This is a genomic window from Ruminiclostridium cellobioparum DSM 1351 = ATCC 15832, assembly GCF_000621505.1.
Classification (GTDB): Bacteria; Bacillota; Clostridia; order Acetivibrionales; family DSM-1351; genus Ruminiclostridium; species Ruminiclostridium cellobioparum.
In genome coordinates this window covers 1-57,671 of sequence record NZ_JHYD01000024.1, presented here as the reverse complement: position 1 = coordinate 57,671, position 57,671 = coordinate 1, and the positions used below count along the sequence as shown (strand labels likewise).

48 protein-coding genes and 2 tRNA genes (1 of these 50 running past the window's edge) are annotated in these 57,671 nt (G+C 41.8%); 19 read left to right on the top strand and 31 right to left on the bottom strand.

Annotated elements, in window-relative coordinates; genetic code table 11:
* The 10 genes from T344_RS0109600 to T344_RS0109555 all read right to left on the bottom strand — a co-directional run.
* Window positions 1-856: the 5' portion of a carbohydrate ABC transporter permease gene (locus T344_RS0109600; RefSeq protein WP_027628520.1), read on the bottom strand. The gene continues 35 nt to the left of window position 1, outside the view; 856 of the gene's 891 nt are visible here — the first part of the coding sequence; the start codon lies at window positions 854-856; its stop codon lies beyond the left edge, outside the window.
* A gap of 124 nt (window positions 857-980) precedes the next feature.
* Complete coding sequence (locus T344_RS0109595; RefSeq protein WP_027628519.1) at window positions 981-2,348, bottom strand: extracellular solute-binding protein; 1,368 nt, start codon at window positions 2,346-2,348, stop codon at window positions 981-983.
* A gap of 269 nt (window positions 2,349-2,617) precedes the next feature.
* A complete protein-coding gene (locus tag T344_RS0109590) occupies window positions 2,618-4,258 on the bottom strand; it encodes a response regulator (RefSeq protein ID WP_027628518.1) in 1,641 nt (546 codons plus the stop codon).
* Window positions 4,251-6,005: a sensor histidine kinase gene (locus tag T344_RS0109585; RefSeq protein ID WP_169738699.1), complete on the bottom strand. Its 1,755-nt coding sequence runs from the start codon at window positions 6,003-6,005 to the stop codon at window positions 4,251-4,253. Before T344_RS0109585 ends, T344_RS0109590 begins: the two co-directional genes overlap by 8 nt.
* A gap of 284 nt (window positions 6,006-6,289) precedes the next feature.
* Window positions 6,290-7,978: a methyl-accepting chemotaxis protein gene (locus tag T344_RS0109580; RefSeq protein WP_027628516.1), complete on the bottom strand. Its 1,689-nt coding sequence runs from the start codon at window positions 7,976-7,978 to the stop codon at window positions 6,290-6,292.
* Window positions 7,979-8,304: 326 nt separating this feature from the next.
* The gene (locus T344_RS0109575) at window positions 8,305-9,213 is read right to left on the bottom strand and encodes a YitT family protein (protein WP_027628515.1); all 909 of its coding nucleotides are present in this window, start codon (window positions 9,211-9,213) and stop codon (window positions 8,305-8,307) included.
* Window positions 9,214-9,367: 154 nt separating this feature from the next.
* The gene (gene ehuA / locus T344_RS0109570) at window positions 9,368-10,129 is read right to left on the bottom strand and encodes an ectoine/hydroxyectoine ABC transporter ATP-binding protein EhuA (RefSeq protein WP_051571728.1); all 762 of its coding nucleotides are present in this window, start codon (window positions 10,127-10,129) and stop codon (window positions 9,368-9,370) included.
* A gap of 14 nt (window positions 10,130-10,143) precedes the next feature.
* Window positions 10,144-10,794, bottom strand: coding sequence for an amino acid ABC transporter permease (locus tag T344_RS0109565; protein WP_027628513.1), 651 nt, complete (start codon window positions 10,792-10,794; stop codon window positions 10,144-10,146).
* 88 nt (window positions 10,795-10,882) lie between these two features.
* The gene (locus tag T344_RS0109560) at window positions 10,883-11,674 is read right to left on the bottom strand and encodes a substrate-binding periplasmic protein (RefSeq protein ID WP_027628512.1); all 792 of its coding nucleotides are present in this window, start codon (window positions 11,672-11,674) and stop codon (window positions 10,883-10,885) included.
* Window positions 11,675-11,855: 181 nt separating this feature from the next.
* Window positions 11,856-12,251 (bottom strand): hypothetical protein, encoded by a 396-nt coding sequence (locus T344_RS0109555; RefSeq protein ID WP_027628511.1) that lies wholly within the window; start codon window positions 12,249-12,251, stop codon window positions 11,856-11,858.
* 246 nt (window positions 12,252-12,497) lie between these two features.
* On the opposite strand from T344_RS0109555, the gene T344_RS0109550 reads away from it, so the two are divergent.
* Entirely contained in the window at window positions 12,498-13,238 is a 741-nt protein-coding gene (locus T344_RS0109550) for a WecB/TagA/CpsF family glycosyltransferase (protein ID WP_004627569.1), read from the top strand.
* Window positions 13,239-13,314: 76 nt separating this feature from the next.
* On the opposite strand, the gene T344_RS0109545 is transcribed toward T344_RS0109550, so the two are convergent.
* From T344_RS0109545 to T344_RS0109515, 7 genes are all read right to left on the bottom strand, one after another.
* A complete protein-coding gene (locus T344_RS0109545; protein WP_027628510.1) occupies window positions 13,315-15,186 on the bottom strand; it encodes an FAD-dependent oxidoreductase in 1,872 nt (623 codons plus the stop codon).
* 191 nt (window positions 15,187-15,377) lie between these two features.
* Window positions 15,378-15,938, bottom strand: a complete 561-nt coding sequence (locus tag T344_RS0109540; protein ID WP_027628509.1) for a hypothetical protein — start codon at window positions 15,936-15,938, stop codon at window positions 15,378-15,380.
* Window positions 15,939-16,038: 100 nt separating this feature from the next.
* Complete coding sequence (locus T344_RS0109535; RefSeq protein ID WP_004627529.1) at window positions 16,039-16,389, bottom strand: type II toxin-antitoxin system PemK/MazF family toxin; 351 nt, start codon at window positions 16,387-16,389, stop codon at window positions 16,039-16,041.
* Entirely contained in the window at window positions 16,383-16,667 is a 285-nt protein-coding gene (locus T344_RS0109530; protein ID WP_004627658.1) for a CopG family ribbon-helix-helix protein, read from the bottom strand. Before T344_RS0109530 ends, T344_RS0109535 begins: the two co-directional genes overlap by 7 nt.
* Before the next feature lie 217 nt (window positions 16,668-16,884).
* Entirely contained in the window at window positions 16,885-18,054 is a 1,170-nt protein-coding gene (alr, locus tag T344_RS0109525; protein ID WP_027628508.1) for an alanine racemase, read from the bottom strand.
* Between the two features lie 291 nt (window positions 18,055-18,345).
* Entirely contained in the window at window positions 18,346-19,896 is a 1,551-nt protein-coding gene (locus T344_RS0109520; protein ID WP_027628507.1) for a bifunctional ADP-dependent NAD(P)H-hydrate dehydratase/NAD(P)H-hydrate epimerase, read from the bottom strand.
* A gap of 55 nt (window positions 19,897-19,951) precedes the next feature.
* The gene (locus T344_RS0109515; RefSeq protein ID WP_027628506.1) at window positions 19,952-20,584 is read right to left on the bottom strand and encodes a coiled-coil domain-containing protein; all 633 of its coding nucleotides are present in this window, start codon (window positions 20,582-20,584) and stop codon (window positions 19,952-19,954) included.
* A gap of 316 nt (window positions 20,585-20,900) precedes the next feature.
* Between T344_RS0109515 and T344_RS0109510 the strand changes: the two genes are divergently transcribed.
* The 7 genes from T344_RS0109510 to nudC all read left to right on the top strand — a co-directional run bounded on the left by T344_RS0109510 (window position 20,901) and on the right by nudC (window position 29,242).
* A complete protein-coding gene (locus T344_RS0109510) occupies window positions 20,901-22,076 on the top strand; it encodes a polysaccharide pyruvyl transferase family protein (RefSeq protein ID WP_027628505.1) in 1,176 nt (391 codons plus the stop codon).
* A 33-nt stretch (window positions 22,077-22,109) separates the two neighbouring features.
* On the top strand, window positions 22,110-23,639 hold the full coding sequence (locus T344_RS0109505) for a lipopolysaccharide biosynthesis protein (RefSeq protein ID WP_034861000.1): 1,530 nt from the start codon (window positions 22,110-22,112) through the stop codon (window positions 23,637-23,639).
* 20 nt (window positions 23,640-23,659) lie between these two features.
* Entirely contained in the window at window positions 23,660-24,838 is a 1,179-nt protein-coding gene (locus T344_RS0109500) for a Coenzyme F420 hydrogenase/dehydrogenase, beta subunit C-terminal domain (RefSeq protein WP_027628503.1), read from the top strand.
* An 83-nt stretch (window positions 24,839-24,921) separates the two neighbouring features.
* Window positions 24,922-25,872: a glycosyltransferase family 2 protein gene (locus T344_RS27950; RefSeq protein ID WP_051571726.1), complete on the top strand. Its 951-nt coding sequence runs from the start codon at window positions 24,922-24,924 to the stop codon at window positions 25,870-25,872.
* 100 nt (window positions 25,873-25,972) lie between these two features.
* Window positions 25,973-26,467: a DUF4330 domain-containing protein gene (locus T344_RS0109490; RefSeq protein ID WP_004627516.1), complete on the top strand. Its 495-nt coding sequence runs from the start codon at window positions 25,973-25,975 to the stop codon at window positions 26,465-26,467.
* Between the two features lie 12 nt (window positions 26,468-26,479).
* Complete coding sequence (locus T344_RS0109485; RefSeq protein ID WP_027628502.1) at window positions 26,480-28,198, top strand: O-antigen ligase family protein; 1,719 nt, start codon at window positions 26,480-26,482, stop codon at window positions 28,196-28,198.
* A gap of 207 nt (window positions 28,199-28,405) precedes the next feature.
* Window positions 28,406-29,242: an NAD(+) diphosphatase gene (gene nudC, locus T344_RS0109480; protein WP_027628501.1), complete on the top strand. Its 837-nt coding sequence runs from the start codon at window positions 28,406-28,408 to the stop codon at window positions 29,240-29,242.
* A gap of 78 nt (window positions 29,243-29,320) precedes the next feature.
* Here nudC and T344_RS0109475 read toward each other — a convergent pair whose 3' ends face one another.
* Entirely contained in the window at window positions 29,321-29,755 is a 435-nt protein-coding gene (locus tag T344_RS0109475; protein ID WP_027628500.1) for an Hsp20/alpha crystallin family protein, read from the bottom strand.
* A 168-nt stretch (window positions 29,756-29,923) separates the two neighbouring features.
* A complete protein-coding gene (gene spoVB / locus T344_RS0109470; protein WP_027628499.1) occupies window positions 29,924-31,495 on the bottom strand; it encodes a stage V sporulation protein B in 1,572 nt (523 codons plus the stop codon).
* A 368-nt stretch (window positions 31,496-31,863) separates the two neighbouring features.
* Here spoVB and T344_RS27945 point away from each other — a divergent pair, with 368 nt between their 5' ends.
* The gene (locus T344_RS27945; protein WP_034860997.1) at window positions 31,864-32,670 is read left to right on the top strand and encodes a C40 family peptidase; all 807 of its coding nucleotides are present in this window, start codon (window positions 31,864-31,866) and stop codon (window positions 32,668-32,670) included.
* A 142-nt stretch (window positions 32,671-32,812) separates the two neighbouring features.
* The gene (locus T344_RS0109460; RefSeq protein WP_027628498.1) at window positions 32,813-33,577 is read left to right on the top strand and encodes an N-acetylmuramoyl-L-alanine amidase family protein; all 765 of its coding nucleotides are present in this window, start codon (window positions 32,813-32,815) and stop codon (window positions 33,575-33,577) included.
* On the opposite strand, the gene dusB is transcribed toward T344_RS0109460, so the two are convergent.
* A complete protein-coding gene (gene dusB, locus T344_RS0109455) occupies window positions 33,543-34,505 on the bottom strand; it encodes a tRNA dihydrouridine synthase DusB (RefSeq protein ID WP_027628497.1) in 963 nt (320 codons plus the stop codon). The two genes, T344_RS0109460 and dusB, sit on opposite strands and share 35 nt — an antisense overlap.
* Window positions 34,506-34,711: 206 nt before the next feature.
* On the opposite strand from dusB, the gene T344_RS0109450 reads away from it, so the two are divergent.
* On the top strand, window positions 34,712-35,809 hold the full coding sequence (locus T344_RS0109450; protein WP_027628496.1) for a DNRLRE domain-containing protein: 1,098 nt from the start codon (window positions 34,712-34,714) through the stop codon (window positions 35,807-35,809).
* Between the two features lie 556 nt (window positions 35,810-36,365).
* Entirely contained in the window at window positions 36,366-36,707 is a 342-nt protein-coding gene (locus T344_RS0109440; RefSeq protein WP_004627753.1) for a helix-turn-helix domain-containing protein, read from the top strand.
* Between the two features lie 83 nt (window positions 36,708-36,790).
* Here T344_RS0109440 and T344_RS27940 read toward each other — a convergent pair whose 3' ends face one another.
* The 5 genes from T344_RS27940 to spoIIE all read right to left on the bottom strand — a co-directional run bounded on the left by T344_RS27940 (window position 36,791) and on the right by spoIIE (window position 42,633).
* Window positions 36,791-38,332, bottom strand: coding sequence for a YecA family protein (locus T344_RS27940; protein WP_051571724.1), 1,542 nt, complete (start codon window positions 38,330-38,332; stop codon window positions 36,791-36,793).
* A 517-nt stretch (window positions 38,333-38,849) separates the two neighbouring features.
* A tRNA-Arg gene (locus tag T344_RS0109425) sits at window positions 38,850-38,924 on the bottom strand.
* 143 nt (window positions 38,925-39,067) lie between these two features.
* A complete protein-coding gene (locus T344_RS0109420) occupies window positions 39,068-39,709 on the bottom strand; it encodes a hypothetical protein (protein ID WP_242842051.1) in 642 nt (213 codons plus the stop codon).
* Window positions 39,710-39,784: 75 nt separating this feature from the next.
* Window positions 39,785-40,129, bottom strand: coding sequence for a hypothetical protein (locus tag T344_RS0109415; protein WP_027628493.1), 345 nt, complete (start codon window positions 40,127-40,129; stop codon window positions 39,785-39,787).
* Between the two features lie 92 nt (window positions 40,130-40,221).
* A complete protein-coding gene (gene spoIIE, locus T344_RS0109410; protein ID WP_242842050.1) occupies window positions 40,222-42,633 on the bottom strand; it encodes a stage II sporulation protein E in 2,412 nt (803 codons plus the stop codon).
* A gap of 581 nt (window positions 42,634-43,214) precedes the next feature.
* On the opposite strand from spoIIE, the gene T344_RS0109405 reads away from it, so the two are divergent.
* Both T344_RS0109405 and T344_RS0109400 read left to right on the top strand, forming a co-directional pair.
* Window positions 43,215-44,003 (top strand): PPC domain-containing protein, encoded by a 789-nt coding sequence (locus T344_RS0109405; RefSeq protein ID WP_027628491.1) that lies wholly within the window; start codon window positions 43,215-43,217, stop codon window positions 44,001-44,003.
* Between the two features lie 214 nt (window positions 44,004-44,217).
* On the top strand, window positions 44,218-45,306 hold the full coding sequence (locus T344_RS0109400; protein WP_027628490.1) for a putative NPN-dependent ornithine cyclodeaminase: 1,089 nt from the start codon (window positions 44,218-44,220) through the stop codon (window positions 45,304-45,306).
* A 35-nt stretch (window positions 45,307-45,341) separates the two neighbouring features.
* Here the strand turns inward: T344_RS0109400 and T344_RS0109395 are convergent, their stop codons facing one another.
* The 5 genes from T344_RS0109395 to T344_RS0109375 form a co-directional block, all read right to left on the bottom strand.
* Entirely contained in the window at window positions 45,342-46,757 is a 1,416-nt protein-coding gene (locus T344_RS0109395; RefSeq protein WP_027628489.1) for a phosphoglucomutase/phosphomannomutase family protein, read from the bottom strand.
* A 20-nt stretch (window positions 46,758-46,777) separates the two neighbouring features.
* Window positions 46,778-49,168, bottom strand: coding sequence for a glycoside hydrolase family 94 protein (locus tag T344_RS0109390; protein WP_027628488.1), 2,391 nt, complete (start codon window positions 49,166-49,168; stop codon window positions 46,778-46,780).
* A 49-nt stretch (window positions 49,169-49,217) separates the two neighbouring features.
* Window positions 49,218-50,114 (bottom strand): carbohydrate ABC transporter permease, encoded by an 897-nt coding sequence (locus tag T344_RS0109385; protein WP_027628487.1) that lies wholly within the window; start codon window positions 50,112-50,114, stop codon window positions 49,218-49,220.
* A gap of 15 nt (window positions 50,115-50,129) precedes the next feature.
* The gene (locus T344_RS0109380) at window positions 50,130-50,999 is read right to left on the bottom strand and encodes a carbohydrate ABC transporter permease (protein WP_027628486.1); all 870 of its coding nucleotides are present in this window, start codon (window positions 50,997-50,999) and stop codon (window positions 50,130-50,132) included.
* A gap of 166 nt (window positions 51,000-51,165) precedes the next feature.
* Window positions 51,166-52,470 carry an ABC transporter substrate-binding protein gene (locus tag T344_RS0109375; RefSeq protein WP_027628485.1) on the bottom strand — a complete coding sequence of 435 codons (1,305 nt, stop codon included), beginning with the start codon at window positions 52,468-52,470 and terminating at the stop codon, window positions 51,166-51,168.
* Between the two features lie 243 nt (window positions 52,471-52,713).
* Between T344_RS0109375 and T344_RS0109370 the strand changes: the two genes are divergently transcribed.
* The 5 genes from T344_RS0109370 to T344_RS27935 all read left to right on the top strand — a co-directional run bounded on the left by T344_RS0109370 (window position 52,714) and on the right by T344_RS27935 (window position 57,302).
* Window positions 52,714-54,498, top strand: coding sequence for a sensor histidine kinase (locus T344_RS0109370; protein ID WP_027628484.1), 1,785 nt, complete (start codon window positions 52,714-52,716; stop codon window positions 54,496-54,498).
* A 22-nt stretch (window positions 54,499-54,520) separates the two neighbouring features.
* On the top strand, window positions 54,521-55,333 hold the full coding sequence (locus tag T344_RS0109365) for a response regulator transcription factor (protein WP_027628483.1): 813 nt from the start codon (window positions 54,521-54,523) through the stop codon (window positions 55,331-55,333).
* Window positions 55,334-55,457: 124 nt separating this feature from the next.
* A complete protein-coding gene (locus T344_RS0109360; protein WP_027628482.1) occupies window positions 55,458-55,739 on the top strand; it encodes a hypothetical protein in 282 nt (93 codons plus the stop codon).
* A 94-nt stretch (window positions 55,740-55,833) separates the two neighbouring features.
* Window positions 55,834-56,691 (top strand): YitT family protein, encoded by an 858-nt coding sequence (locus T344_RS0109355; RefSeq protein ID WP_027628481.1) that lies wholly within the window; start codon window positions 55,834-55,836, stop codon window positions 56,689-56,691.
* A 122-nt stretch (window positions 56,692-56,813) separates the two neighbouring features.
* On the top strand, window positions 56,814-57,302 hold the full coding sequence (locus tag T344_RS27935; RefSeq protein WP_051571719.1) for a CBO0543 family protein: 489 nt from the start codon (window positions 56,814-56,816) through the stop codon (window positions 57,300-57,302).
* A gap of 148 nt (window positions 57,303-57,450) precedes the next feature.
* Here T344_RS27935 and T344_RS0109345 read toward each other — a convergent pair.
* Window positions 57,451-57,526 (bottom strand) — tRNA-Val (locus T344_RS0109345).
* Window positions 57,527-57,671: the final 145 nt, after the last annotated feature.

Genomic DNA, 57,671 nt, shown 5'->3' with positions numbered 1-57,671 from the left:
TGCTCAGGAGAATAAGTGAAAGGCTCAGTACCAGTATACCCACCGAAATAGCACTCCCATAGCCCAGTTTGAACATTATAAAGGAGTTTATATACGCGTATTGTGCCATTACCATCGAGCTTGTTCCGGGGCCTCCGCCCGTCATCACATATATGTGGTCAAAAATTTTCATATTGCCGGCAATACATAGCATAACCGCAACTTTCAAGGTATCCGACATCAGCGGGATGGTAATATACATGGATCTTTTTATTCCGACGGCACCGTCAAGATCGGCACTTTCATATATTTCATTGGGGATACTCTGAATAGCCGCAAGAAATATTACCAGATAAAAACCTATATATTGCCAGATAATGGGCATACTCACCGATATGATCACATATTTGGGATTGTCAAGCCAGGGAATAATAAGTGATTCCAGCCCCAGCGACTTCAACAGGAAATTGAGCAAACCGAAATCCTTGTTATATATTATTGTCCAGAGAAAGCCTACGACAATTGCCGATACCACCACGGGAAGGAAAATTATATTTCTGTGTATTGCCTTAAGTTTTAAGAGTTTAGACATCATAAATACTGTTATTACAAGCGCTATACCAATTTGCCCCACCATTGACAGTAATATAATGATCAGATTGTTTTTAAAGGAACCCCAGAAATCCATATCCTTGATCAAATGCCGGTAGTTGGTCAATCCTATGAATTTCATACTGGCACCGCCGCTGTAATTGTAAAGGCTGTAAATCAATGATATAAACAACGGAATTATTACTATAAAACAATATATCAACAAACCGGGAGCTAAATAAGCCGCAATAACGCGATTTTTAGGTCTGAGAGTTCTACTTGTCATATTAATCTCCCATCTGCGTGCAATTCATATATAGGTTCACGCAAACAAATAGTAATAGAATACCGGGAGAGTAACCTGCTACAGGTTATCTCCCGTATAAATAGAGCCTGTGTTTACGAATTATTTATTTCTCATATTCAGCCTGAATCTTTTTAGCAAGGTCCTCAGGTGAAATACCGTCTATAAGCAATTCCTGCAGACCGGTATTCATAACCTGTATAAGGTCGGCCGAAAGCTGTGCGTCATATATGGGAACCGGCTTGATTTTGGCTGCCAGATCCAGATACTTTATTGAAAGCGGTGCCAGCCTGCTCTTGTCAATATTCTTGGGTTTGCTTGCAGGGAACGCATTTGATTCAACTGAAACAGTAGCATAATCTGCATCGGTAACCGCTTTTAATATTTTATAGGCGGCGGCAAGTTTATCGCCTTTGAGCTCGGAATTTACATTATAAGCCCAGGCAGCACCTGCCGAGTTGGCCATGGCATCACCTTTTCCGCCATCCACTGCCGGAAGCAGGGCTAATTCCGTATTGTCCAGAATATCTTTCGGAGCGTCATTTATGACATTGCTTATAGCCCAGTTTCCTTCCATGAACATAGCGGCTTTGCCGTTGTAATAGGCAGTTTTCTGCTGCATGTTGTCAATACTGTTTAAATCTGTGTTGAAGGCATCCATTTTCGCAAGATCCTGCAATGCTTTAAGTGCACTTATAAATTCGGGATCAGTAAACTTGGCTCCCTTTTTCTCTTTTATGCTCTTAAACCAATCGGTGCCTGTATACCTGTCTCCAAGTGTGCTCAATATGCAGGATTCCGCCACCCAGTTACCCTTATTTCCCAAAGAAATCGGTATAATTCCCTTTGCTTTGAGTTTATTTATAGCATCCGTGAATTCACTCCAGTTTGAGGGGAAGGCCGTAATCCCGGCATCGTTGAACAATTTCTTATTATAATATATCAAGTGGGTGTTCAGCATCTGGAATGGTATTCCATAGCTCTTGCCATCCACCACAAAGTCATCGAATGCACCTTGCAGGAAGGCTTCCTTCCACTCAGGATCACTGTTGATGACATCATCAACCGGATTTATTAATTTATTTTCTATAAACATGCTGGTCATTGACCCCTTGACGATGAATATGTCCGGCAGTTCATTTCCGGCAGCCAGGGTTCTGACCTTGGTCTCGTAGTTGTCATGGCTCAGAGGTTCTTCGTTTATTGTGATATTGGGGTTTTCGCTTTTAAATTTATCCAGGGACTTACGGAAAGCTATGGCATTACCTTCAGTATCTCCCGCAGGGAACATATGTGTGAAAGTCAAGGTCACAGGTGCCTGGCTTCCGGCAGATGAGGCCGTACTTTGCTGAGTTCCCGAAGCTGCCGAGTCAGACGAATTTGCTTCCCCTCCGGCTGGAGCGCCGCATGCGGCCAGTGAAAATACCATCAGAGCTGCCATGAGTAAACTTAAACATTTTAAAGCTTTTTTCATAAATATTCCTCCCAGAATTTTTTTGATAAAAGGTTGAATACACAAACAGTAAATTCAGATGTTTGGTGAACTTTGGGGCCCCGGATCATATTTGAATTATATGGTCTCCCACATAAAAATAATAGTAGTTATATCTATACAAATATCGTAATTTGTGTTGTGTTGAATTTTAGACCGGAAAACAAGAAAATTTGCTGCGCTTAATTGTTTTAGTGTTCAGTTCTGTGAAGCGAGCAAATTTTCATATTTTAAAAATAGCCGAAATATTATCATTCCGGCATATTCATATGGTTTTGGGCTGATTGCAGTATATTTTCCCGGTATTCCTTGGGAGTGCAGCCCACATATTTTTTAAAATTATGGGTAAAGATCTTATAATCATTATATCCAACTTTCTCAGCCACCTCATATACTTTCAGCCTCGGATCCTTTAAAAGCACTTTGGCCTTATCAAGTCTCATGGTGTTCAGCCATTCGGTAAAACTCCTGCCGGTCTCCTTCTTGAATATCCGGCTGAAATAGTTGGGAGTCACGTAGGTGATGGCTGCAATATGCTCAACCCCTATATCCTCATAATAATGTTCATTGGTGTATTGCATTGCCACCCTGACAATACCCTTGAATTTGTCGTTTTTATTTTTCTGGATTTCTTCAATAAAGGATTGAAAAATACTTTTGTTCCAGATCTTTATATCTTCAAGCGTATCGTATTTTTCTATTTCCATGTAGTATTCAAACTTCTTGCTGCTTTTATTCCCGTATTCGACACCAAGCTCCTCCAGCTGACTTTCGGCAACAGTTATCAACCGCAGGCAAATATTTTTTATATCCCTGTAATCCGCTTTTGCACCTGACAGGATTGAATACATTCTGTCCAGGGACATATCCAGCTTTTCGGAATCCACAGTCTTGATATATCCAATGATCTCCTTTTCCAGAGAAGACGGGTAAATTACAGGAGAGGTCCCTACGGGCTTATCTACGTCATTTGCACTGATTATTTTATTTTTTCCTTTAAATGCCTTGTTTCCGATAGTGTCAAGTGCTTCCTCAAAGGCTTTGGGGATATCGCACACACTCTTGTAAATATTGCTGAGTCCCAATGTAACGGTAATACCGTGATTCTTATTTATCACATACTGGATTTCCCTGTACAAATTATTCAGGTCATATCTGTTTGAATCCTTAACATTTATAATTGAAAACAGATAATCATTGTCTCCGAAATAAAACAAACTGTTTGTTGACGGGCTTAATATCCTGTCAGCAATGCTTTTGACATTATTTCTAATCTGTTTTTTTTCAACCGGAGACATACTTTCGGTAATCAGAAGGTAATCGTCAATTTCCATTATAACTGCCTGGTAGTCCTTCCCTGACATATCCAGGTTCAATTCTCTTGACTTGTCGGAAAAATTTGCCCAGTCCCCGTATTCGCCCTTTACAACAGAGGTTATGAATTTTTCCTGCATATAATACAGGTTCTCGGTAAAGATATTTTTTATTTTGGTTTCCCTGTCCATTTCACTGGACTCTTTAATTATTTCGTCACATTGTTTCATCATTATCTTTATCAGCTCTTCGGCACCGATGGGCTTGAGCAGGTATTCCCCCACTCCCAGCCGCAGAGCCTCCCTGGCATATTGAAATTCATCATAACCGCTGATGATGACCACTCTTACCCTGGGCATGGTCTCCCTGAGCAGCTTTATTAACTCCAGGCCATCCATTATAGGCATTTTTACATCCGTAACGATAATATCAGGTTTCAGGTCCAGGGCCTTCTCATACGCCTCCCTGCCGTTGGCAGCCTCTCCCGCGACAGTCATGCCCAGGGCCTCCCAGTCAATGGATGTTATAATACCCTGCCTGATAACATATTCATCATCTACTATCATAATTTTAATCATTATCGACACTCCCCCTGCCAAAAGGTTGAATTACAATAACAGTCGTCCCGCTTTTACGGTTGAAGAATTCAAGCCCGTAATTATCACCGAAATAGAGTTTGATCCTGTCATTAACATTCTTAATTGCCAGACCTTTATTATTTGATGAACTCTCATTCAAAAGCTTCCTGATTTCATCAAGATCAACACCGTAACCATTATCACTCACAATAAATATGAGATTTTCATATTCATGCTTGATAACTATGTCTATCTGCCCGGTTTCTCCCTTTTGCTCTATCCCGTGAACGATTGAGTTTTCTATAAGAGGCTGCAGGACAAGCTTCAATGTAACGCAGTCCAGGACTTCCGGATCAATATCCAGTGTAAAATTAATCATATTTCTATATCTTGCCTGTTGAATAACAATATAATTTTTAACATGTTCAATTTCGCTTCTGACGGTGGTTATTTCATTGCCGCTGTTCAAGCTCAGTCTGAACAGCTTTGAAAGAGCTTCTACCAGGGTACAGGTTTCAAAGGCCTTTTCCATTCTTCCCATCCAGTAGATATTATCCAGTGTATTATACAGAAAATGGGGATTTATCTGAGCCTGCAGAGCTCTCAATTCAGCCTCCCTCTGTTTTAATTGGACGGAATAGACTTTTTGGATAAGTTCCTTCAGCTTGGCTGCCATCTTATTAAAGCTCCTGCTTAACAGAGTAACCTCATCATTGCCTTTGGGCTCTATGAAAACCTCAAAGTCCTCGTGTTCAAGTTTCACCATCATTTTGTTAAGTAATTTGATTCTTCGCAGTATCTTTTTTGAAAATAATATGGCTAGCACAAGGCATATGGAGAAACTTATAAGCATAGCTGCAAGAATTGCACCCTGAGTGGCCATATTTTCCTTCAGAAGTTCTTTTGTGGGCACTATATTCAATACCTTCCACCCAAGGCTGTCAATGGTGTAATAAGTTACCAGGCAGTCTTTTCCCGTAGACAGATATTCAAAATAGCCTTCGGAAGCGTCAAAGGACCTGCCCCCATAATCCTTATAATTGAATTTTTGGCCGATCTTATTGGCATTTGTGGCAGAAACTATGATTCCGGCCTCGTTGATGATAAAGAAATCATCATTTTTTCCGATTATTTTATCTTTATATATGTTATAAAAGGCATTTTCCTGCATATCAATTTTTAATATGGCCAGTTTATTTGAAACATTTGATATATCGTTAACTATTCTTATCATGGAAAAAACATTTGTATATTTGTCATTATAGTTGATTACCTTGTTCAAATACCACATTGTCCCGCCTCTGAGCCCTGCTGCCTTCTCTATGGTTTGCGCATCTATTATGTTTCTGACTCCTGTGGTATTGAGTTCAAAGTTGTTAAAACCCTTGATATAAATTGAATCCACAAAGGTTTTAGAAGCCATTAGCTGCATCATATCGGTTTCAATTTTTATCTTCTTTTTTGAAATTACCTCTTTGGGTTCGGTCCCCCGCAATTTCAAAAAATCCCGGACATCCTCATTCTGTATGAGATACAAAGAGGTATCTCCGATGTTTTTTACTATGAATTCGATGTTGTTGCCGATCTGTTTTACAGTATTCATATTGGAAAGAGCGACCTTTTCCTGAAGTATCTGAGAGGATTTTATAAAGGAAATTATTCCTAAAACGATTACAGGTATTATTATTATGGCACAAGAAAAAAGTAAGACCTTATACTGTAAACTGAAAAAACGTTTTGACCTCACGCACAAGCCCCCTGTATTCTTTTTTTCATTCATTCTTATATGATATAAAATAACATAATTCGACATGTTAATCAAACCTGGTTTTATAAAACAAGAAATTTGCTTCGCAAATCCCCTTTTCAATCCCCACGTATAGGAATTTACAGATTTTAGTGTGCAGTTTGTAACCTACATATACCAAGGATTTACGTATCATCTAAAACATATAATTTCCTATACGTTGAAAAAACTGCCAACAAACCATATGGGTCTGTTGGCAGTCCTGGAATATTACAAATGTAAATTTACACCTGGAACCTGCTTATGCTTTCCTGGAGCTGCACAGCCAGCTGTGACAAGCCCTCTGCCGCATCGGTAATCTGATGTACGGTGGAGGACTGTTCCTCCGCCGATGCTGCAACCTCCTGGGTACTGGCGGCAGTCTGCTGGGCAACACTGGCTATTCCCGTCATGTCATCACCGGCCAGGACCGCCTTTTTGCTCAAGGCCTCAGATGCCTCAGCCACAAGCAGGATCTTACCGCTGATAGTATCCACTTCTCTGGCTATGTCATTAAAGGCCGAGACTGTGTTTTCCAGAGCAGCTGTCTGTTCTTCAACGGCAGCCTTGGATTTATCCATTTTGGCTACAGCCGTACCCACACTCGCTTGTACCTGTTTTATAATGGAATCGATCTGTTTCACCGAAGAACTTGACTGTTCGGCAAGTTTGCGGATTTCATCGGCAACCACTGAAAAACTCTTTCCCGCTTCTCCCGCTCTTGCAGCTTCTATGGCTGCATTTAACGCCAATAAATTTGTTTGATCCGCAATTCCCCGAATAACCTCCAATATCTTTCCTATTTCGGCAGACTTGCCGGATAATTCGGTTATGGCCTCAGACACTTCCGCTGATGTTTGATTATTTTCAAGCACTTTTTCTTCCTGGTATTTCACCAGAGCCTCACCGTTATTGACAACTGTTTTAGTGTACTCCATCATTTTATTGGACTCTGCCATCTCTTCAGCTATCCGGGATAATCCCTCAACTGTCTCAAGAATCTCGGCATTGCCCTTTTCGGATAAAATGGCCTGTTCAGATGCACCTGTTGCAAGTTCCGATACCGCTGTTGCTATTTGTTCCGATACCTTGGAAACCTCTTCGGAGGAGGCTGCAAGTTCCTCGCTTGAAGCCACCAGCTCCTGTGATGCATCATTGACATTTACAATCAGGCCTCTGAGGTTGGCTACCATCAGTGAGAATGCTTTGCCCAATTCACTGATTTCATCCCCGGAGCCGGTTTCAGGTATGGTTTGTGTCAGGTCCCCTTCCGAAATCTTACCGGCTATTTCAGTAAGTCCTTTTACAGGTCTCGCTATTATCCGGGTCAGATTGATGCCTATCACTATTGCACCGAATATGGCAGCAGCAATCATGATAATAAGGAGTAATATCCTTGACGTCATATCCTTGTCGGTCTGCTTTAATATTTCTGCGTCCATTTTATTGACATAAGCACTCCAGACACTTGTTATTTCCTTGATTTCATTTACCTGTCCCCTTATATTGTCTCCATATGCAACAGCTTCCTCAATCTTTCCTTCCCTGACATAATTAAATATGACTTCTACACCTTTACTGTACTCTTCGTCGGCCTTTTTCAACGACTTGAGATATTCCCGGGACTCCGGAGTCTCTGCATCTGCCTCAATCTTCTTAAATACATCCTCCAGCTGTTTTGACAGCGCTCTGAAAAGTGTAGGATACTGTTCATCCTTGTATATGATATACCCTCTTGCCGCGGCTACCTGTTCCAGGTTAATGGATCTCACTTCCTTCACAAGGGTCTCAACTGGGAGATTTACATTAACTATTTCTTCGTATGATCTGTTCAGCGAATTCATTCCCGAAAAGCCAATGACACTTACCAAAATTATTAATACCGTAACTATAGAAAAACTAAATAAAATTTTTACACCAATTCTTAGTTTCATTGTTTATCCTCCGATTTTTTTAATATGTAAATAGCAGGAATATTTCTATATATAACCAGATATAACGCTTTCCGCTCTATATAGTCAGACATGTCATATTATAAATGCCACCTTTTCAATTGGTTAAAACAAATATTTTAATTAATATTATTTGCCAAAATATCCCTCGTGACTTTTTGCTCAGGACAAACCTGACAAAATGCTCCCTGTTTACTTAACATCGAAGAATCCGAGTGTACAATTAAATGCAGATATATGCAAAAAAGACCCGCATAAGCGAGTCTTATAAATCGTAACTATTGGAGCCTTCAAATATTTTGCCGGGCTCACTTCTTTGGCACACCGTTAAAACCCTCCCCCAGCACTTCTCTGACATCCGCCAGAATCATAAAGGCATTGGAGTCCAGATCATGGACTATTTCCTTTAAAGGCAGGATCTCATTTCTGGATAAAACACAAAGAAGGACATTCTTGTCCTTGCCCGAGTATACTCCTCTGCCCTTGAGTTCGGTTACCCCCCTGTCCATTTCACTGATGATCCTCTTTGCGATCTCCTCCTGCTGCTCCGAAATGATTAAAACAGCACGGGCGTAATCAACACCTTCAACCATTGCATCTATGATCTTTGTTGTAATATACAGGCTTACAAGAGAGTACAGACCTATAAGCACACTATTGAAGGCAATAATGGCAAATATAATAATCAATGCGTCTATGGTCAGCAGTATCTGACCTATGGTTAAATTCTTTACAGGCTTATTCAGCAGCTTTGCCGCCAATTCGGTTCCGCCGGTTGTAGCCTCCATTTTCAGGACAATACCCAGCCCGATACCGCTCAGGAAACCTCCGATAATACTGTACAATAAAATATCGGGAGTCGAAGCCCGGCCTGCTTCACCAACCAATAATTTTTTTGCCAGATCCCCCATATAGGTCTCAGTCAAATCAATGATTACCGATAGTATGATGGTTCCATACAGGGTTCTTACAAAGAAATGCTTTCCTATGAATTTATAACCCATTATAAACAGCGGAATGTTTATAACCAGCATTGTAGTTCCCACCGGGAACCTGCCGCCGCTCAGATAATAAATAACTGTGGCCAGACCGCTGAGTCCTCCCGGGGCAATTTTATACGGAACCAGAAATATATTTATGGCAAGTGCAGTTATTGCAGCTCCAAAAGTGATCAGCAAATAAACCTTTAAAAAATTTATTACTTTTTTTAGTAGCATTCATCCTCCGCAATTACCGTATACCGGCGGAGTGGCCTGCTGATATACGGGCATTATTATTTTACAATACAAAAAAACATATATATCTAATATATGTTTTTTTTACTCATCTAAACATTATTATACTGTTATTTTTATCAAACCTGCAAATCAATTATAAAACTTTCTGTAAAAAGGCTCTGGTTCTTTCATTTTTCGGATTGCTGAATATCTCTTCGGGCAGGCCCTCTTCACTGATTTCACCTTTATCCATAAATATCACTCTCGAACCGACTTCTCTGGCAAATCCCATTTCATGAGTAACAACAATCATGGTCATACCGTCTCTTGCCAGTTTTTTCATGACCTCAAGAACTTCTCCCACCAGTTCGGGATCAAGTGCTGAGGTAGGTTCATCAAATAACATTATTTTAGGCTTCATAGCCAATGCTCTGGCGATGGCAACCCTTTGCTGCTGACCGCCTGACAGACGTGCAGGATACTCGTCCTTTTTGTCTTCCAGTCCGACCATTTTCAGCAGTTCCATTCCATATTCAACAGCTTCCGCCCTGGGAACCTTTTTTACAGAAACAGGTGCTTCAATTATATTTTGTATTACGGTCATATGGGGGAACAAATTGAATCTCTGAAAAACCATGCCTAATTCGGCACATATCTCGGATATCTTTTTATGTGTGATTTTAAACTGGTTTTTGCCGTCGATCTTTTCCGCCAGAAGTTCATTTTCTATCATTACCTTCCCGCTGGTTATTACTTCAAGATGGTTCAGACATCTGAGCAATGTACTTTTACCGGATCCGCTGGGGCCTATTATACAAAGGACCTCTCCCTGCTGAACCTCCAGATTTATGTTTTTAAGCACTTCCAGGGTTCCAAACGACTTAAATACATTTTCTACCGTTATCATTTTTCCCATGCCGTCTCTCTCCCTTATTCATATACTGAGTATTTCTTTTCAAGCTTTTCGAATACAATTGTACAAATAGTAGTTATGGCCAGATATATAATTGCTGATGGCAAATATATGGCTGCATTTGCATTGGTACTTTCTATTTCATGTGTAACTCTCATTAAATCCGGCATAGCAACAATAGATACAAGAGAAGTATCCTTAATGAGCATTATAAATTCATTTCCAACGGGTGGAATTAATCTTCTATATGACTGGGGAACGATAATTCTCCTCATGGCTTGTCCATAACTCATACCAAGGGCTTTGGCGGCTTCCATCTGTCCCTTGTCAATTGACTGGATTGCAGCTCTTATTATTTCAGCCAGGTACGCAGCCGAATTCAAGCTGAATGCAATGTAACAGGCAACCCAGGCTGAATATTTAAGCGGCGGATTAAAAAAAAGCGGAAATGCATAATATATAAAAAACAATTGCATCAGCAGAGGAGTGCCTCTAAAAAACCAAATATACAGCCATGATATTTTATTGAGTATCTGGTTTTTTGATAATCTTCCTAATGCAAGGACCAGTCCGAATATAACACCAAAAATTATAGCTACTATGGTAAGTTGAATTGTAACCCATGTACCATGCAGTAATCTTGGGAAAAAATGAAAAGCCTCTAACATAATTATACACAGCTCCCTATTAAAATAACAAATCTATAGGGCCGGAAAGCCCTATAGTTTGTTTTACATATATACACTATTATTTAAACTACTCAATATTTGAAGTCATATCTTCTCCAAACCATTTTTCGGATATCTTCTTTAAAGTACCGTCGTTCATAATTTCTTCCATTGCCTTGTCAAGCTTCTCAGCCAAGGCAGTATTGGATTTTTTAACAGCCGCACCTATCGGTTCGTTTGGCAGAGTTGTGTTTACGATTTTGTAACTGTCGGGATCCTTTGCGACAAAGTACTTGGCTACAACAAGATCGGCAACAAGAGCATCAACTCTTCCTATTTTCAATTCACTCAATGCTTCCGTCATCTTCTCATACTGCTTGTATTCCTTGAATGGAGTCACTTTGTTAAACTCCTTACAGGATTCATCCGAGGTTGTACCCATTTGCACACATACAATTTTATCTTTAAGGTCTTTTTCTGAATTTATTCCTTCCAGGTCTTTCTTAACTATGATAACCTGGTTATTGGCAATATATGGTCTTGTATAAGTCAGTGTTTTTTGTCTTTCCTCGGTTATACTTAAGGAAGATATGATAACATCATACTTTTCAGCCTCTAACGCTGAAAATATAGCCGTCCATGCAGTGGGAACAAACTCTACCTTCATTCCCAGCTTTTCACCTAAAGCCTGAGCGACCTCAATATCAAACCCTGTATTTGCCCCGGAATCATCTTTATATTCCATAGGAGGATATGTGTCGTCAATTCCAACCTTTAAAACATTTTCATTTCTTGAAGCAGATGATCCGCACGCGGTTACGGTCAAAGCAATGATAAGCAATGCCGACAAACAGATTAAAACTCTCTTTATCTTGTTCATTTATCCCTACACCCCTTTTCAATTATGTATATTTATTCAATATGCAATAATAATACATTAAAACATACAATTTTACAAGGAGTTTTGCAGGATTTGCATGCCAAACTTGCAGATTAATTTTTTCCACAACAGTATCACAGTTTCTGCGTTTATAATTTGTGCTCAAACTGAATTATTCTTTTTAGGAATTAAGCTTTTTGAAGATATTATCCTTTACTTTTGAACTCACTCTTATGTTGTTTACACCCTCATTGATAAGAGCCTGTCTTATATATTCGATTTCGGCCTCTGTGAGCTGAATTATCCGGCCTTTTTGGCTGGACTTCAAATTTTTGAGTATATCGTTAATTGCACTCTTGGCCTTTTCAATATCATTGAAATAATATACATCAAGTTCATCAAAATATACAGCATCATATTTCAGGTATTTTTCCTTTATAATAGAAGCCTCCAGGCGAACCAGTTTGGAGATGTCTATAATCTTGTATACACCCAGATAGTCAATGTAATAGCTGTTATTTTCCCTCCCGGACTTTCTGACGATAAAATTTGATTCATTAACATACTCAATACCCATAAAGGCAATCCTCCTATAAATTAACTATATCATAATTATATCAGGATTAATTCTCCTCAACAATATTATAGTTCTCCTGACTGCCAGTGTACATTACTGCTGGGTAGACCTCCCAGTGCCGGGTAACAATCGTTGACAAATAAACCCTTATATTCTAAACTGTAGAGGTAGTTGGGTCAAGGCTCCCATTAGAACTTAGATATTTGGGACTGCCTTTGGACCCGTATGCCATATTTGGAGGCCCATATGAGAAAAATAGTACAGATTGCAGGTATCAATATTGACGACATATCAATGGAACAGGCTGTTGACAGGGTATATGAATTTATTGGCTCAGATCAAAATCATTCCATTTTCACTCCCAATGCTGAGATCATGATGGATGGAATTACAAATAAAGATATAAAAGCCATGCTGAACGGAGCCGATATGCTTGTTGCAGACGGCGCAGGCGTAGTGCTGGCCTCAAAGATCATCGGCAAGGCAGTCACCGAAAAGGTCTCAGGTGTTGACCTTGTTAAAAATCTTCTGACGGCATCCTCGAAAAGACCTATAAAGTTTTATTTATTCGGCGGCAAGCCCGGAATACCGGAAAAGGCCAACGCAAATATTATCTGCGACTATCCCGGCGCAGAGGTTGTCGGTACCCGGAACGGTTATTTTTCCAAAGAAGATGAGACTTCAATAATAGATGATATAAACAATTCCGGTGCTGAGGTTTTGCTGGTCTGTCTGGGTGCCCCCAAACAGGAAGAATGGATAACCGAAAACAAGGACCGTTTAAAGGTTAAGGCATGTATCGGAGTCGGAGGTACAATGGATATCCTTGCAGGCAATGTCAAGCTTGCACCTGACTTTTTCAGAAACCACGGACTTGAGTGGCTATACAGATTATACAAGGAGCCAAAGCGCTTTAAAAGAATGCTCAGGCTCCCGAAGTTCATAATGTACGTGTTTGGAATAAGACTTGGGTTGATAAAACCCTAGTACAATATTCTGCATATTGTACTTGTGATCTGCAAAACCTAAAAATCATATATTGCCGAAGGTTAAATTACTGCAATTATTTTAATGCCTGGCCGGTCAGTTTTTCCATAAGCTTCACAGAAGCATAATAAACCTCTGAAAGTTTAAGTACACTTTTATTTTTAAGCCTGCCTTGCAGGCTTTCATCTATCAGCCCAAGTTTGCAGGCTTCTGCATAATAATTTCCTTTAACTCCGTCCTTATGAAAAATACTCAGCACTATTTCCCCAAAACTGTCTTTTGTCAGCTGCTCCTCGTTTAGATATTTTCTGACCGAAATATCAAACTTGTAATTATATGCTTCCTCCGACACTCTTGGAACACCATTGAGCAATATAAAGGCCATATCCTTATTTTTGGCTTCCCTGTCATATTTGAAGTCGTTGGTAACTCCTCCGCTTAACAGCCCGAGGTTGATCAGCTTTTCGGCATATGGATAGCTCCAGTCTCCGGTGATACTGGTCACATCTTCTTTTATATCTGACATGTAAATACCCGATTTTCTCAGTATCTTCTCGATCTCCTGCTGTGTGTCGAGATTTCTGTCCTCTATAAGCATTGGTATATCCATGTCCTTTGAAATACTGTAAGCGGCAATTATTCCGGCTGCATAACCCGTCCCCGCCCTGCTTGCATTTGAGTTGATAGCCGTCTGCACCAGAGGGGAAGCAGAAATCTTGTCTCCTGTCATCAATACATTATCCACACCCTCGGGTATGAGAGAACCCAGCGGAATATAGAATGTCTTCGGATTGCATAGAAGATATCTGTTTCCGTCTTTCATTACAAGGGTTACAGGCCTGGAGGCCGTACTGATTCTGTCTGTATATCTTTTTCCCGTAAGCACATCGCTCAGGGTCATATGATACCGCCCCTTGAAATGATTCGGAGCTGACATGACAAATTCAGGTGCTACTGAAATATTTCCTTCGCTGAACTCTTTAAGATTTGCCTTTAAAAAGCTGTAAAAATCTTCACATTCCTTTTTGGCCCTGTCATATGCGGTCTTAACTGCCCGTTCGTCGTTCAGATCAACATTGGTGACAGTTACCGCTTCGATTATTACGCTGCCATTCCCCTGATCCGAAACATTCAGGCCTGAAATGCCAATATCCCGGTCTCCTGTTTTGTAGCTTTTCAGGAGAAGATTTATTGTGGTGCCCTGTTCTTTAAGCAGCTTTTGAATTTGGGTATTGTCAACGCCCGAAACCGTAAAATTAAGTTTGACCGGCAGATATAAATCCTCAATTCCTATATCTCCGTACCCTTTGGTAAAAGCAATGCCGGCCCCTTTCAGAACCTCTCCCGACCAACTTGCATCAATGTATCTCTCGGCCTGTATATTTCTGGTCTCTTCAGGCGTTTTCACTGTAAGCCCGCTAATCTTACCGTTTTGCTTCATAACTCCGGCAACTCTGGAATCAAATAATATGGTAAGATTTTTTTGCTCGGAAGTCATTTTGATTATTTCACTTATGTAATTGTCCAGGTTTGAGCCCTCTCCGGCCTTGTACCGCAGTCCCTTGAAGAAATCGGAACTTACGCTGTTCCCCGTGGGTGTAAAATCCTCGGACCAGTCTGTATTAAGTGTGTTCTTAATGCTCTGGCCCAGATCCGGCAAGGGATAGATCAGAAGAGTCTTGGCGCCGACTCCGGCCGATCCCAGAGCGCTTGCCACCGCATCAATCCCTTCCCCTGCAACGGCCACATCAAAGCTGTCTCTGCCGGTTTGGGAGCCAAGATTTTCAAATGTATAGTTTTCACCCACCTCAAAATAATAGTCCCTTTTCAGCATTGGTTTAACCACGAAAAAGAACAGGATGGTCACTATAACTAAAATCAAACTCAACCTTATCAGAATATCTATTCTTTTTTGTTGTACAGTTTTCTCTTGATTCGGCTTATTCATAGGAACATTTTCCTTTTAAATTTATTTGTAATTTCAATAATGCAATTTTATATCACTTTATTTCACCTGTTACCATTCATTTATCAATACGGTTATTAACACTATAATTTTCTTAACATTAAAAAAGGAGCTCAATAATGTATCGACATTAAGCTCCTTTTTATTAATAATTGCATAAGCATGGAAATATTTTATTTTATTGTATAAATGCCCTTTACCATAACATATGAATCCTTTGAGGCTTTTATACCTCTCCCGTCACCATTGGGAACAAGCAGCAGCTGGTTGTCGGGAATAACCTCCCCGTTTTTCAGGTCCTTGCCTGAAATAAGGTTTGATAACCCTCCGGATGCTGTCTTTTCTATGTACGCAGTGGTACCGCCTTTAGTTCTGACAATAATTTCAGCGCTGCTGTCTCCCAGCATTATTTTACCTGCCGGAAGCTTGACAACCTTGAATACCATACTCTCCTTCAGTGCGGCAAGTTCTTTTTCGGTGTCGCTGAGCTTCTTTTCCAGATTTGTATTGGAAGCCGATGCCGACATTTGCTTCTTCAAATCGTCACCGGTACTTTGAATCAAACTCCTCAAGGTGGCTTCCAATTTGTCTATGTAAGTAGAGTCGTATATCACCCGTCCGCTTCCCGATTCGGCTCTGGCAGCCGGTGCCAGCTGAAGCAGGGCAAAGCAGCATATAAAAGCAACCAATATAAAAATGTGTCTCTTTTTTATCAAACTCTTCAGTTCTTTCATTCCAACCTCCGTCAGAGTGCAAAGCACGTATTTTCATATCCGGGGAGTAAACCCTGAATACAACGTATACTGTTTTTCGTATTTACTGCCGTAATCTATATTATAGCTCCGACAGTCCAAAACTGACTTCCAGAGCATTGTTTACTTTATCCATAAGTTCTTCGTCAAGGTGACCGATCTTTTCTCTCAAGCGTTTCTTATCAATGGTTCTGATCTGTTCAAGCAATATAACAGAATCTTTTGCAAGACCATATTCCAAAGCTCCTATTTCTATATGAGTAGGCAGCTTTGCTTTATTTATCTGAGAAGTAATTGCAGCTGCAATTACAGTTGGACTATATTTATTACCGATATCATTCTGAACAATCAGTACAGGTCTGACACCGCCCTGTTCCGAGCCGATAACCGGGCTCAGATCTGCATAATATATGTCTCCTCTTTTTATTACCACGTTTCCTCCATCTCCCCAAGCTTCTCCTCATATATGCTCTGCTGATCATTGTCAGCTCCGAGGCAACCCTCAGCAAGCCTCAGATTTATTTCTGCCATCTCTTCGTAACCCCTTTTCATTTTATCCCTCAATTCAACCTTATGTTTTTCTCTTATATAAAGACTCATTGCTTCCCTGACAATCATACTTCTGTTTGTTTTCTCATTTGAAACCATGATATCCAGTTCTTCCAGTAAGTTGTCCGGAACGCTAATCAATATCTTTTTATATTGAGCCAACTTATTTACCCCCACTTCTTAGAAACAATGGCAGAAATTTCTTTTTACAAATCCATCGTTTCTTAATAAGCTTTTCTCTATATCTTATAATATTCCAAATATTCAAATAAATCAGCATAGCCATATGATAATACCATGAACACGTATAGGAATATTATAACCCTCCACCAAATACCGGGTCAAATTAAGTTTATGTTACTATGTTCTTAAAACCCGCTCATATCAAGTAATTCAGAATTTTCGAAATCTTTCCATCTTTGATGAAGGCCCTCGGTATTCTCTTTCCGATAATACAAACAAGTTCATAATTTATCAGACCTATTGAGTTGGCCACATCCTCTGCGGTAATTACATTGTCTCCCTGGGCACCGATAAGTACAACCTCATCTCCCACCTCGACCCTTCGGGTTAAATCCGTCACATCCACCATGCACTGGTCCATGCAGATCCTGCCCACAACCGGGGCATATTGACCGTGTATGAGCACCTTGCCCTTGTTGCTCAGCAACCGTGTATAGCCGTCGGCGTAACCAATGGGAATGGTGGCAATACGAGATGTCCTGCCGGTTGTAAATATTCTTCCATAACTTATGGATGTATCCTTTTCGACCTCTTTCTCAAGAATTACATTAGCTTTTAAAGTCATTGCAGGCTTTAGGAGAATTTTTTTCCTGTCTACCTCTTCAGACGGGTACAATCCATATTGTATGATACCCGGGCGAACCATATCTAGATGCATTTCAGGATATTCAATAATTCCTGCGCTGTTAGCGCAATGCTTGACTGGGATATGTATTCCGATTCTCTGAAGCTCATAGCATATACTCATAAAACGTTCAAACTGTGTTAAAGTAAATTCTCTGTTTTTTTCGTCGGCTGTTGCAAAGTGAGTAAATAATCCCTCAATTATTATGTTTGGCAGACGGCTGATCTCTACAACATTTTTGACCGCGCTGTATCCGGGTAAAAACCCGATCCTCGTCATCCCCGTATCAATTTTTATATGGATCTTAACCTTGCGTCCCTGCTTAACCGCTTCTTCAGAAAGTGCCTGTGCCAATTCATGGCTGAAAACCGATTGAGTCACATCATTTTCAATGATCTCATTTACCCTGATGGGATCGGTATAGCCCAGAACAAGTATGGGCACGTTTATTCCCTGCTTCCGCAGCTGGATGGCCTCATCCAGCATTGATACCGCAAGTCTTGTCACTCCGTTCTCCAGGAGGGTCCTTGCCACCTCCATTACTCCGTGTCCGTATCCGTCAGCCTTGACCACCCCCATGATCTCGGCATTTTTGTTTGTAATTTTTCTGATCTCACGAATATTATGAGCAATGTTGTCAAGATTTATCTCGGCCCATGCCCTGTTCAGTTTATATTCCATTTTCATCCTCCGTGTACATTAGCTTTCCGGATCAAAGTCGGATACGGAATTTATCAATGTAATATCCATCGCTTTCTATGTATGCTCGAAGTTAAAGCAGTTCTGTTTATAACTTCCTTCTCTAGTATAACCAAATTCTGTTTACTGAAAACATATCATGACAATAAAATATTATCACTATATTTATAGCTGTTCAAACAGCTATACTATAATAATATGTTCATTTTTATTTAATGTCACTCATTAGCTCCAACTATACGGGAATAATCTGCGGAAATTTGCTGTTTGCTTTTAAATAATTTTTTTCATGGCTGCCGGGATACATTCCACTATGTCCATAGCTGTCATACCGTGCTGTCCCTTTTGCCGGGCCGCTATATCTCCTGCCAGCCCATGGATGAACACTCCGGCCACGGCGGCCTCAAAGGCTCCTGCCCCCTGTCCTATCAGTGATGCAATAATGCCGGTAAGCGAGTCTCCGCTGCCTGCCGTGGCCATGCCGGCATTGCCTGTGGGGTTGATGTACACCGTTCCCTTGCTGTCGGCTATCAGCGTCTTTGCCCCCTTCAGCACAACAGTTATTCCCCACAATTGGGAATATTTGCGGGCCACTTCAAGTCTGTTCTCCTGTATGTAGGCCGTATCAAGCCCTGTCAGCCTGGCCAGCTCTCCAGGATGGGGAGTGATGACCACCTCTTTTTTAAACTTTGCCAAAATACCTGTATCCCGTGACAGGGCATTTAAGGCATCGGCATCCAGAACCACGGGTACCTCCAGGCTGTCGGCCACAGCTGCTATAATGTGGTATATGCTCTCATTTGCCGAAAGACCCGGTCCGATGGCGGCAACATCACATTTTTTTATCAGGTTCAGTATGCCCTCGGTACTTTTCTGGCCAAGTATCCCGTTATATTCTGTCAGACCCACTCCTACCGCCTCGGGTACAACGCTCTGGTATATGGACAGCATGCTCTTGGGCGCTCCGATGTATACCAGACCGGAGCCTGTTCTCAGACTGGCCCTGGAGGCGAGACAACCCGAACCGGCCATACCGTGTGAACCTGTGACAACTGCAACCTTACCGCAGCTTCCCTTGTTGAATTCCGCACTTCTCACAGGAATTATATCCTTTACGGTTTGGAGGTCGGTCAGGTGGGTGTTTACAACAATATTCGCAATTGCCTCCTCCGGCATGCCGATGCTTTCCACGGCAAGTTTTCCGGTGTACGAAGCTCCCGGATAAACCAGCTGTCCAATCTTGGGCAGCTCAAAAGTAACGGTTTCATCAGCTTTTATACAGCTGTCCGAGACTTTTCCCGAAGCTGACTCTATGCCCGAAGCAATATCTATGGAAATGGTATATTTTGAATTTTCATTAATGGCATTTATTACGTCGGCAAGGTAGCCCTTGGCCCGTCCTCTGAACCCTGTCCCGAATATTCCGTCTATGACAGCCCGGGACCTGCGTATTTCATCTATAAATCCGGCAATTTCCCCGGTTCCGTCAAAAAGCCTTATTTGGGCACCAAGCCTTTCGATAATATCAAAATTCAGCCTGGCATCCCCCATAAGAAAGGCTTTATCAAACAAACAGTATACTTTGGCATTATAGCCTTTGACAAGCAGGTGCCTGGCAACCGCGAACGCATCTCCGGCGTTATTGCCCTTTCCTGCCACCAGAAGGACATCTCTGGGTAAATTGGAATTTTGCCCGAAATAGGCCTCTATATGTTTGACAACCTGTAATGCGGCATTTTCCATAAGAACCATCCCGGGTATACCCAGCTTCTCAATGGAATATTTGTCGATTTCGCCCATCTGGGCGCCTGTAACAGCTTTCACAATAACTCTCCTTTCATAATCAGCAGCGTCTTGTAGTCAGGAGACAAATTTAGTCTTACTCTTTGCTGCTGAAATATACTTCGTCCAGCTTTTGGAGCTGATCTCCCCCCAGCAGGTCGTGAAAATATGAATATGTGTCGGTATCATCCTGGGCCCTTAATTCCCTTTCGTCCACCAGCTTAATAAGCTTTTCCTTTGTTTCTGCTATCTCCCGGTCAAGCTCGGCCACCCTCTGCTGATTTTCCCTTATGGAAAAATATACTATTTTGACGGTTTGCTCAAGCAGCTCCAGATTTGCCTGCCTGAGTTCCCTGGGAATGCCGGACAGTCTTTCCTCAATCTCTGCCAGCCGGTTATTTATGCCTACGATCTGCTTTTCAGATCCCTGCATTTCAGTCTGAGCATCCTGATTATTATTTTCAAAAACTTCGGTGGTAAGCTTTATTATTTTGTCCATGCACTCTTTCTTTTTGGCAGCTATCTCTTTGGACTCGGTTATGACTCTTGACTGTTCCTTCAGCAGTTCCTTGATCTTATCTTCGCATTCGGTTATTTTCTCGGTCTTTACAATATTTTTAAACAGACCGTTCCATCTCTCATCCAGAGTCAGCAGAGATATGTCATTTTTAATAAGGACCTTTATATCCAGCCTGGGTTCGTTTTTTTTCCTGTTAAATAACTTCCACATGTGTCCTCCATAATTCGAGTATTGCAAAAATACATCCCGGTGGCCTATTATAACATCCAAAATGTATCCGGGGAAATTTGACCGCCGGTACAGACCACTCGTACACGTAACACTTCAATAAAATTCGTCTTTATAATTCTATATCGGTAATTTTTGAAATAAAAATAATCATAATGTTGGAAACGGGTATTTTTCTTTTCAGCCTGCGGCTTGTAAAGCAGAATACTCAAGGGTATAATTAATTATCAGACTTTTATTGTCTGGGCAAGGTATAAAGGTATAAAAGAACAGGCTAGCCGCAAAAGAAAGGTTGTTTATGAAAAAATTATTGCTCTATGCCCATGCGGGCAGCAGGAATCACGGCTGTGAAGCCATAGTGAGATCTACTTTGAAAATATTGAACCTGAATAATATAGACGTATCCCTGGCTACCTTCAGAGTGCAGGAAGACATTGATTTCCTCTCTCCCGATTTCAAACTGAATTTTATCACCTATAAGCGTTATGAGGGCATCCACCCCGTAAGGCTTGTGGATGCAGGCTTAAGGAAATTAAAACTCAAGCGGGATTTTCTTTTCTCCCATTCCCAAAAGGATATCTCCGAAAATCTGGACAGGGATACACTATGCCTTTCCATCGGAGGAGACAATTACTGCTATGGGATACCAAGATGGATATATTACACCAATACCATGGCTGCCGGGAAGGGCAGCAAGACAGTCTTTTGGGGCTGCTCCGTCGACCCTGAAGCCATCAATGCCGAGATGCTGGACGACCTCAAAAAATACAGCCTTATTATTGCCAGAGAAAGTATCACTCATCAGGCATTTATCGATAAGGGCCTGTCCAACACCATCCTTCTGCCCGATCCCGCCTTTACGCTGGACGTAAAACCGGTGGGGCTGCCTGAAGGCTTTGCAGAGGGGAATACCATCGGAATAAATGTCAGCCCCCTTATTATGAAAAGCGAAACCAGCGGAGGAATTGTTTTCAAAAGCTATACAAGGCTCATACAGCATATTCTGGATACCACAGACAGCTGTATAGCACTTATTCCCCATGTTCTCTGGGAGCATGACAACGATATGCTGCCCCTGTCAAAGCTGTATGAAATGTTCAGGAACACCGGCAGGGTAGTCCTTGTTGGTGACACTTATAATTGTATGGAACTGAAATTTTTGATTTCCAGCTGCAAACTGTTCATAGGCGCCCGCACACATGCCACCATAGCAGCCTATTCGACAGGTGTTCCGACTCTTGTTATAGGGTATTCCGTCAAAGCCAGAGGAATTGCAAAGGATATTTTCGGAAGTGAGGGAAAGTACATTCTTCCCGTACAGAAGCTCCAGCAGGAGGATCAGCTAATAAAGGCCTATGAGGCTCTGAAAGAGAATGCGGACCATATCCGGGAACATCTGTCCGGATTCATGCCGGGATATATTGAAAGGGCGTATTCCGCCGGGACTCCGGTAAGAAAGCTCTTAAATCCCTAAAAACATTAACAAGGAAAACAAAAGGTAAAACTGATGAAGATAAATGAATTAAAATGGGGCGCCGCCCTGTCTTACACCAATATACTGCTGTCCAACGTAATAAATCTTGTTTTCACCCCCTTCCTGCTCACTACGCTGGGCAAATCCGAATACGGCCTGTACACCCTGATCGGGGCCTTCGTAGGCTATATGGCTGTTCTGGATTTCGGTCTCGGGAATACCATTACCCGGTATGTTGCAAAGTACAGGGCACAAAACGACAAGCAGGGTGAACAGGGCTTTCTGTCCCTTGCCTTCCTGATCTACGCAGTTTTGACGGTAGTTGCAGTTGGGATAGGCCTGGGAATGCTTCCCATACTGCCCTCTGTTTTCGGCAGATCACTTACCGCGGCCGAGCTGGATACCGCCAGCAAAATGTTTGAGGTGCTGATTGTCAACATTGGTCTGACATTGTTTCTGAACGCCTTTACCGCCATAATGTCAGGCTATGAAAAGTTTGTATTCCCAAGAACTGTCACCATAGTGAGGGTCATCGCCCGGCCGCTTGCCATAATCATCCTGCTGCTCATGGGCTACAAGGCCTTTGCAATCGTTGTGGTGGACACCATATTAAACGTATTGCTGCTGATGGTAAATATGTGGTTTGTATTCGGAAAAATGAAAATAAAGGTCAGGTTCCAGCATCACAACTGGCCCTTTGTCAAGGAAATCCTTATGTTTTCGGTATTTGTCTTTATAAATATGATTGTGGATCAGGTTTACTGGAGATTGGGTCAGCTTGTGGTGGGCATATTCTACGGAGCGGTGCCTGTGGCCATTTTCGGCCTGGGTATGCAGTTCCCCGGCTATTATATGAATTTCTCCACTGCAATTTCAGGAGTATTCCTGCCAAGGGCCACTCAAATGTGCGTGGACAATGCACCCGCTGAGGAACTGGACAACCTTTTCATAAAAACCGGCCGGATTCAATTTATAGTTATGGGCTTCATACTGTCAGGTTTCATACTGCTGGGCAAGCCCTTTGTGATACTATGGGCCGGTGCAGACTGTATCCAGGTATACTATATTGCACTCATTGCCATGGTTCCTCTCACCATACCGCTTATACAAAATGTGGGTATATCCATCCTTCAGGCCAAGAATCTGCACGCATTCAGATCGATCATGTATCTGATAATTTCCCTTGTGAACCTGGGAATAAGCATACTGCTCACAAAAGAGATCGGTATGATGGGTGCTGTGGTCGGAACCTCCATATCGCTTATAATAGGTAATATAATCATTATTAATATTTACTATAAAAGAAAAGTGGGTTTGAACATACCCAGATTTTTCAAGGAAGTATTCAGCAGGCTTCTGCCTGCCATGCTCTTAAGCGTTGCTGCCGGTATTGCTGTTTTACACATTCCCGTGGGCGGCTGGCTGGGGCTGGCGGTGAAGGGTGCGCTTTTCACTCTTGTCTACGGCGCCGCGGTGTGGACGATAGGTATGAACTCATACGAAAAAAGTTTATTTCTCGGTCCGGTTATGGGAATAATTAAACATGTAAAGGTAAAAAATTAAAAACCGGAATGGAGGCTCTAATGGATTCGGTATTTGATAATAAAAATAATTGCTATGGCTGCTCCTCCTGCGTTCAGGTCTGTCCTTCCGGTGCCATCTCATTCCGGGAGGATAACGAGGGGTTCTCATACCCTGAGATAGACGGAGCAAAATGTACCGACTGCGGCCTGTGCAGAAGGGCCTGTCCCATTTACAGGGACCTTAAAGCGCCTGATCAATCCTACCCAAAGATATATGCCGTTTGGAACAAAGACGAGGAAGCCCGAAGTTCAAGCACTTCGGGAGGAGTTTTCCCTGCACTGTCCAAACAAATACTCAATCAGGGCGGTGTTGTTTTCGGAGCGGTCTTCGATGAAAGTATCAAAGCAGTTCACACCGGTGTGGAATCACAGGAGCATATCTGGAAACTGCAGGGCTCCAAGTATACCCAGAGTCTGATCGGAGACTGCTACAGAGAAGTCAGGACTTTATTGAAGGACGGCAGAAAAGTGCTGTTTTCAGGTACTCCCTGCCAGGTGAGCGGGCTTTACTCATTTTTGGGCAAAAGCCCTGCCGGGCTCTGCACCTGCGACTGTGTCTGTCATGGAGTCCCTTCTCCCGGTGTATTTGAGCGCTATAAAGCCCATCTGGAAAAAATTAATGAAGCTGAAATAGAAAATTTTAATTTCCGTAACAAATCCAAAGGCTGGAAGAATTATAATATAAGTGTTCTCTTTAAAAACGGAAGGCATATGCTGGCCGATTTCAAGACAGACCCCTATATGAGAGGCTTTATAACAAATATGTACCTGCGGCCTTCCTGCCACAGCTGTAAATATGCATCTGTCCAAAGACAGTCGGACATTACCCTGGCCGACTTCTGGGGTGTTGAAAAATACAAGCCGCAGCTGGATGACGACAGGGGAACCTCCCTGGTTTTGGCCAACTCCCCCGTGGGTGCCGAACTGCTTGAGGCATGCCGGGAGGAGCTGATTATCCATGAGGCCGACCTGTCTGCGGCTATAGGGGAGAACCCCAGCCTTACCGGACCATCCGGCCCCAACAAACTTAGAACCAAGTTTTTCAACCAATTGGACACAATGGATTTTGCCGCTCTTCAGAACAGGTTTTTAAAACCCCCTTCACAGGCCCAACTCTTATGGAATAAGTGTCTGCGTATTCCTAAAAAGCTTGTAAGGATTGTCTTAAAAAAAACTTAAATTTTTGTTAAGACCTGCCCTGAAATTGACATCTCAAAATTGAGATGCTAAACTAACCATAAAAATATACGGGAGTAGGTATAATGGACAGTTCACCATTGATTTCGGTTATTATACCGATGTATAATACCAGGGACTTTATTGAACAGACGGTTAAAAGCGTATTGGCGCAAACTTACAGCCGGCTTGAAGTGATTATAGTGGACGACGGCAGCAGGGATGACGGTGCAAAGCTTGTACAGGCCCTGCAAAGGGATGACTCCAGGATCAAATATATTTATCAGGAAAATCAGGGGGTATCGGCCGCAAGAAATAATGCGGTGGCAAATTCCTCCGGTGAGTACCTGGCCTTTCTGGACAGCGACGATCTGTGGAAGCCCGACAAGCTGGAAAAGCAGCTGAACAGGATAAAAGCAACAGGTATGGCTGCCTGCTACTGCGGTTATCAGATGTTCTGCGGTGATGAAATGGGTAAAGTCTTTCCTGAGCGGTATTTTGAAGGCAGCATACTGGCTGAGGTTATTCAGGAAAAGGTATCTGTCTGGACAAGCACCGTTGTTGTTAAAAAGTCTGTTGTAACAGATAATAAAATAGAATTCAGGCCCGGATTGAATTGGAGCGAAGACATGGAGTTCTTCTGCAAGCTCATGTATCTGAGCAGTTTCTGCTGTGTCAGGGAAACTCTTGCCCTCTACAGGCAGAGACCCAATTCCCTGTCCTATTTACCCGACAGAGCACCGGAAATCGGACTGTGGAAGGACATTATCAACTGGATAAGCTCGGTGTCCACACAAAACAAATATGACAGGCAAAGAATCCTGAAAGTTATAGAAAAATATAAATTACCCTCGATAGCAATTTTCTGTACATACCAGAAGCTGATTTCAGGGGAAGCCCCCGATGAGGATTTTCTGTCAAAGGTTCCTCCCCGGCTGGTCTATGACTACAGGCCCAGCTTATCGACTACGGGCTTCAAGCTGTTTGTAAAGAAACTGCTGATATTGTATAAATACCGTTACAAAAACAAGGTTTAATATTCTTTTGAAGGAATTCGAAAGAATTTTAAATAGGAATGACTAAACTTTTGAAATATTAGTTATTCTAAAAAATATAAAACTAAGGAGAGTAGTAAAAATGAAGATTGTTAATGAAAAGGGAAAATTATTCGGACTGATAAACATTGTTGATTTAAGTGTTATTGTTTTGATTCTTCTGATCGGTGCCGTAGTGCTTTTAAAGACCATGGGCTCAGATGTGGGACCCATTACAAGTGAAGAAAGCCAGCAGACCATAACCGTCACCTTCAGGGCAGCAGTCCGCAATGATGAGCAGCTGAAGGCCGTGAAGGAAAAAGACCAGCTTATTTCTCTGCTTAAGCCGGTGGATGCCTATATCACATCAATAGAATTCAAGCCTCTTGAGGTACCCATAAATACTGCCGACGGAAAAGCGGTATATTCGATTGACCCCAAAAGAAAAGAGCTGGTTGCCAAGTTTACAATGAAAACTGCCAGAGGCAACGGAATAATCAGACTTGATTCACAGGAAATTTCAGTGGGCAAGGCTTTTACCTTAAAAACCCGTACCTTTGAATCCCTGGGAACTGTAGAAGCTATTGAGTTCAATTAAGGAGGTCATATTGTGTGGAAATATGTCTCAAACAGCCTGATTTACAGATTCCTCATATTTATTTATGAAGTGGTAGGCAATGCTTACAGAAACAGCTTTCTGAACAGATGTGTCGAAACTGTGGCAGCCTGGAATCAACACGGTTTATTGTACAGAACCAAACAAAATTATATATCTTCAACCCCGAAATATTCCTTTTCAGTTACATACAGGATATTGTCCTTTTTCGGAAAAATTCTGGACAGGTTTGCAGGACATGTAAATCATGTCTATACCAAAGCTTTCAAGAACAGCCTCTTCGCCAAAACCTGCCGGAGCCTGCTGCTGCTCTGGAAAAAAATCTTCGGAAGATGGAGCGGCCTGTCCTGCTTTATTATCCTGGCAGCAGTTTTGGGAGTCTCGGCCTACGTGCTGCCTAAGCTTGTTGTAGCCGGTATTATTGGTATCCTGGGGCTGGTATTCATTCTTAGAAATTTTGAAAGAGCAGCTTATCTTGTGGCTATTTATCCCATATTATATTTTGTGGCAGGTGTATCAAATATAAGTTTTCTCGTTTCACTCTGGGATGAACTACTGATTATTTTCTGTGTGGGCATCTGGTTTTACAGATGGGTGGCCGACCGGAAGGATTTCAATTTTGCCTGGACACCTGTTGACTTTTCACTGATAATATTCTTCGTAGTCTGTATAGCATTATTTGCTATAGGCTCACTTAAAACGCTCGGCTTTGACAGTCTGGGCTTTGACGGACTCAGAGCAGTTATTGAGTACATGTTCTTCTTTTTCATTGTAGTCAAGCTGCTGAGGTCAGAGGATGGCGCCAAAAATCTTATAAAACTGATGATTCTGACAGGTGTGGTTATGTCACTGCACGGTATATACCAATATATTGCAAAAGTAGAAACTCCGGCCTATTGGACCGATAAGGTGGAAGTATCCTCCGGCCCCAGAGTTTTTTCCTTCGTAGGAAGCCCCAACGTATTGGGCTGCCTGCTGGCACTGGTAATACCTCTGGCAATATCCCTGATATTCTCTGAGAAAGATTTGATACAGAAGTTTTTATACACTGCTGCCAGCGGAATAATGGGTATATGCATACTGCTTACAGGCTCCCGTTCCTCCTGGATCGCCCTGGGCTGTGCTCTCATAATCTATTCCATTTTGAGCAGAAAATATTATCTCATTATCGGCTTATTTGTTGTGGCAATACTGGCCTATACCATGGTATCATCAGTACGGTCCAGAATTGATTATATGCTTGATCCGGCTTATATAGTCAGCAGTTTTACTGGCGGAAGGTTTGCCAGATGGCCCAAAGCACTTGAAATGTTCTACAACAACCTGCTCTTTGGGGAGGGCTTCGGCCGGTTCGGCGGTTCGGTTGCCACTATAAACAAGGTCAAGGGCGCCTTTTATGTAGATAACTATTATATAAAGGCAGCCGTGGAAATGGGCATATTCGGACTTGTTACGTTTTTGGCCGTCCTTTACAACGGAGTTGTCTGGTCCTTAAGAGCCTCCTACAAAGTGGAGGACAAGGTCTCCAGGGGCCTGATACAAAGCGGCTTCGGCGCCATGGTAGGAATTCTTGTTACCAACGTGGTTCTTAACAACTTTGATGCCCCGTCAGTTACAACCTATTTCTGGACCATTGCAGCGGTTTGTGTGTTCCTGGGCTATGTGAAAAAAGGTCCCAACAATGTACTGACAAACATATCGAATAAGCAATAATAAATATAAATTACCCGCAAAACCCTGTTCCTGTAAACGGAACAGGGTTTTGATTTTGAAATCAATCTGTGCTATCCTAAAAAGAGTCTCTTGGGTTGGAAGAAAGCTTTATAAACATATTTACCGCAGCATGGCTGTTGTATGTATAAAGAACTCAAGCGGCTTTATTACTTGTTTTATGCTGCATGGCGGCAGAATGGAGACTTTATGGAAAGAGAAAGTATATACAAACATTACGAGCCGGCTGTGACAGCTCCGGATATAAATCATTCCGAAGCTCACTGGTTTGCTTTTTTCACAAATAAAATGCTGGTAAAAAAAGCTGACGGGAGCTATGCCGTCCCCTATGCAAAGGGTTTACACCAGCTCGGCATACAGGCAGTCAGGACCCAGTATCTGGGTTTACTGCAGGGGAAGCCCTGTTATTCGGCAGAGCTTGCATCGGAGGGGTCTGCTCCTGAAGGAATGGAGTTTGTGGAGCTACGGGCACTTTATGATTTTATTGCTGAGGATTTGTTCCTGCTGGCAGGCAAGGCCTATCAGATAGTATGCTGGGATCAGACCCATCAATTCTGCGGCAGATGCGGTTCGGCTACCGAAGATCTCTCGGGCGAAAGGGCCAAAATCTGTCCCAAATGCGGCTTTATCAGCTACCCCAGAATATGTCCCGCTGTGATAACTGCTATTCGGAAGGGAGATCAATTGCTGCTGGCGCATGCCAGGCACTTTAAGGAAGGCATGTATTCCCTGATCGCAGGTTTTGTAGAAGCCGGTGAAACCCTGGAAGAGGCCGTTCGGAGAGAAATCCATGAGGAAGTTGGTATCAGCGTAAAAAATATCCGGTACTGGAGCAGTCAGCCATGGCCCTTCCCAAATTCAATGATGCTGGGTTTTACCGCCGAGTATGACAGCGGGGATATAAAGGTTGACGGTGTTGAGATAACCGATGCCGGGTGGTATAGTGCGGATGACCTCCCCGGGCTGCCGTCCGATGCCAGTATTGCCAGGAAGCTCATAAATTGGTGGATGGAGCAGAACAGGTGAAGGCACCATCTGTTATTGAAGATATGTAAACCCGGAAGAACCGCAACTAAGCTCAGTTACAGTTCTTCCGGGATTGTTTTATTGTATTTCAATTCTGTTATTTTTCTTTTTCTCTTCGCCCTTTGGAAGGACTATTGAGAGAATACCGTTTTCATATTTTGCGGATACGGCCTCATGCTTTACGTTCTCTACGTAGAAGCTTCTGCTGCTGGAGCCATATCTTCTTTCCCTTCTGATATAATTATTTCTCTCCTCTTTGCTTTCCTCCGACCTTTCCACTGAAATTGTAAGCCTGTCATCCCTCAGATCCAGTTTGATATCTTCCTTGTTTACACCTGGAATTTCGGCCTCAACAATGTATTCCCTGTCATTTTCCTTTACATCGGCCTTGATTGCATGACCAGCAAATCCCAATGCTGTATCATTGAAGAAGTCGTTGAAAATGCTGTCTATGTCGAACAGACTTCCCCTTTCCTGAATTTTGTTGTTTCTGAATGGAACTATTCCAAACATATAAACACCTCCATAAATATATTATATAATTTTGTTTTGATTTTGACTTTCTTTGACCTTGTGTCTATATTTTAAATCATCCTCTTTGACTTTTCAAAACTGATTTTGACTTTCTTTGACCTTTGTTTTGAGTATTTATTTAATTATTTAATTTTATCTTCATATATCTTAAATTTTCTTGTATTTCCTTACTTTTTTATTTCTTATCCCCAGCAGTTGAAGCAGCTCTCTCCAATCTATAGCACCCACCAGCGCCATAAGGAAAAGTGCTATTACAATATATGCGCCAACTGCAAAAAGGGTTTGCCAGATAACCGGGAGTTTAAGAAAGTTGAAGAAACTATATATGTAATTGCTCAATAGGAACAGGAGCACTGTGACGAGAGCCGGCCTTACCACCCAGTGCCTCAGATCAAGAGCCATTCCCGTACACTTCATTATTGTGATGAAATTGAGTATGCATACGATCAAGGCGCTGATTATCACTCCCAGTATGTATGCCGGTATGCCATGCTGCGGAATAAGAAAATACACACACAGTATCCTTATTGCCGAGCCCACTATTGAATTTATGAGATAAAGGCCCTGTTTCCCAAGTCCGTTCATAATGCCGGTAAGTATCTGTGAAAGGTATATAAATATGCAGGTAAACGATAACATAAACAGGGTATATCCCACATTTTGTCCGGGATAGATCATGTTGGCTATTTTGTCCGGATAACATGCAAAAAGGGCCATAAAAACGAAACCCAATACCATGGTTATCTGTATGGATTTTGAAATCCTGTAATTGGCCCTGCCATAGTTATTTAACGATATGGCCTCGGAAATTGCAGGTACCAGTGTTGTTGCAAGGGAAGTTGTTACCAGTGCGGGAAACATTATGAGAGGCAAAGCCATGCCTGTAAGCTTGCCGTATGCCTCCATGCTCTGAACCTGATTGAGTCCACCTGCCAGTAATCTCTGGGGGATTAATATCACTTCTGCGGCAGCCATCATTGAAATAATAAACCTGTTGAAGGAGATGGGGGCCGCACAGGCCAAAATCGAGGCTACCAGCTTCCTCTTCCGGATAATGCCCTGTCTGGATTTCGGGGTGATATGGGGGTACTTCTTAAACCTGTAATATACCGCAAGTAAAAAGAGATTCGACATTTCTCCCACAGCCATACCCACAGTTGCCAGGGCACATGCGTATTCAAGTCCCTCTTCAAGAAACCTGGCGGCAAGTGCCATTATTATAGCTATCTTGACCACTTGTTCAACTATCTGTGATATTGCTGTAGGTGTGACCTCCTGAATCCCGTAGAAATAACCCTTGTATGCAGACGCAGCCGCAATGAGCGGTATGCAGGGTATCATCAAAAGAACAGAAGTATAGGTTCTGGCATCTTTTAATATAAAGTTAACTATAAAATCAATATTAAAGTAGAGCAGTACGGATAAAATTGAGCTGCCTGCCAGCACTCCCGCAAGTCCGACTTTTGAAATTCGTTTTATATTGATGAAATTGCCCTGTGCCGCCTGTTCGGCAATCATCTTTGAAACTGCAATCGACACACCTGATGTGAGTGTAAGAATTATTAAAGAATAGACAGGTACTATCAGTTGATATAATCCTATTCCCTCGGCACCGATTAAATTTGACAGGTAAATCCTATATATAAACCCAATTATTCTCGTTACAAAACCCGCAGCCATTAATATTATTGCACCCGTTATAAATGTCTTTTTTGTCATAAGCACCTCCAAAAATATAGTACCTTGATTAATTTTATTGACCAAGTGAAGCTTTTATGACTCTAGGTTCCCAGCAGTTTACCATAAATTACAGGTTGATAGGCCCGATTCAGGCACTTATAATAAGCCCATCGGCTGTTTTATGTAAACCATTTATATTACAGCTGAAACACTGAATATTTAGTACAAGGTCAGCAGGCCTTGGTATTAAGGTCTTATCAGACGGCCGATAAACCGTTTATCAAAAAAAATATCCGGTAAGTAAAAAGCGCTGGAAAAATACGCGCTAAAAAAATAACCCCTAAACATTTTTGTTTGATGTATAAATGAATGTACATTTCAGGGGCTTTCATTTTAGGGAGGTCAATATGAATAAAAAATTAATAGCAAGTGGTATAGCTCTGGTGCTGTGCTTGACGGCAATAGCCCCGGTCTATAAGAGTTTGACCTATAACAGGGAAATTCTCGATCCGGCCAAAATACAGGAGGTCGGAACACAGGCTAATCAGGATTTTACAATATCAGAATCCGAAACAATGAAAGCTGAAGATTTGGCTATAAAATCAATGGAAGCAAACCCGGCTTCGGCTATAAAAACCACAGCTGCCACAGCAGGTGCCGAACAGTCTGCTGAAGTCAAAAAATCAGTCCCTGCGGCAGCACCACAAAAAACTACTGCTGCCAAAAAATCAACTGCCGTTAAAAGCGCCGCCGTAAAGAAATCAACAACAAAAGCGGCAAAAACAACAAAAGCAAAACCCAAAACCACAGTTTCCAGGGGCACAACCACCAAAACTGCCGCTGCAAGTTCAAAGGCAAGTGCGGTTATAGCCACAGCGAAAAGTTATATGGGCGTGCCTTATGTCTGGGGCGGCGAATCCCCCAGCGGCTTTGACTGCTCAGGCTTTACACAGTATGTATTGAAAAAGAACGGTGTCAGTATTCCCAGGGTTACTGCAGACCAGTTCGGAGCAGGTGTGAGCGTATCAAAGAGCAATTTAAGAGTTGGAGACCTGGTCTTTTTTACAACTTATAAACAAGGACCGTCACATGTGGGCTTTTACATGGGAGGCGGCCAATTTATCCACGCAAGCTCATCAAAAGGAGTGACCATATCCAGTCTGAACAGTTCATACTACTCAGACCGATATGTGGGTGCAAGAAGAGTATTTTAATAAAAACGGCAAATAATAAAAAGGTTGCAGAATTTACAGTTCTGCAACCTTTTTAATTATTATTGTGATAAAATAATTATACATTAATGCCAATATTTTATAACTCAAAACTTAACCTGTTCCGGAGGGTAAACACCAATTTATGGATGTTAACAAAATTATAGATAAATTAAGCAGAAAGCTCAGTCAAAGAAGTCTTATATTTATAATTGTTTTTCTTTCCCTGGCCATAATCGGTATCATTGGCGCTTACCTTGCAAAAAAAGAAAATCCGACCCCCTCGGGTTCATTGTCAACATCCCTGGAGACAGTTCAGGAAAAACCTCCTCTGGTAGTTATAGACCCCGGCCACGGCGGTTGGGATCCCGGAGCCATGGCAGGCGATATCAATGAAAAGGACATAGTTCTGGACATTTCTATTGAAATTGAAAGATTGCTGATAGAAAAAAACATTGACTATTACATGATAAGAACAGAGGATATCTATGTCAGTCTTGAAGACAGGGCCCAAATTGCCAATGAAAAGAAAGGCAGGCTGTTTATAAGCATCCATAACAACTCTTTTACCGATTCGGCCCAGAGCGGAATACTGACCGCGTACAATCCCTACTCCCCGAACGGAAAGAATATGGCCAAAATAATGCAGTCAAAAATAAAGGAATTAGGCATGAAAAACAGGGACATTATGCCGCGTCCCAACCTGTATGTCTTACGGCATACCGAAATGCCGGCCCTGCTGCTTGAAATAGGTTTCATGTCAAATAAAAAAGACCTGAAACTTTTAACTGCCGGCGATTTTCAAAAAAAATGCGCGAAGCAGGTTGTTTCAGGCGTTGAAGATATACTTGACAAGTATATCCTTGATTCAAAGGCTACTGATGCAGAAGGAAGTCCTGAAGCAGACTGATTATTTCATCCTTGTCGTTCATCTTAAATATCTTTTGTTTTGTGACCGAAGCATCTCTCATACCTTTTATATACCAGGCGATGTGGGATCTCATTTCAAGAATTCCGGTCCTTTCTCCCTTGTGTTCTATCAGCATATTCATATGTCTTATGATAGTATGGATTTTTTCCCCGGCAGTTGGCTGAGCAGTAAAAACTCCCTCTTCCAGATACTTGTTTATCTGCTTGAAAATCCACGGGTTTCCCTGTGCTCCTCTTCCCACCATTATCGCATCACAGCCTGTTTCTTCCAGCAGCCGTTTAGCCTCTGCAGGGCCGGTAACATCCCCATTCCCGATAACAGGTATGGAAACGGCCCGCTTGACCTGCCTGATAATATCCCAGTCAGCCTTTCCGCTGTAATATTGTTCGCGGGTCCTGCCATGAACCGTAACTGCGCTGGCTCCGCAGGCCTCTGCTATCCTTGCTATTTCAACGGCATTTACGCTGCATTCATCCCATCCCTTTCGGATTTTAACCGTTACTGGTTTGTTTGCCGCTCCCACAACAGCGCTGACTATTTTTCCAACCTGTTCAGGCCTCTTCATCAAAGCACTGCCCTCTCCGTTTTTAGTGATTTTAGGAGCCGGACAGCCCATATTTATGTCAATGATACTTGCATCCGAAGCATTTAATTTTTCTGTGACTTCTGCCATTATATCCGGCTCGGAACCAAATATCTGAACCGCTCCCGGTTTCTCCTTCTCATCAAGCAGCGTCAGTCTTGCACTTTTTTCATCCAGGTAATGCATACCCTTTGCGCTGACCATCTCGGTATAGACCAAACCGCAGCCCTGTTCCTTGCAGAGCACTCTAAAGGGCATATCGGTAACCCCTGCCATAGGTGCCAGAAAAACTCTGTTTTCCAATCCAACATTTCCTATCCTCAAAAGAAATCCTCCTTCAAAATCAACATTCCTATTGTAACAGAATTTTCGGAAACAAGTAAAGAACTCCGCAGTAGAATCCTGTACTAATGACACAAAAATTAGTTTTTGCAACATAGGAGTATTTTAGACATATTATGTAAATATAGTCATAGTATAGAATGGCCTTATAACAGTACATAAATCCACTATGAAAGAAGGTACAACATATGCCGACAATAACGGTTAATATCCCCCAAACTACATTTGTTGCTTCCGGTGAGCCAAACACCAATTATTCATTTTACCCTCTTTTGAATATCGGTGCCGACCCCAATTTTCAAAACTGCACAGGACTGCTGAAAATTCCCCTGCCGCAGCTATCGGTACCGACAGTGGACAGTGCCCGGCTCAACCTGGCGGTCATAACCAAATCGGGCACAAACCCCAGCCCGATAGTGGTAAACAGAGTAACCTCGGACTATGACACAAATACCGTAACCTATACTACCCAACCGCCTTTTGCTCCCACACAGTATCACTACGATGTCGGTACAGCTGATCTATACACTACAATACACATTGACATAACAGGACTTGTAAATGAGTGGCTGGACGGATCCCAGAACTTTGGCATTGCACTTGCAAATTCCGATGGCATTACAGAAGTTCAGCTTGCCACAAACAACATTGGGTATGAGCCCTATTTCCCCACATTGACCATCACCTACACCGAATCACCCTTTACAGCCACAGGATTGAATTTCAGCTACGCACAGCTGGCCAATATTATTGAACAGCTTATTCTATATTATCCTGCCAACACTATGACTGTTTTCACAAGAGGTCTGGTAGCAGCTTCGGTAACCGGTACACCCTATCAGCTTTATAAATCATCTGCCGGAACTTACGGTGCAATATTTGTCCTTACGGATGCCGGACAGCAGGAGGCAATCCCGCTTAATGCGATAACTGCCGTCTATACCGGAGACGGAACGGTTTATAATCCCTCAATAACTTATCTTCCGCCTCCGGAGGAATTTACGCCCGGCTTTGATACAAACCTGATAACCTCATATTACGAATACCTTCCGCCGGATACCGACGTTACAATATATGCGGGCTCAAACATCACCGCTTCTGGAACCATATATAAAAATGAATACGGGCTAATTGTATTATCAGATGCTGAGGGCAATACTCCCATATTCATACCTGTTAATAATATCAATGTTGTACTTCCTGTTTTTCAGACCGGTGACCTGCAGCAAACCCGCAGATCAAGGGTTTTGATAGAGCCGGGCAAACAGTCCGAAGACCCGGTATAAAGCAGCTTCAGTAATATCCCGGATAGCAGCATCGCTGCAGATAAAAGTGCCGCTAATCACTGAATTTCAGGCTGTTAAGCGGCACTTTTATGGACTTCTGTGTACAGGTTAAAAGAGATTTTATCAATCTTCATAGTGTTTTTCCTTTTCACTGATTGATTGTGCTAAGCTTTTCTGTAGCTCTTCCTGCTGTTTTCTTTTTTCCTGTTGTTTGTCGGCCAAATGCAATAGGTAAATAAGGATAATGAAGCCAATTAAAATGAACACACCCTTAAGAGGATCGTTGAAAAATAACTTTAGAAGCATGTAATAATCCTCGGGATACATATCCAACACCTTCCCCTACATTATTTTTGAGTCCTATATTAACTTTGAAATCTCCTTAAACCTTTTATCATAAGTAGGTCAGAAAACCTTTTAATAACCATTATCCTAAAGTGTAGTAAATTATTGCATATTTGTCAACACTTATAGGGTATTTATTTAAGCTTTATATGCTCCATAAGGCGTTGTGTTTTGTTAAAATAACCGTTATTTTGTCTTTAGAGGTGAGACAATGAAAGATACAGTAAAAATAATTGGAGACAGAATTAGAAATTTAAGAACCTCAAAAGGATGGAGCCAGGAAGAATTGGCACATAGAGCAAATTTACATCCGTCGCATATGGGGCGGCTGGAAAGAGGCGAAGAGAACGTAACTCTTGAGAGCCTGGAAAAGGTTACAAGTGCATTAGGTACTACACTTGAGGAACTATTCAGAGTTCTTGGCAATGATTCTGAATATCGTGATACTTCGGTACTTTTCAGTATTATAAGTAAATTGAACAGTCGAAGTGTTGATGACCAAAAAGTAGTTTTAAAACTTATTGATGATTTGATACAGTGGAAGGATAAATGATATAGAGAGTCATCTGTTCTTCCCATTGACGCTGTAAAAAATTTTGTGTATGGAACAAATGTATATTAATATACACAGGTAAATTAGATCATAGAACCATGGCATCTTTTGAATTTGATTCCGCTACCACAAGGACATGGATCGTTTCGCCCTGGCTTCCCACTTATAATATTATTTGAGAGATCAGCCCCTAGTTTAGCATCTATATAATGTCTTGGTTCCGTTGGAAGTGTCTTCGGAGAAATATCTTTTAAAATTCCTAATTTTTCATGAGCCTCCGCAGCGTTAATCTCCATCTCAGTGGTCCATTCCCTTGCATCTAGATATATCATATCTTCTGAGCGTTCTTGTGAGTATTTCGGTTCTACTGCTAACCCAATTATGTGATCATTACTAGGGTATTTATGCTTTACTACCGCACAATAATTTATTAACAGCAATCGCCTACGATTTCTGTACTTATATAAATCTTCGCCGTCTAGACGCACAACTACAAGGAAAACATAGGTTGGTTCATCTGACTTTGTCGAGAAAACAATTCGAGCACTAAAATCTACATTTTCGTCCTTTGATGATATCTCGATATGATCAAGGATAGCATATGCTAGTGTACGTCTCCGATAACGTGGTTCAGCTGCAAGGAATCGTAATAAGGTTTCCTGATACTTAGGACTTGGATCATCTACTTTATATAATGAACCATCTAAAGTATGAAATGCAAATAATTCAATTAAATTATCCCAATACAAACTTGGACGTCTCCATTCTTGAAGTGATCGCCATGTCATGTCTGAAACAAGCTCTTCCCATCCTCCTTCGGCAAGAATAATTTTCGGTGGAATTTCTGGAATATTATAATTGCTCATAACAGAGTTGAAAAAAGAAAGTTCCCCTGCTTCGTTCCAAGACTGCATGTAATATGCAAGGAGCTCTTCCTCACCATCTGCATTTTGTAACCTACCTGATTTCATAAACTTCTCTTTTTCTACTAAATACCTTATCAAGTCAGGTGCTGTGTCTAATGTTTCTAGTACAATTGAAGTTGTAATATCATCAAATACATGTATATACCCATCAAATAAGGCAACCTCTCCAATAGCAAACAGCGGTAGCTTTTCACCGTGATCATGCAGTAGATTATCAAACTGTGGTGAGAATACCATTAAACTGCCACTACCACCATAGTGCATTTTACATCTTTCACCTGCACCTCGTGCAACAGCTATTAGGTGAAATTTAGCATTCTCTATTGAGGGTAAATTGATTGGAAGTGGTTCCATACAATCTTTATCAATAAATAATCGATCAGGATGCTGAGTAATCCACCTCATAGCTCCAAGCAACTGATCAGCAGATCTTTTAATAGCCTTTTTATACCATCGAGCCCAATCAACATCTAGTGATCCAGAGTCAGGAAAAGTACATGACTTATCAGAGAATATCAAAATATGGTCTCCAAAAACAGCTAATGCATCACATACTTCCTTACCTTCATATTTTCCATCCTTTGTTCCTTGGTCACGATATACATTCGGATAAGTCCACAATGAAAAAAAAGAACGTTTACATAAGAGGTTTAGTATTTTTTCGCTTTCAGTAACCCCCTCCGACCTATGTATCTCCATACTTCCTCACCTCAATATCTTTAACAATTTAGAAAGCTATAACAAAATATCTAAAGTCCTCAATTTTTTGTCTTACTATATTTTCAGGTTGTCCCTCCGTTGCTTTTGCAATAAGCATTTGTTCAATATCCTCATCAGTAAGAAGAATAATTACTCTTTTAAATAGTTAGCAATCTGCAAAGCATCCTTCCTTGTTATCTTATGGGTATAGTTTTTGGCATCAACTACTATGTAGTCTGCGGAATATCTTGAGCGTAAATACCTCCAGAACCCTTCCTCAGAGTAGTTAGGAATAATAAAATCTCTTCTATTTACATATATTCACTCCATAGAATGGAAATATTAATCTATTTATTGTCTTACATTAAGCTTGACACATAACTGTAAATTCTAGACAGAAAGAAAAATTCCTGCAAGACATATAAAACAATAACCTGGTAGGGGTAAAGTAGGGCTGTAACAGATATAAAAATAAGGAGTTTCAAGATTTATCACCTTGAACCCCCCCTATTTTTTTTGGCGTCCCGGACAGGAATCGAACCCGTATCAGTGGAACCGGAATCCACCGTCCTATCCATTAGACTACCGAGACATTTTTATTTACTGATATATTATAGACTATTCTTAAGCACATTACAACACAAAGTATCTAAATATCTGCGGTATTAAACTATTAAACTGCGGTTGCACTTATTGGTTACACTTATGTATGGACTGTGTATCAGGCAGACTTGATTACAGCCTGGTAATGACCTGTGTGAATAAAAGCCCCAATGCCTCGCTCAGCAGCGCATTCCACAGGAATACCAGCATAAACACCAGGCTCCTTACACTTGTCGGAAGTTTGAATAATACGCATAGACCGCGCGTAATGGCTCCGTTAAACCAGAAGTATGCCAAAATATCCAATACCGCGGTGATATATAACAGCGCCAAAGACTTATAATTACTGCTCATTTGCAAAGTGTAATACCCCAGCAGGTTTATGGGAGTGACGATGATATTTACGACTATGTAAACTTTCATAACCTTTGTCAGCAGGCTGGAGTAAGACACTCCCATAGACATCGAATTGCTGTCGCTTCTCTTTTTGAAATGCTTTATAATATCAAAGACCGGATAGGAAAAACAAATTACATCCACAAGTCCGATTATCAAAGCGGCTAAAAAAAGAAGCGCACCTGTTCTGATATTGAAAACAACGCTGACTTTATCAGAGGTATCAAGGTTAACTCCAAGTACTCCCAGACCCACGTCACGTATGCCTACCAGAGCAATGCCTATGTATAGCCACATATTCTTATCAGTCAATTTTGAATAAAAATCTTTTTGCAGCAGAAAAAAATCTATTATTTTAGAGGTTTTAAATTTCATCATTTGCTCCTTAACACAAAATGAGTTTACTTATAATAATATATCTTATTTGGTAAAGGAAAATCAATAGAGCAAACCTTATAAAAACAACTTTATTAAAATAAAAATCACTGCTGCTATACTTCCGAACAAAGCGGAATTAATTAAAAGGTTTTTCATGAACCTGGATTTGGATTTTAACTGCTCCTTCCTTTTTGGAGGACTAAATTTACCCTTGTTATCCTTAATGTAGTTATTAATAATTAACTCTGCCTCCTTCAGAATAAAATCGTTTTTTACATCAGGATTTTTGGCGGAGGTCAACTTGCTGCCCGCTGCTTTTTCCAGCTCCTTATCTTCTTTTAACACCAGAATAGCCTCCTCAAATAAATTTGAATGAATATCTTTGATAATTATTACTTTCTTAGATTTTCCATAAAACATAGCATCCTCCAAAGAACTCTGATTATGGGTAGTTTGTGGAATTTTAACATTTTTATGCATGGCATCGATATAACATCAAAATAATATCAAATTTATTTGGACTTCCACACTTTTGATACCAGCACCAGCATATCGTCAGCAGGCTCATTATTCTGACAGCGGCTTATGGCTTCATCCATCAGGTCATCAGCCATTTTCTGCGGATTTCTGGTATCCATGCCCTGTAAAATATTTTGAACCTCCTTTACACTGTCCTGGCAGTCTTTGAAGGAATCAATTATCCCATCGGATAACATTATTAAAAAGTCTCCGTTGCCAACTTTCTTATGTATCATCTCCACTTCAACCTCACTTAAAATACCAGCCGGAAGAGAAGCAGCACGTACTGTTTCAACATATTCCTCCCTCTTTATGAAAGTAGGAGCCGCGCCTACCTTGCAGAATTCAACCTCTCCTTCGTACAGGTCTACAACAGATATATCTATTGTTGCAAAGGAATCGTCGGTGGCTCTTAAAACAAGTATTGAATTAATCAGCTTAACAGTTGTATCCTTGTCAAAACCAGACTCCATAAACTGTTCTATGAGGTTTACAGTGGCCTTGCTCTGCATACAGGCCTTATGCCCTGTTCCCATACCGTCACTCAGCGCCGCTATGTATTTGCCGTCGCCTGTATTTAAAAAAGTGTAATTATCCCCTGAAACATACTTTTCATTCTTCGACACCCTCGCCACACCCGTTATAACTTTATAGGTTTCTTCCTCCACCAGTTTAATGGTACAGGTATTTGTTTTCGGATTAAGAGCACAATCACTTCCCTCCTTGATCATTTTTCGCCCTACAACCTCTGTAACGGTTTTTTCAACACAGCCTATGCAGCTTCTCTTTCCCCCGCAGCCTTTGTAAGTCAGGGTCATTTCATACTTGCCGAATTTGTTTTCATATACCACGGCATCCGCATGTTTTATTCCGGCCTTTGTCAATTCCAGTACGATCTGATTTTCCAAATCTTCTTTAAAACAGATATCGGTATTTAATTCGTTAGCCAGGTTTGAAATTATTGTAGACATGCTTTTGAGCTGCTGGGATACCAGCCCCCTGCTCTCACCGATTTTGCTCCGCCATACCATATCAACCTTGAAAAGCTCAAAAACATTATTCACCGCCAGCACAAAATCATCCACCCTCTCACATCTCTCAAGAAAATATTGAGGAATGTCATTTTGCTCTATCCAGCCCTTTCCATCCAATTTTTCAACTATTTTGAACATGACCTGATATGTATTGCAGAAGTTATGCTCCCAGCAATGGACACACAGGCTGCAGTCCTTGCAGACCCTGTCTGCCACCCTGTCGAATATGGCGGTGATATCATGTTTTTCGGTTATTGCCTTTGTCTCGGAAATTTCATCAAAGGTCCTGGACATTTCAGAAAATGCCCTGGAGAACTTGTTCAATTTCTCAACTGTTATCTCCTTGATTCTTGCGCTGTAGCCTTTTTTGTCCCCTCTTGCAACCAGGCTTTTATCAAATTTTGTTACAACCGCATCCATGGCTTTTTCAGGTATGAGCATAAATATGACGATTGAGACAATTATTTCATACAGAAATACAAGAACCTCGGTAGACCCGTTGGTATAAAAGGTAAGGATCGCATTTCCCATTAAAACCCCCACACAGGAGCCGATTTTCCCCATATTTTTTAAAATTCCTGCAAGTAATCCACAAAATGCATAAGAAGCTATGATAATTGGGGATGAATTGGAGGAAATACTTATGACGGTCCCAACAATCACCCCTATGGCCGCTCCGTTTCCCGCTCCTGTTTTAAAGCTGAAAATCAGGATTATTATGATGCACAAAATATTTTTGAGACTGACTCCGAAAATATTCCATCCGCCCAGACCTCCCACCGCCAGTGCGCAGGCTATGGCAATGCTCAGTATTTCCTCGTTTGTAAGGGAGTATCTTCTGGAGGGGTTCCCCAGGACCTCCAATACATTTTTAAAAACAAACACCAGCGCAAAGATTATAAATCCGTTTATAATGGATTTCAAAACATCATACATTAAGAAGCCCTGCAGATATGTCAATACCATTTCAGGTATCAGAACTCCGATAAAAGCAATTATTCCAACCCTTAAATGCGAGCCTGCGCTCTTTTTAAAGGGAATGTTTATGGCATTAAACAGCAGCATGGCTACAACTGCGGTATACAGCTGAACGGTAGCCCCCGATGTCAGCATTCCTGCAAATATTGCGATTGATATCATTATCCTGTTTATGTTGAGACCCAGAGTGGCTGCGTAAAGAGCGATTCCAAACGGCATCAACCCTCCCAGCAGTGATATTCTGCCCAAAAGAAAAGCCGCAGGTATAATTATAAGATTAGTTTTATTCAGATATTCCAGAATAGCTGCTGCCTTACCGGTTTTACCCTTTTGATGTGTTGCCGATCCATGACCTCCAAAATTTTTGTATGGAAGCGATTCTGTTTTCATCATATGTGACCCCCCGTGTTTATCTTAAGTGACAACTGCAGTGTCGTTTAGCATGCAGAATGATTATAATTCAGCAATCGGAAATTATTTGTCGCTTTCTGGGAATAATTTCAAAAGAATTTAGACACATATCAGCAAAAAACCTTATGGGTTAAACATCAATTTAACTTTTTTAACCTTGCTTTAATACAAAGGGCAAAGTAGGTTTAATTGTTTTTTGCTGTCTGCTGTCGAAAGTTTTTTATTCTAGAAAACCTGCAAACAGCCGGTATAATTGCTTTTCCCGGGGCCGTTTACGGCCAGGCAGCTCCCTGTCTCTTAAAATATCGCAGATTATCTAAGCCCCTGAAAGCCCAAAACTCAGGTTTTGGGACAGGTTCACCCCTATACCGGGTTTGGAAAAATGGGGCAAATGAATTATAATAATTACAGAGCTCGAGTTCACAATTCAAATTTGAAGAAACTCAATCAGGAAATGCATTTCTGGAAATTTTATAATCAAATGGAGGAAAAATATTATTTTAAATTACAATCCAAATCCTTGCCTCAACAGGCATCAATCAAAAAAAACCGGAGGTCAATTAATGAAAAAATTCTTACCTTTTATAATTTGTTTTGCACTTTTGTTATCCATCTCTTTTTCAGGTACCGTGTTTGCAGCAGTCAATGAAACCGAACCCAATAATACCATGACCACTGCAAGTCCACTCAGGCCCGGAGATACTGTCAACGGTAAAATTTCAACCTCTTCCGATCTGGATTACTACATGATGCAGCTAACAGCAAGCGGAAACATAAATATTTCGCTCGGCACCATCCCAAGCGGCTGTGATTATGATTTATACCTTTATGATAATAGAGGAAGTCTTATCAGGTCATCAACAGCCGGAAGCAATACAGATGAAAACATATCCAATACCCTGAATGCCGGCACTTATTATGTCTGCGTAAAGAGCTATTCCGGTTATTCCGCAAGCAGTAATTATACATTGTCAGTGAAAAGTTCAGGTTCTACCAACCCACCGACTACCCCTCCTGTTCATGGCGGAGATGCATATGAATTCAACGATACTCTTGAGCTTGCCTCGGATTTTTACGGCAGCCTGGAAGCCAATATTCATCCTCTGGGAGATGTGGACTGGTACAGATTCAGTGTAACTCAAACCTCAGCCAAGCATATTCGGCTTTATAATCCTTCTACAGATCTGACATACCACTTTTCAATATACAATGCCAACGGCGGTTATGTTTGCTCGGACGGCGGTATCGGTGATTACACCGTAACTTTAAGTCCCGGTACTTACTATATCAAAGTTTTCAGCTATAACTCCGAGTCAGTGCTCAACTACCGTTTGCAAATGACTACCGTTTAGTCATTAAAAAAATCCCTAGGATCTCTTCCCAGGGATTTTTTCATTGCATTTTCCGCCGGCTTTCAAATCCTTTTTTATTAATCAAAGTCTTTGCAAATAATAATAAAGTCTTTAAAATCATTATTTGACTTGATACAATGTTTATATTGTTCAGCAAAGTAAATCAATAAAACAAGTTAACATAAAATAATCAAATTCAGAGAGGATGACCAATTTGTTTAAACTTCCAGAATATACAGTACCTGATTTCAGTAAAGCGAGCTTCGAAGCAGCCCCGGTTGTAAATACGGTACCTGCACCGGGCGACGGACTCTTGCCTGATAATTTCTATGCAACAACAATTTACCCTGAATACTTTAAAATAGGAAGCAGCTGGGAGCTTATAAATGCTCCCCGAATGGACTGTGCCGTTGTTGTCAGGGACGGGAAGCCTTATGCCGTTGAAGCAAGAAGGGTTGGGAAGGATGAAGCTGTTGTAGTTGGAAGAGAGGAAGATCTTTCAAACGGAGTCTTCATTCATTATGACGCCTTTAAGGAAAATAATACCGGAAGAGTGCAAAGCTTCGCTTTCCGTACGGGTAAGTCAAGGGAATCCTCCTACTCAAGAGATTATGATCAGTTATATGATATTCTCAGGCACGACCGTGAACATGGTTCCATAGTCTGGGTGCTTGGGCCGGCTGTAGCCTTTGATTTTGACGCCCGCAGATCCATGTCCGGTCTCATTGAACATGGTTACGTTGATGCGCTGTTTGCAGGAAATGCCTTGGCGACCCACGATCTTGAAGCCGGCCTGTTCCATACCGGTCTCGGGCAGGATATATACACAAAGGAACTGTACTACAACGGCCATTACCACCATCTTGAGACAATCAACAGGGTAAGGTGTGCAGGTTCCATAGAGACTTTTGTAACCCAAAACAATTTGAGTGACAGCATAGTTGCCTCCTGTGTCAGGAAAAATGTTCCGCTGGTTCTGGCGGGTTCCATCCGTGACGACGGTCCCCTGCCCGGAGTGATCGGAAATGTTTACGAAGCCCAGGATGCCATGAGGCGGCACATCATGAAGGCAACAACCGTAATAGCACTCGCTACACAGCTTCACACCATAGCCACCGGCAATATGACCCCCTCATGGCAGATATGTGAAGGCAAGCTGCGCCCGGTTTACTTCTATACTATAGACATTTCGGAGTTTGCAGTCGGAAAGCTTCATGACAGAGGCAGTCTCAGCGTCAACAGCATAGTGACAAATGTTCAGGATTTCCTGATCAATGCCGCAAGGAGTTTGGAAGTAATATGAGAATTTTGAATGATGAATAATATCCAATCAAATAATCATAAAATATTTAAAAATTCCTTCATAATATTGCTTGCTTCAACAGCCATCTCCTCATTTTCCATTTCACAGAAAATTCTGAGGAGGGGCTCTGTGCCTGAGAAGCGGGTTATGATCCAGCCTCCGTTTTTAAAGTAAACCTTTACACCATCCATATAGCTGACTCTTTCCACCTCGTAATTGAACTCAGGTAACTTCTTCTGATCAAAAAGCAGCTTCATCAGACGGTCCTTCTCAGCATAGCTGAACTTAAAATCCTTCTCGGTCATATAGGAGCAGCCGAAGCTGCCATGTATCTCCTCAAGCAGTTGTGACAGGCTCTTACCTGTTACACTCAGCAATTCAATGAGCAGGCTGGCGGCAAATATTCCATCCTTCCCGCTGATATGTCCTCTTATGGTCAAGCCCCCGCTGCTTTCTCCTCCTATGAGACAGTCGTACTTTTCCATGTTGGAGCTGATATGCTTGAATCCCACCGGAACCTCATAACAGGTCTCCCCGAACCCTTTTGCTATCCTGTCCAGCAAGTGTGTGGTTGCAACGTTGCGTACAACTCCGCCGGTCCACTTTTTGTATTTAAGCAGATAGTAGTACAGCAGCGCCAGAATACTGTTGGGATGGATAAAGTTGCCCTTTTCGTCAATTATCCCGAGCCTGTCGGCATCGCCGTCAGTGCCTATCCCAAGGTCGTAGCCCTTTTCCACCACCATTTCTCTCAGGCGCTGCAGGGTATGGGAGCTGGGAGACGGCAGTCTGCCTCCAAACAGTGTATCATGCCTGTCATTTATTATATCCACTTCACACCTTGCGGTTATCAGGATTGTCTGAAGTGAGGTCTTTGATACTCCGAACATTGGATCCAGCAGTATCTTAAGATTTCTTCCCTTTATGGCCTCCATGTCTATCATATTGATAATAGTATCGATATACTCATTAAAGGGGTCTATCACTTTGATGCTCCCATTTTCAATTCCGGTACAAAAATCCATATCCTTTATGGTACTGACGTCAATTTTATCTATATAATGCTCTATATTCGCCGTTACTTCCTCCGAGGCATCTCTCCCGCCCCTTGTAAATACCTTGATTCCATTGTAGTCGGCGGGATTATGGCTGGCAGTTACCGCGGCCCCATAGCAGGTATCACGCCTGTTCACGGTAAACATTACAAGAGGTGTGGGCGCTACCTTTTCTATAAAATAAACCTGTATCCCATTTCCTGCCAGAACTTCGGACATCCATTTCGCCGCCTTGTCCGAGAGAAATCTCCTGTCATAGCCGATGACAAATCCGTTTTCAGTGCACTGCTGCTCTGCCATCATTTGGGCAACCGCCTGCGCCAGCAGCCTGACATTCTGCTTTGTGAAATCCTCCCCGATTATTGCTCTCCAACCACCTGTACCAAATTTAATCATATATTTCCAACCTTTCTCCTTTACCCCATTACAACCTCAACCAAATTTACCGTTCCTTCCGGCTGGGGCGGAATAACATCCTCTATCAGCCGTCCGTTCAGCTTGATATATTTGATTCCCTTCTGAACACGGCCGGGATTTCTGACACTGATCCTATATTCGGCACCTCTCCAGCTCCTTTCGGCCTGGAAACCTTCCCAGCTTTCAGGAATACAGGGATCTATGACCATGCCGTCAAAGGTCAGCCTTATGCCCAGCATGTATCTGGTAGCTGCAAAATATGCCCAGCCTGCACTGCCTGTCAGCCACGGGTGGCGGGCCCTTCCATGGGCCGTGTGATCCCTTCCCATTATGAACTGGCAGTAGGAATATGGCTCGGCCTCGCGGATCTCTATCATGTCATTCTGATTATACGGCAGCAGGGCGTTATAAAACTTCATGGCCCTGTCGCCTCTGCCCAGCTTGCACTCTGCCACCCAGGCCCAGGGGTTGGGATGGCTGAATATGGCACCATTTTCCTTTATTCCCCTGTAAACTCTGGTTATAAAACCAATATCGTCATCGGGCTGTGTAAAGGAAGGACTGTTCAAATGAATGCCAAAGTCGGAGTACAAATATTCATCAACGGCATCCATACAGGACAGGGCCCGCTCTTTGCCGGCAACGCCCGAGACTACAGCCCATGCGTTGGATTCCAGGTGGACCTTTCCCTCCCGGCTCTCTTTAGTGCCTATTTTGTCACCCTTGGCAGTAATCCCACGGATATACCATTGTCCGTCCCAAAGCTCCTTTTCACAGGAATTCCTCACCTTGTCAGCCATTGTGCCGTATTTTTCCACATCCTCCTGCCGTCCCGCAAAGCGGGCTGCTTCCAGGAAGGCCTGCAAGGCCCAATAGTGCAGGAAGGATACCATTGCGCTCTCACCTCCGCCCAGGTTCAGACAGTCATTCCAGTCAGCCCTGAGTCCCTTGCATATTCCGGTGGCCCCGACCTGTTGGGCCGAGAAATCCAGAATGCGCTTCATATGTTCATAAACAGTGGCCTCACCACCGTCTGCGAAGGTTACCGTTTCATCCAGAAGTGCATCCTCTCCGGTCTCCTTGATATATTCACATATAGCCGGAACAAGCCACAGGGCGTCATCCGAGCAGGTATCCTTCAGTCCGTGTATCATATTTGAAAGATCCGGCTCGGGAACAATTGTAGGTGATTTGATTTTAGGCTTGTTTTTCTTTTCGGGATCAAACCAGTCAGGCTCGAAAAGGTGCAGGCCATATCCCATATTCACCTGTCCTCTTAAAAGTTCGATGATTCTCTGACGGCACTTGGCAGGGTTTGAATGGGGAATGCACATGACATCCTGGGCAGTGTCCCTGTAGCCCAGACCGGTTCTTCCTCCCACCTCTATAAAGGAGGCGAATCTCGACCAGACCACATTTGTCTCGGCCTGATAAAGATTCCATGTATTGAGCATTGTATCCATGCCTTCATTGGGCGTATGTACCTGCAGTACCTTCAGCTTTCTGTCCCAATATTTTTTAAGCCCGCTGAAGGCTTTATCCACATTTTCAATATTGGAGTATTTTTGTTTTATTATCCTTCCGCAGTCCCGGTTTCCTTCACCCAGCATATATACAATTCTTGTTTCCTCTCCGGGTTCTAGAACAATCCGTTTATGCAGTGAACCACAGTGATTCCCTCCCAGTTCGCTGCTTCCTCCGCACTGTCCCAGTTCAACCGCCCCAGGATTGGTTTCGGTCCTGTAGGTTCCTATGAATTTATCCCTTAAGCAGTCAAAACTGTCGGGTTCAAAATTTGAAGCAAAATAATGGTAGGCCCCCGGAACGTAGAACAAATCATATTCGATTATCCCGTCACCGTAGTTGGAACCGGCGCAGTAGAGGCTCATCTGATGGTTCTGATTGTCAATCTCTATCTCATTGAAGGAAAACTCGCAGTAGGAAAAAACACTTAAATTCCTTTTCCTGTCCGAATTGTTTTTTATTTTTACATCCCAGAGCTCCACATCGTCCTCAACCGGTATAAACAAGGTCTGTTCAGCGCCGATACCGCCGTAGGTGCTGCTGAATTTTGAATAGGACAATCCGTGCCTGCACTGAAAATATTTCAGGTCTTTGGCGACAGGCTGCCAGGATACCGACCAGTAGTCGCCGGTTTCGTCATCCCTCAGATAGACGTAATGTCCGGGCCTGTCAAGGGGGACACCGTTTGGCCTGAAACGCGTTATCCTGTGATGCTGTGCACTTTTATAAAAAAGATATCCGCCGGCATTGTGTGAAATGATCGCACACATATCCTTCACTCCGAGATAATTGGTCCATGACACCGGAACATCCGGCCTTTCAATTACATATTCTCTATTTTCATTGTCAAAATATCCGTATTTCATTATAACCTCCATGTCCCATAAATATTGTTACATTTCTCCAAAGCCAGGTCTATCCTTTGACTGCTCCGGCCGTCATCCCCTTTATTACATATTCCTGTGATATGAAATAAAGGATTAAAACAGGCAGAACGGTAATGAAAATAGCAGCCATCATTGCTCCGTAATCCGTGCTGTACAAACTTTGAACCTGTGAAATGAGAACTGTTACCGGCATATTTCTCTTGCTGAGGTAAACCAGGGGTGTCAGCAAATCGTTGTAGGACCATAGAAACTCCATTATCCCAACAGATACAAGAGCAGGTATTGTAAGCGGTATGGTGATCCTGGTGAATATGCCCGGTATACTGCAGCCATCTATTAATGCGGCTTCCTCCAGTTCCTTGGGCAGCCCTGACATAAAGCTGGTAAGCATAAGTATTGCAAAATTCATTAACCCTGCAACCTGCGGAATAATAACAGTCAGATAAGAGCCCTGGAAACCTTCAAATATATCGCCGATGTTTTTCATAATAACAAAGTTCGGGACTATAACTGCAAACTGTGGTATCAGCATACTTGCCACAAGATACGCCTTAACAGCCTTTGTGAAGCGGAATTTGAATCTTGCCAGAACAAAGGCGGCCATACTTCCAAGTATCAATATCAGAAGCAGGGTACTTCCCGACATGATCAGGCTGTTCTTGAAACCTCTGAATATATTGTTCTCCGAGAACCTTTTCAGGGTTTCGAAATTCTGAAAAATGGTTCCGCTGTCCAAATAAGCTTTGGGCAGTGAAAAGGCACTGCCTATTATTTCATCATTATTTTTAAATGCGTTTATAAATATCCACACCAGAGGTGCTATTGTGGTTATGGCCCATAAAGATAAAACTATATAAGTAATCAATTTGGAGCCCTTGATTTTATAAATACCTCTTACAGGTATCAATTTGTTTTTATTCTCCATAATCGCTCCGCCTCTCTAATAAAGTCCTTCTTTTTGTTGTGCCAGTTTATTTGTAACTATGTAAATAATCAGACCCAGTGTTATGATCAATACCGAAATAGCACTGCCGTAGCCCTGGTTATTATATACAAAGGCCTGCTGATACTGGTAAGTGCTTAATAACTGGCTTGCATCCAGCGGACCTCCGTTGGTCATGACAAATACTATGTCAAATACTTTCAGTGAACCTGCTATGACCAGTCCGAGCGATGTAACTATTACTTCCTGGATCATTGGAATAGTAATGTATATTGTCTTTTTAAAGCCTGTGATACCGTCCAGCTCTGCCGACTCGTAAATATCTGCGGGAACATTTGCTATTGCGGTGAGGAATATAACGAAATAGAAACCCACATATTGCCAGAGTACCGGTATCAAAACCAGATACATTGCGCTGTTTTCAGTTATCCAGTTTATCTTTTCCATGCCGAAAACGGCAATTATATTGTTCATTAACCCGTAATCATACTGAAAAGCAAGATAAAACATAAGACCTATTGCCGAACCCGATATGACAACCGGAAAGAAAAATACCATTCTGAAAAATCGGAAACCCCTTTTGATGGAGTCAACCAGGACTGCCAGGATTAAAGCAACACCCACCTCCACAACAACACAGCCCACAAGAAGAATCAATGTGTTTATCAGCGACTTGCCTATTATGGAATCGGTAAAGAGCCTGTGAAAGTTTTCCCAACCGATATAATTAAATACGGGCGACCATTCAGAGTAATCGGTAAAACTGTACTGAACGGTTTTACCCAGCGGATAATAAAGAAAAATTGTGATCAGCAGTATCGCCGGAAAAAGGAATATAAATATATATTTTTTACTTTTTAGCACCATATGGTCTACCCCCTTGTAATCCCGCACAGTAAAATTCTATATTGCCGGTTTCCCGGTATGGGAATTGGCTGTATGGATTCTGCTGTGCATTTATGTGAATTGGCCATTATAAGGAAACATGGTGGTTTCCCACCATGTTCCGTATAATAAACTATGTTGTAACTATTTATTTTACAAGCTTTTGAGCTTCTTCAAGCAATTGCGGGGAAGTCTTTTTGCCTGTAATGACATACGGGAGGTTCTTCCAAATGTGTGTAAATGCCTGCTGGTTCATTGTATCACCTACAGGGCCTGTAACCACTTTGGCACTGTTAAGCATCTGGATACCTGCATTGAACAACGGAGTCGCACCTTCAACCTGACAATTGATAGCAGGAACTCCGCCCACCTTAAAGAATTTTCCGGCTCTTTCAGGTGAAGTGACCCACTTTACAAACTTAACAGCTTCTCCGTTTGAATCATTATTGCCTTTGTCGGTAACATACCAGCCTGTGCTGAAACCGGAAATAGTTGAGGAAGGCTCTGCTTTTCCGCCGGGGAGGAGATTTACAGGCATAACAGAGGTATTATCTCCTTCGAGAGCTGCTGCCGACCATGAACCTGATATGAACATGGCAGCCTTCTTATCCTTCATTAACTGCTGGCATGCAGTTTGCTTGATTGTTAAAGCATCCTTTGAGAAAGCGTTCTTTTCATACAATTCCTTGATTTTGTCGAGAGCCGGTGCCCAGGAAGCGTCAAAGGGCTTGTCATGTCCTTCTTTTCCGCCCATGGAGAGGATAAAGGTTTCAATCAGATAGTGCGGTTCTTCTGCAAAAGAGCATGCGATAGGTGTGATCTTGAGCTTGTTGAATGCATCAACTGCAGCAAGCAGCTCATCCCAGTTGGTTGGAACTTTTATGTTATTTGCATCAAATAAATCCTTGTTGTAATACATACCTTCCCAGAATCCTATGTACGGAAGTGCGTATTGTTTGCCGTCAAACTTGACGTAGTCGAGAGCACCCTGTCCAAAGTTCTTGCTCCACTCGGTATCCTTGGAAAGTTCGTCCTCCCAGGTTATAAGCTTACCCGAAGTTACCAGAGGCTTTCCGATTTCACCTGTAAAGGCATATGCGACTGCAGGTTCGTTTCCTGACGCAAAATCTGTGTTTATCTTGGTTTTGAATGCATCTGAAGCAGCCGGAGTAGAGTCATCTACGATTTCAACATTGGGATTTGCCGCAACGAAATCCTTTATGGCCTCCTGCCAGGCTGCCGTCCAGGTATCTCCGCCGGTAAAGAATGATGAAGCCCTGAATTTAACCTTTTCCGCAGGTTTTGTTGATTCACTGGCAACTGCTGTTGTTGATGGGGCTGTCGATACTTCCGAAGTCGCAGCCGGTTTCTGGGCAGCACCGCAAGCGGCAAGCAGTGAAACTGTCATTGATGCAGCCACCATGGCAGCTACAGTTCTAAAACTTCTCTTCATTAATAAATCCTCCTTTAAAATTGTTGATATCACCGTTCACTTTGTACAAGGTCATTTGCTGCCTTGCTGATATCTTACCTGTATTATATTTTTTTACATATACTTTTTGAATGAGATAATCTTGGTATTAATTGTTTAATTTTGGCATTGTAATTTTTATAAAAAGGATTTTCCCATATATATGTATAATAATTACAATATTATAATAAAGTCAATTGCCATAATAATTAAAACAGGTGGACCATGATAAAAACGTTGATCAAAAAATTGACCTCCAGGTTAACTATAAAAGCAAAGCTGATTATCATTTGCATAATCTTTTTATGCTACCCCACTGTCATAATAGGCTACTTCGGTTATCAGCATGTTTCCGAAACCCTTAAGGAAAAATCCTTTAATTATTCAAAGGCTACCATAGACGAGCTGTCGGTCATATTTTCAGAACGTCTGGAAACCTTGAGGGCTTTCTCTTTCCAGATACTGTATGACAATACGATATACGAAGCCAACAGCGACATAGAATTAGGCAAAATTGACTACTCCTGGGAGGTTAACTTCACAAAGTATCTTAAGGCAAACCTGTACTCCAAATATGAGTTTACCGAATTATCAGTATTTTTTACCTCCACCGAAAAATTATATCAGGTGAACAAATCAAATACGGGCAATACCCCTGCCTCTTTTATCAGCGCTGATTTATACCGGCAGGCCAGGACAGGCAACGGCTCTCCCGTATGGGTTGTGGATCAGCAGGACAATGGGATCAATGATTTATATCTTACAAAGCTTGTCCTGTCTCCCAGTGGAAGCGGCAGTGAAATTGCACTGATTGTATTTAAAATAGACCAGTCCGAGTTATTTAAAACTTTTAAAAACTTTGAGTTCACCCTCAAACATGACCTGAGTGTTACCAGCTCCAACAATATTGAACTATACAGCTTCAATACAGGGAATCAGAGAATCGAACTGTCCAAACTTCAGCTTGACGGGGATATTCCGGAAATTTCCGAAACGCGGATCGGAAACGACACCATATATTATGTATGCAAGACCATGCAGCCCTCCAACTGGAAGCTGGTAATCAAAATTTCTTCAAATGAGCTTTTAAAGGATGTCAAAAGTGAGGCAAGTATTGTAATTATTCTTTGCCTTATCGGCTTACCAATTATACTGATGCTCATTAATTTCCTGTACATTGATCTGATACGTCCTTTGAATCTCCTTATCAAGAAGATGCTGATGATTGAAAAAGGCACCATAGGTGTTACAATAGATATAAGCCGTACCGACGAAATAGGCTATGTTATCAGGTCCTTCAACAATATGTCACAGCAGATATATACCCTGATAAACAAGGTCCTGAAGGTGCAGCTTGCCGTAAAGGACTCAGAAATAAAAGCTTTGCAGGCTCAGATAAATCCCCACTTTTTATACAATACTCTGGAGACCATCAACTGGAAAGCCAAAATCAACGGAGTTGAGGAAATCAGTGAAATGGTGGGAGCTCTGTCCTGTATAATAGATGCCAATCTCAACAGAAGCGGAGAAAATACCATTTTGCTTAAAAAGGAGATTGAATACATAAAAAATTACAATCTGATCATATCCAAGCGGTTTGGAACCAAAATAGCCTTTGTCCTCAACGTTGCCGATGATACGCTTAACTGCAAGATCCCAAAGCTTATTATCCAGCCCTTGATAGAAAATTCCGTCTACCATGGACTGGAAATGAAAAAAGGCGGCGGAACTATTGAATTAAACATATATAAATCTGAAAACATTTTATATATAAATGTCAGTGATGACGGTCTGGGTATTTCTCCTGGCACCCTGACCTCATTAAATGAAAAAATGCAGGAAGACATCTTTAATAATATTGAGGCCAATATATATGACAGTTCAAAGATCGGTGTCATAAATGTGCACAGACGTTTAAAGCTGTTATACGGAGATGAGTACGGGCTGGTAATCCATAGCCGGCTCAGGCAGGGCACGTCCATATTGATAAAAATCCCTGCTGAAGAGTGATGCTTTGCAGAAGGAGGAAAGTATGTATAAGGTAATGATAATCGACGATGAAGAGACCATAAGAGAAGGCTTGCGCTCTGTTATTAACTGGGAGGAACATAATTGCTCCATTATCGGTGAAGCCGAGGATGGGGATGAAGGTGTCGGGCTCATAACCGAGCTGAAGCCGGATATCATTTTTACCGATGTGCGGATGCCAGGTTTGAATGGCCTTGAAATGGTAGCTAAAATCAAAGAAATAAATTATCAATGTATAGTAATAATCCTGACCGGTTTCAGAGAATTCGAATATGCCCAGCAGGCAGTGCGCCTTGGTGCTTTCAGGCTTTTACTCAAGCCCACTAAAACAGAAGAACTGCTGCAGGCAATCGATGATGCCGTTGCCGAACTGAAAAAGCAGGTAACCAGCCAGAATGAACTGATCAATCTAAGGGCAAAGCTCAAGGAATTGTATGGTTTAACCGGGACCACAAAGGATTCCCAGCCTGTTAACTCTTCCGAGGCAGCCTCCAACTCAAAGTATCTTGTGGCAAAGGCCATTGAGATATTGAAACAGGATTATAACAAGGAGCTGGATCTGAAGGCGGTTTCAGACAAGCTCTATATCAGTACCTGGCATCTGAGCAAGCTCCTGAAAAAGGAAACCGGCAGCAATTTCATTGACATCCTCAATGAAATAAGAATAGAAGAATCCAAGAAGCTGCTGTTGTCTCCGCAGCTGAAAATATATGAAATCGCTGAAAAAGTCGGCTATGCCGACGTGCCCTATTTCACAAAATTATTTAAAAAACATACGGGACAAACTCCCATGGAGTACAAAAACAGTGTAAAATAGCACCAATGTAAAATAGTGCCGGCATAACCAGTATCCATCTCTGAATATCTTTAGACTTTTATGATATTATATTATTATGATTGGCTGATGTTTATATTTAATGGACAGAGAGGATATTATTACGATGAACGGATTTTATGCTTTTGTTTCAATAGCAGGTGTTGCAGCTGTCTTAATAACATTTTTGCTGGCGAGGTTTTTCAGAAATAAAGCCATGGTAAAATATATTCCATCCATTATTGCAGCCCTGGGAGGTATTGGTTTTTATATAAAATCAGCATATTTTTCAACCGGGTTTGAGGACCTCGCCTATATTGTGTTGACATTAGCGGCCTGTGTGGTGTTTTTCCTGTCGTTTATCACAGCTTTCATACTGGGGATGATTCAACGAAACAATAAAACTTGAACCCTTATTAACGATTGGTTATAAAACTGGAAACAATATATTGAAAGATAAAGGATATGGATATAGATAAAATGTATCTCAAGGAGTCAACCTCATGAAAAAACGTATTACCGACTTTATGCTGATTAATTTCGGACTGCTGCTTGTAAGTATTGGTATTTGTCTTTTTAAAATCCCCAATCATTTTGCTACGGGCGGTGTCAGCGGATTGGCCATCATAGCCAGCAGCCTTTTCCACAAAATCGACGTAGGTCCCATGATGATGATAATTAATATTATCCTACTTATAATAGGTTACTTTTTTCTTGGCTCCGACTTTGGTTCAAAAACAGTATATTCCAGCTTTGCTCTGTCAGGGCTTGTCTGGATCATTCAGAAATTAATACCTTTAAGCCATCCTCTTACTGACGATATGCTTCTCGAACTTATATATTCCATTTTATTCCCCGCTGTGGGTTCGGCAATAGTTTTTAACTGCAATGCTTCTACCGGAGGAACAGACATCGTCGCAAAAATCCTGAGTAAATACACAAAGTTGAACATAGGAAAAACACTTATGCTGACCGACTTTGTGATTGCAATTGGAGCAGGAGCTGTATTTGGCATAAAAATAGGTTTGTATTCGGCTTTGGGTCTGATTTTGAAGGCTTTTATGATTGACTTTGTCATAGAGGGGCTGAATATCAGCAAGCAAATGGTCATAATAAGCTCCAAAGACCTTGAAATCCGTGAATTCATTGTAAAAGAGCTCCACCGCGGAGCTACCATTTACAAGGCTGAGGGTGCTTTTACCCACAAACAGGAAAATGTGATTTCTACAATAGTTAGCAGAAGGCAGGCCATAAAGCTCCGTACCTACATACGCAGTATAGATTCCTCAGCCTTTATCACCATCAGCAATACCTCTGAAACCATAGGAAAAGGCTTCAGAAGCATCGACGACGACAATTAAATCAACCGGCTGCATGTCGGCTTATTTAAATCTCTGCTAATATTAGAGAAACTGGGTAAAATAAATTTCGAATATCTATTTTACGACATCATGGGATTTCATCAAGGGAGGAAATACCGGTTTTGAATATTGCAGTGATTATAATAATTATCTTTTCTACCTGGAAATGGGGAGACTGGAAAAATTGGCAGAAATACCATCCGACCATGCTTTTTGTGGCCCTTGCCAATCTTCTGTACAATTTTATTTACTGTAAAGGACCTTTATGGGAAATACAGCCTGGAATTTTACAGAACAGCATCCTCACGGAATTGCTTTATTCATTTATTGTCTTTCCCCTAACAGCCCTTATGTTTCTCTCAAATCTTCCGTCCAGCCGGGGGAAACAAGCCCTTCATATCCTTAAGTATATCCTGATATATTTTATTTTTGAACTTGTTTTTCACATCAGCAATATGATTATTTACAGACACGGCTGGAATCTCTCATATTCCTTTATATGGAACGTTATGATGTTCACCGTCTGGACCGTTCATTTTAAGAAACCTTTGCTGGCATATGTTACTTCGTTGGGAGTCATGATAATTGTACTAAGTCTGTTTCCAGCCTGAGTATCTTGAATATTATCGCCGCTATCCTGTTGGTTACATTTTTCTGTCAGGAAACCATTATTCTGCTTCCCCCGGTTAAAGACTCCAGGGACCTGAAAACAAAAACAGGACTTTCCATCTATACCGGAAAGTCCTGTTTTTCTCATTTTGGTGGGAACTATAGGGCTCGAACCTATGACCCTCTGCTTGTAAGGCAGATGCTCTCCCAGCTGAGCTAAGCTCCCAATTTTGTGACCCCGTATCATCTTTTCGTGATTCTACGGAATTTATTTAGTTTGGTGACCCATAGGGGACTCGCCGCCTGCTTCGCATGCTAATGACGTCGCCCACCGCTCGCTGCGCTTACGGTGCCGGGCTCCTACGCTCACT

Bases quoted from the DNA above. Each gene is read 5' to 3' on its own strand.
- T344_RS0109550 (WP_004627569.1), top strand. From the start codon at position 12,498: ATGAGAAAAATAGTACAGATTGCAGGTATCAATATTGACGACATATCA.
- T344_RS0109580 (WP_027628516.1), bottom strand. From the start codon at position 7,978: ATGAAACTAAGAATTGGTGTAAAAATTTTATTTAGTTTTTCTATAGTT.
- T344_RS0109540 (WP_027628509.1), bottom strand. From the start codon at position 15,938: ATGAAAGAACTGAAGAGTTTGATAAAAAAGAGACACATTTTTATATTG.
- T344_RS0109515 (WP_027628506.1), bottom strand. From the start codon at position 20,584: ATGTGGAAGTTATTTAACAGGAAAAAAAACGAACCCAGGCTGGATATA.
- T344_RS0109500 (WP_027628503.1), top strand. From the start codon at position 23,660: ATGGATTCGGTATTTGATAATAAAAATAATTGCTATGGCTGCTCCTCC.
- spoVB (WP_027628499.1), bottom strand. From the start codon at position 31,495: ATGACAAAAAAGACATTTATAACGGGTGCAATAATATTAATGGCTGCG.
- spoIIE (WP_242842050.1), bottom strand. From the start codon at position 42,633: ATGATGAAAACAGAATCGCTTCCATACAAAAATTTTGGAGGTCATGGA.
- T344_RS0109545 (WP_027628510.1), bottom strand. From the start codon at position 15,186: ATGAATAAGCCGAATCAAGAGAAAACTGTACAACAAAAAAGAATAGAT.
- T344_RS27950 (WP_051571726.1), top strand. From the start codon at position 24,922: ATGGACAGTTCACCATTGATTTCGGTTATTATACCGATGTATAATACC.
- T344_RS0109385 (WP_027628487.1), bottom strand. From the start codon at position 50,114: ATGGAGAATAAAAACAAATTGATACCTGTAAGAGGTATTTATAAAATC.
- alr (WP_027628508.1), bottom strand. From the start codon at position 18,054: ATGGAATATAAACTGAACAGGGCATGGGCCGAGATAAATCTTGACAAC.
- T344_RS0109360 (WP_027628482.1), top strand. From the start codon at position 55,458: ATGAACGGATTTTATGCTTTTGTTTCAATAGCAGGTGTTGCAGCTGTC.
- T344_RS0109595 (WP_027628519.1), bottom strand. From the start codon at position 2,348: ATGAAAAAAGCTTTAAAATGTTTAAGTTTACTCATGGCAGCTCTGATG.
- nudC (WP_027628501.1), top strand. From the start codon at position 28,406: ATGGAAAGAGAAAGTATATACAAACATTACGAGCCGGCTGTGACAGCT.
- T344_RS0109460 (WP_027628498.1), top strand. From the start codon at position 32,813: ATGGATGTTAACAAAATTATAGATAAATTAAGCAGAAAGCTCAGTCAA.
- T344_RS0109475 (WP_027628500.1), bottom strand. From the start codon at position 29,755: ATGTTTGGAATAGTTCCATTCAGAAACAACAAAATTCAGGAAAGGGGA.
- T344_RS0109505 (WP_034861000.1), top strand. From the start codon at position 22,110: ATGAAGATAAATGAATTAAAATGGGGCGCCGCCCTGTCTTACACCAAT.
- T344_RS0109375 (WP_027628485.1), bottom strand. From the start codon at position 52,470: ATGAAGAGAAGTTTTAGAACTGTAGCTGCCATGGTGGCTGCATCAATG.
- T344_RS27945 (WP_034860997.1), top strand. From the start codon at position 31,864: ATGAATAAAAAATTAATAGCAAGTGGTATAGCTCTGGTGCTGTGCTTG.
- T344_RS0109365 (WP_027628483.1), top strand. From the start codon at position 54,521: ATGTATAAGGTAATGATAATCGACGATGAAGAGACCATAAGAGAAGGC.
- T344_RS0109575 (WP_027628515.1), bottom strand. From the start codon at position 9,213: ATGCTACTAAAAAAAGTAATAAATTTTTTAAAGGTTTATTTGCTGATC.
- T344_RS0109565 (WP_027628513.1), bottom strand. From the start codon at position 10,794: ATGTTAGAGGCTTTTCATTTTTTCCCAAGATTACTGCATGGTACATGG.
- T344_RS0109415 (WP_027628493.1), bottom strand. From the start codon at position 40,129: ATGTTTTATGGAAAATCTAAGAAAGTAATAATTATCAAAGATATTCAT.
- T344_RS27940 (WP_051571724.1), bottom strand. From the start codon at position 38,332: ATGGAGATACATAGGTCGGAGGGGGTTACTGAAAGCGAAAAAATACTA.
- T344_RS0109395 (WP_027628489.1), bottom strand. From the start codon at position 46,757: ATGATTAAATTTGGTACAGGTGGTTGGAGAGCAATAATCGGGGAGGAT.
- T344_RS0109450 (WP_027628496.1), top strand. From the start codon at position 34,712: ATGCCGACAATAACGGTTAATATCCCCCAAACTACATTTGTTGCTTCC.
- T344_RS0109440 (WP_004627753.1), top strand. From the start codon at position 36,366: ATGAAAGATACAGTAAAAATAATTGGAGACAGAATTAGAAATTTAAGA.
- T344_RS0109405 (WP_027628491.1), top strand. From the start codon at position 43,215: ATGAAAAAATTCTTACCTTTTATAATTTGTTTTGCACTTTTGTTATCC.
- T344_RS0109560 (WP_027628512.1), bottom strand. From the start codon at position 11,674: ATGAACAAGATAAAGAGAGTTTTAATCTGTTTGTCGGCATTGCTTATC.
- T344_RS0109490 (WP_004627516.1), top strand. From the start codon at position 25,973: ATGAAGATTGTTAATGAAAAGGGAAAATTATTCGGACTGATAAACATT.
- T344_RS0109355 (WP_027628481.1), top strand. From the start codon at position 55,834: ATGAAAAAACGTATTACCGACTTTATGCTGATTAATTTCGGACTGCTG.
- ehuA (WP_051571728.1), bottom strand. From the start codon at position 10,129: ATGGGAAAAATGATAACGGTAGAAAATGTATTTAAGTCGTTTGGAACC.
- T344_RS0109555 (WP_027628511.1), bottom strand. From the start codon at position 12,251: ATGGGTATTGAGTATGTTAATGAATCAAATTTTATCGTCAGAAAGTCC.
- T344_RS0109380 (WP_027628486.1), bottom strand. From the start codon at position 50,999: ATGGTGCTAAAAAGTAAAAAATATATATTTATATTCCTTTTTCCGGCG.
- T344_RS0109370 (WP_027628484.1), top strand. From the start codon at position 52,714: ATGATAAAAACGTTGATCAAAAAATTGACCTCCAGGTTAACTATAAAA.
- T344_RS0109390 (WP_027628488.1), bottom strand. From the start codon at position 49,168: ATGAAATACGGATATTTTGACAATGAAAATAGAGAATATGTAATTGAA.
- T344_RS0109590 (WP_027628518.1), bottom strand. From the start codon at position 4,258: ATGATTAAAATTATGATAGTAGATGATGAATATGTTATCAGGCAGGGT.
- T344_RS0109420 (WP_242842051.1), bottom strand. From the start codon at position 39,709: ATGATGAAATTTAAAACCTCTAAAATAATAGATTTTTTTCTGCTGCAA.
- T344_RS0109510 (WP_027628505.1), top strand. From the start codon at position 20,901: ATGAAAAAATTATTGCTCTATGCCCATGCGGGCAGCAGGAATCACGGC.